We start from the raw sequence: 56,639 nt of genomic DNA, 5'->3' as shown, positions 1-56,639 counted from the left end.
GCAGCGCAGAAACAAGAATGCTCAGGGACAACGCGCCATAGACCCACTGGCTTGCCCAGCCTGTTTCTTCAATGATTGGATCGGCCATGACGGCCATCAGGAAGAATGAACCTCCCCAGACCAGGATTTGCAGCATCCCCAACAGGAAGATGCCGAACTTGCCAGGTAATGGCGTTTGAGTGCTCAAGACAATGTCCGACGGATTCGATTGCAGGTTGTTCAGAGCATGTGCCCTGCCCAGATTTCACGGCTGACCAGGTCGTCGGCAATCTCGATGAACGCATCGCCAACAAATTTTGCCGCCGGGCTGACTCGCCTGTCCGCGGCAAAGACCTGGACCAATTTGCGCATGGGAATGGGGTCGACCAAAGGCGCGGCACTGAGTACGCCCGCTTCGATTTGCGCGTAAATCGATGCCAGGGGCAAAGCAGTCAAGCCGAAGCCATTGCGAACCAGATCGATCATCGCGCCGAATGAATCGGCTTCAACGCTGGTCTTGAGCTTGATCCCGACTTCACGCGCACAATTATCCAGAATCACCCGCAGACTGTGGCGAGCGCTGGGCAACACCAAGGGCTGCTCGGCCAAAGACTCGAACGACACCGGTGTATCAAGGCGCAAGTTGGCGCTGGCGGGGCCGACCAGCAGCAGGTTCTCCATCATCACCGGCACGATGCGCAGCGTATGCAAGGGTTGCGGATCGTAGGAAATCGCCAGCTCCAATTCGCCACGCTGTACCCAATCGAGCAGGTAACCGCTGAAGGCGGAGGAGAACCTGATGGCGAGATCCGGATGCGCCTCCTTGATCTTGCGCACCAGAGGCACCGTGACAATTTCCGCTACCGTCGGCGTCGTACCGATGACCACCGTTCCCCGAAAAGAAGCTTTCCCGCCCGCAACAGAACTTCGAATGGACTCCATTTCTTCCATGATTCGGGTGGCATGCGCCAAGACTTCACGGCCGGCATCGGTGATTTCCATGCCGCGACCATGCCGATCAAAAAGGTAGGTGCCGAGTTCTTTTTCCAACAGGCGAATTTGCCTGCTCAGTGCCGGTTGCGCAATGTGAAGTCGGTCGGACGCCTTGCTGAGACTGCCAAGCTCGGCGACGTGAATCAGGGTCTTGAGTTGAACGACATCCATTAACAGGCCAGTCAGGGTCGGGCTCGGCGCGAAGTGCGTCGAATGTTCGATCAGTGTAAACGCATTAGCGGCCCTTGGAATGCCACAGGAACCGCGTCGCATGGCGCGTGGTGACCTGCGAGTGCCTGTATGCCCAAGCCCGCCGGGGCTGCAGGACAAGCTATAAAATTTCGGTATATCAGTTAGGCCTGGCCGGCGGCTTATTACCCTGGTCGGTCTGGGGTAGCGTGCAATCAACGTCGACGCCAAAAGCGCTCGACTGCCTACAAGAATAAGATTCGAGGGCTTGCGCCATGGCATCAACCAGCGATTCAACACACCACACTGAAAGACCTGATCAGGTAAAAAGTCCGAACCGCGTGAGAGCCATCATGGGTGCCTGCTCGGGCAATCTGGTGGAGTGGTACGACTTTTTCATCTACGCCTATACCGCCATCTACTTTGCGGCTTCGTTTTTTCCCAAGGGCGATACCACCAGCCAGCTGCTGGCAACCGCCGGCGTTTTCGCCGTGGGCTTTTTCATGCGTCCGTTGGGCGGCTGGATCTTTGGCTGGATTGCCGACACTCGCGGCCGCAAGGTATCGATGATCATCTCGGTGTTCATGATGTGCGCCGGCTCCCTGCTGATTGCCGTCATGCCCACCTATGAAACCATCGGAGTGGCTGCGCCGGTCATGCTCGTGGTCGCCAGACTGATCCAGGGCCTGTCCGTAGGCGCCGAGTACGGCACCGGCGCCACCTACATCAGTGAAATCGCGACGCCGGGTCGGCGCTGTTTCTATGGGTCGTTCCAGTACTTCACCATCATCGCCGGCCAGCTGCTGGCCCTGATGACCGTGGTCATTCTTCAACAAACGCTCAGTGGCGAGGAGTTGCGCGAATGGGGCTGGAGAATTCCGTTCTTCATCGGTGCCCTGAGCTCTATCGTCGTGGTGTATTTGCGCCGCGCGATGCACGAAACCGCCACCAAAAAAGACATGAACCGCAAGGATGCCGGCTCGCTGCGCGGCCTGTTCAAACACAAGCACGCGGTGGCACTGGTGGTAGCGTTTACCATTGGCGGCTCGCTTTACTTCTATACGTTCACCACCTACATGCAGAAGTTCCTCGTGATCTCTGCGGGGTTCAGTCCGGAAACGGTGAGCTTCATCATGACGGCCGCCCTGGTCGGCTTCATGTTCTGCCAGCCCCTCTTTGGCCTGCTCGCCGACCGCATCGGGATCAAGGTGCACATGCTGCTGTTTTCCGGGTTGGCCATGCTGCTGGTGATCCCGCTGCTGTATTCGCTGCAATCGGTCAGCAGTCCCTTTACTGCGTTCCTCCTGGTATTCGGCGGCCTGGCTATCGCGTCGCTGTACACCCCGATTGCCGGGATCGTCAAGGCTGAACTGTTCCCGCCCGCGGTACGCGCATTGGGCGTGGGGTTTCCTTATGCCGTCGGCAATGCGGCGTTCGGTGGCACCGCCGAATACGTGGCCCTGTCGCTTCGCTCGCAGGGTATCGAGGAGTATTTCTTCTTCTACGTCGCGGCCGTCGTCACCATCACGTTCATTGCCGCGATGCTGATGCCCAACCTGTCCCGCTTTGGGTACATCAGCGGCTCGGGGGAGATCGAAGAACGCACGGGAATGAGGGGCTACATCAAGTCGCAGCCTGCCGGGATCTGAAGTACTGACGATTACGCTGGTTTGTTAGCAGGGCCCATGATGATCCATGGGCCCTTTTTGCATCATCGGTTATTTACCATTAAATCGGCGCAGCGCCCTACTGTAGGAGCGAGCTTGCTCGCGAAGGACGTTAACGATAACGCGTGTTTTCTAGATGAACGCGGCGCTCTCAGGTTCTTCGCGAGCAAGCTCGCTCCTACAGGGGCAGCGTTGATCAGAGGGTCAGCCAGGCTATACCAAACAGGCATATCTCAAAGACAAAAACGGTAGTCGTTCTTCTCCTTCAGCACTCCCAGAATGTGTGAAAACACAAAGGCAGCACGGCTTGGGAGATGGGCATGTCAACAGAAGCTGAACAAACCGTGGGACAGGATTGGCAGGAGGACGTGTTTCGCGTGCTCAAGGCCCACGACGTCAAACACGTGGTCTTCGTACCGGATGCGGGTCACTCGGCGGCCATCCGTATGTCCTATGCCGATCCGGACATCAAGGCCGTGGTCCTCACCACCGAAGAAGAAGGCATCGGCTACCTCGCCGGCGCCTGGCTGGGCGGGGAACGCGGCGCACTGCTGATGCAGTCCAGCGGTGTCGGCAACTGCATCAACACCCTGGCCCTGCAAGTCTGCGCCGGCTTCCCGCTGCTGATGGTCGTCACCATGCGCGGCGACTGGGCCGAATTCAATGCCTGGCAGAACCCCATGGGCCAGGCCACCGAAGCCTCCCTGAACCTGATGAAAGTCATGACCTGGCGCGCGGACGTCCCTGCCGATGTCGCCCCCCTTCTGCACGGTGCCGCGACCATGGCCTTCAACGGCGACTCCGCCACTGCCCTGCTGCTCGGCCAGCGCCTGATTGGAGAAAAGAAATGGGTCAAGTAAGCGCAAACCACAGCCTGTGCCGCCGCGAAGTGGTCAAGGCCTTGCTGGCCGACCGCAAGGACGTGCTGGTCGTGACCGGCCTGGGTTCAGCGTCCTATGACGTCATGGCCGCTGGTGACAATGACCTGAATTATTACCTCTGGGCCGCCATGGGCAGCGCCATCACGGTGGGCCTGGGCCTGGCCAACGCACAGCCGGACAAGTCAGTCGTAGTGGTCACCGGTGACGGTGAGTTGCTCATGGGCTTCGGCGCCCTGGCCACCGTCGCGCTGCAAAAACCCGCCAACCTGACCATTGCGGTACTGGATAACGGCCACTTTGGCGAGACCGGCATGCAGGTCAGCCACGCCGGTTTCGGCATCTCCCTGGACCAGGTCGCGAAAACTTGCGGCTTCAGCTGGACCGATGAAATCCGCGACATGCAAGGCGTACACGACCTGCGCGAGCGCTTCGCAACCCGCGACGGCGTCAAGCTCGCGACGATCAAGATCAAGGCCGAAAACCCGCCACGGGCGCTGCCACCGCGTGATGGTCACTACGTCAAGAATCGCTTTCGTGCCGCGCTGGGTTTCAATCCGATCTGACCCTTTGCCCGTACCTGGTCACGCAGGGCAGCTGCCGTGCGTGGCGCGTTGAGGAGAATAATAATGACTGACCGCAACTCTGAAGAACTCAATGCCATCCGCGAGGGCGTACGCGCCCTGTGCGCCGAATTCGATGCCGCCTATTGGCGCAAGGTCGACGAAGAAAAAGGCTTTCCGGAAACCTTCGTCAAGGCACTGACCGACGCCGGCTGGCTGGCAGCGATGATTCCTGTCGAATACGGCGGCTCCGGCCTGGGCCTGGCCGAGGCCTCGGTGATCCTCGAAGAAGTGAACCGCTGCGGCGGTAACTCCGGCACCGTTCACGGCCAGATGTACAACATGTTCACCCTGCTGCGTCACGGCAGCGAGGCGCAGAAAAGCTATTACCTGCCTAAGCTTGCCAACGGTGAATTGCGCCTGCAATCGATGGGGGTGACCGAACCCACCACCGGCACCAACACCACCAAGATCAAGACCACCGCGATCAAGCGCGGCGACAAATACGTAATCAACGGGCAGAAGGTGTGGATCTCGCGCGTCCAGCATTCCGACCTGATGATCCTGCTGGCACGCACCACGCCGCTGGCCGAGGTGAAGAAGAAGTCCGAGGGCATGTCGATCTTCCTCGTCGACCTGCGCGAGGCCATCGGTAACGGCATGACCGTGCAGCCGATCGCCAACATGGTCAACCACGAGACCAACGAGTTGTTCTTCGACAACCTGGAGATCCCGGCTGACAGCCTGATTGGCGAGGAAGGCAAGGGCTTTCGCTACATCCTCGACGGCCTGAATGCCGAACGCACGCTGATCGCCGCCGAGTGCATTGGCGACGGGCGCTGGTTCATCGAAAAGGCCAGTGCCTATGCCCGCGACCGCGTCGTGTTCGGTCGCCCGATCGGGCAGAACCAGGGCGTGCAGTTCCCCATCGCCGAAGCCCACATCGAAATCGAAGCGGCTGACCTGATGCGCTGGCGTGCCTGCGAGGAATACGACAGCGGCATCAATGCCGGAGCCAGTGCCAACATGGCCAAGTACCTGGCGGCGAAAGCGTCCTGGGAAGCGGCTAACGCCTGCTTGCAGACCCACGGCGGATTCGGTTTTGCCTGCGAATACGACGTCGAGCGCAAATTCCGCGAAACCCGCCTGTATCAGGTCGCGCCCATCTCGACCAACCTGATCCTGTCCTATGTGGCCGAACACCTGCTCGAGCTGCCGCGCTCTTTCTGATAACAAGAGAGATAACCTCATGAGCCAGCCCAAAGGTCTACGTCCGCTCGATGGCTTGACCGTCGTCAGCCTCGAGCACGCCATTGCAGCGCCCTTCTGTACCCGCCAGCTGGCCGACCTCGGCGCGCGGGTGATCAAGGTCGAACGCCCGGGTACAGGGGATTTCGCCCGAGGCTACGACCAACGCGTCAACGGTCTGGCCTCGCACTTTGTCTGGACCAATCGATCGAAAGAAAGCCTGACCCTCGACCTGAAGCAAGCGTGCGCCACCGAGGTACTGGACAGTTTGCTGGCCACCGCCGATGTCCTGGTGCAGAACCTCGCGCCCGGTGCCGCTGCTCGAATGGGCCTGTCGTTCGAGGTATTGCATCAGCGATTTGCGCGCCTGATTGTTTGCGACATCTCAGGCTATGGCGTCGGTGGCCCCTATGAGAAGAAGAAAGCCTACGATCTGCTGATCCAGAGTGAAGGCGGGTTTCTGTCAGTCACCGGCGGACAGGGCGAGGAAGAAATGGCCAAGGCGGGTTGTTCGATTGCCGATATCGCCGCCGGCATGTACGCCTACACCGGCATCCTGTCAGCGCTGTTGTTACGTGATCGCACCGGTGAAGGCAGCCACCTCGATGTGTCGATGCTGGAAAGCCTGGTGGAGTGGATGAACTACCCGATGTACTACGCCTACGACAGAGCGCCTGCGCCCCCTCGTGCTGGCGCTGCGCACGCGACCATTTATCCCTACGGCCCCTTCCCGATCGGTGACGGCACCACCGTGATGCTGGGTTTGCAGAACGAGCGTGAATGGCAGCTGTTTTGCGAAAAGGTGCTGCTCACGCCTGAGCTAGTCAAGGACCCTCGTTTTTCGGCCAACTTCAAACGTGTCGAGAACCGCAGCGCGCTCCGGGAACTGATCATTGAAGCGTTCTCCACGCTTGACTTCGACGCGGTGATCGATCGCCTGGACCAGGCGCAGATCGCCAACGCCCGAGTGAACGACATGCAAGGCGTCTGGGACCACCCACAACTCCAGGCCCGTGACCGTTGGCGCGCAGTCGACACCTCTGCCGGCCCCATTCCAAGCCTGATCCCCCCTGGCAGCAACAGCGCTTTCGAGCCACGTATGGATGCCGTGCCGGGCCTTGGCCAACACACCGAACAGCTGCTCAGGGAGTTGGGGCTGGGGGCCGATCGCATTGGAGAAATGCGAGCCGCCGGGGCCATCTGACTGCAACGACCTGATCATCGACCGATGGGAGCAAACAACATGAGCAGCAGCCACGATTTTTCCGCCTGGATCGGACGACGCCAGGAAAGCCAGGACCGGATCAGTTTCACGCTGGTCAGGCGCATCGCCGCGACCTTGGGCGAGCCGGCACCACAACCCGGTGAACCGCTGCCACCCCTTTGGCATTGGGCATTTTTTCAGGAGCCGGTGGGCGCCAGCGAACTGGGACCCGATGGCCATCCAGCGCTCGGCGGTTTTTTGCCGCCGGCCCACAACCGCAATCGCATGTGGGCGGGCAGCCGCATCGAGTTTTACCAGCCGCTCAAGGTGGAGGCTGAAGTGACCTGTGTATCGACCATTCTCAACGTCGAGGAGAAGCACGGTCGCACGGGTTCCCTGCTGTTCGTCACGGTACGCCATGAGTTTTTCCAGGACGGCAAACGCGCCCTGCAGGATGATCAGGACATCGTTTATCGTGAACCTGTCCCGCCCAAGCTGGGCGGCACCGAACCGCTGCCTGAAAGCCAGTGGCAAGAATCGATCGAGCCCTCCCCGACCCTGCTGTTCCGCTACTCCGCCGTCACCTTCAATGGTCATCGGATTCACTATGACTGGCCGTACGTGACCGAGACCGAAGGTTATCCGGGGCTGGTGGTGCATGGTCCCTTGATCGCCACGTTGAACCTGCGTGCCTTCACCAAAGCACATCCGACTGCGCGCCTTGAGCGATTCAACTTCCGTGGCGTGCGACCGCTGATTTCGCCTCAACCTTTCGAAGTGGGCGGCCGCGTGATCGAAAACGGCAAGGCACAGGTCTGGGCTGGCAATCAGGACGGCACCGCACAGATCGGCGAGATTGAATTCAGCAATGGAGCAACGTCATGAGCCAATCAATTGTTCGCTCCGCCCTGTTCGTACCGGCCACTCGACCAGAGCGCATACCCAAGGCGCTCACCAGCGGCGCGGACCGGGTCATCGTCGACCTGGAGGATGCCGTGCAGGAAAACCTCAAGGAGCTGGCGAGGGAAAATCTTGACGCTTTCCTAAGCGAAACCCCGGATGCACGGATCCTGGTCCGTGTGAATGCCCCGGATCACCCGGCACATGGGGCCGACCTGGATCTTTGTCGGCGCCACGCCGGCGTGATCGGCATCCTGTTGCCCAAAGCCGAAACCGCGGCGCAGGTCATCACGGCGGCCGGTACTCAAAAACCGGTCTGGCCAATCGTCGAGAGCGCCAGGGGCCTGGCTGCACTCAACGAGATTGCCAATGCCCAAGGCGTTGAGCGTTTGTCCTTCGGCAGTCTTGATTTGAGCCTGGACCTGAACCTGACGACAGGCAGTCGTGGCGCTGAAGAAATACTGGGCCATGCTCGCTACGCCGTGTTGCTCGCGACGCGAATCGCCGGACTCGCGCCCGCGCTGGACGGGGTCTTTGCGTCGATTCAGGACACCGCCGGGCTGCTCGGCGCGGTGGGATATGCGCGGGACATGGGCTTTGGCGGCGCGCTGTGCATCCATCCAACCCAGGTCGCGATCATTCATCAGGCGCTAAGGCCCAGCCCGGAAGAAGTGCTCTGGGCGCAACGCATCATCGAAGCCGCCGGTTCAGGTGAGGGCGTTTTCGTGCTGGATGGGCAGATGGTCGATGCACCGGTCATGGGTCACGCGCAAGCCATTCTGGCTCGCTCGACATGATTAACGATCACCGACAGTGGATCCCTTACAGAAAACAACGACTTATGACCGATAATCGAACAGTTTATATAAATCGTTAACTATTTGATATTTAAGGAATTAATTCGTAAAAAACACAAACATGAGGTGAAATCTCATAAAATCCTACTTTCCAATGGATCCATAAATTGATTGACTGGCGCTGCACGGTGTCAGGTACAGCGCCTGCCCGCTCATAAAAATAACAAGGGTGTCGGGATGAATGACTTCTCAATCGGGTTCGAGCTTCGGCTTGCACCCAGCTTCGTGTGCCTTTCTCGCTTTACCGTTACCCAGCCTCTTCTCGAGGGGCAGCCATGAGTGTCGATCTGAAGAGCGTGGTAGATGAGCGCCCCATGGCGCGCTTCCAGTGGCTGGCCGTGGGTATCTGCATTGTCCTGAACATGATCGATGGCTTCGACGTGCTGGTGATGGCCTTCACGGCCTCCTCGGTGTCCGCCGAATGGGGCTTGAATGGCGCGCAGATCGGCTTGCTGTTGAGTGCCGGATTGTTTGGCATGGCGGCAGGTTCTCTGTTCATTGCGCCGTGGGCGGATCGTTATGGTCGCCGGCCGTTGATCCTGTTGTGCCTGCTGCTTTCAGGTGCCGGCATGCTGTTGTCGGCCCTGAGCCAGTCGCCGCTGCAACTGGCGCTGCTGCGCGGGTTGACCGGCCTGGGGATCGGCGGAATCCTGGCCAGCAGTAACGTGATTGCCAGCGAATATGCCAACAAGCGCTGGCGCGGGCTGGCGGTGAGCCTGCAATCCACCGGTTATGCCTTGGGTGCGACCCTGGGCGGGCTGTTGTCGGTGTGGCTGCTGACGCACTTTGGCTGGCGTTCGGTGTTCATCTTCGGGGGTGCCGTGACCCTGGCGGTGATTCCTTTGGTGCTGCTGTATTTGCCTGAATCGCTGGACTTCCTGATCGCTCGTCGCCCCGTGAATGCCCTGGCACGCATCAATCGCCTGGCCGCCCGCCTCGGCCAGCCTGCACTGCGCGAACTGCCCGTGGCCCTATCGGCGCCGACTTCCGGCCGTGGCCGCCTGGCGCAGTTGCTCTCGGCGGATTCGCGGCGCACCACCCTGCTGATCTGGCTGCTGTTCTTCCTGGTGATGTTCGGCTTCTACTTCGTGATGAGCTGGACGCCCAAGCTGCTGGTCTCGGCTGGGCTATCGGCACAGCAAGGCATCAGCGGCGGCGTGCTGCTGAGCGTCGGCGGTATCTTCGGCGCCGCGCTGATCGGCGGCCTGGCCTCGCGCTGGCGGCTGACCCGGGTGCTGTCGCTGTTCATGCTGATTACCGCGGGCCTGCTGGTGCTGTTCGTCGGCTCCGCTTCATCGGTCTCGATGGCACTCGGCCTGGGCCTGCTGATCGGGCTGTTCGCCAACGGCTGCGTGGCGGGCTTGTACGCACTGTCGCCGATTGTCTACGACGCTTCAGTGCGCACCACGGGGGTCGGTTGGGGCATCGGTATCGGGCGCATCGGCGCGATCCTGTCGCCCACCGTCGCCGGCCTGCTCCTGGACAGCGGCTGGCAACCACTGCACCTGTATGGGGTGTTTGCCGTGGTGTTCGTGATTGCCGCCGCGGTGCTGCTGCAACTGCGGCCCAACGCCCCTGCGCAACCTGCTGCCCAACCTAGCCGGGCCTGAACCAATGCAAAGCGGTAGCGAGGGCTGACCTCGCTACTGACTCCATCCGCCAGGAAAACAACAATAATGACTTACCTTTCTCTCCCTCCCCGGGCCTTGCTCGGCGGTGCAATAGCGCTTGCCCTGATGCCTTCGGCGCAAGCTGAAAGCAATGGTTTTTTCGAAGATTCCAAGACCAGCCTGACGTTGCGAAATTACTACTTCAATCGGGACTTCAACGATTCCGGCGCCAGCAAGAGCAAGATCGAAGAATGGGCCCAGGGCGCGATTCTCAAGTTCAGCTCCGGCTACACCCCAGGCGTTGTCGGCTTTGGCCTTGACGGTATCGCGATGCTCGGCGTCAAGCTTGACAGCGGCCCGCAACGCAGCGGTTCGGAGCTGCTGCCGGTGCACGACGATGGCCGCGCCGCCGACGACTACGGGCGCGCGGGGCTGGCGGCAAAAATGCGAATTTCCGACACCGAGCTGATGCTCGGCGAGCTCATGCCGGATATTCCGCTGCTGCGCTACGACGACGGACGCCTGCTGCCACAGACCTTCCAGGGCGCCATGCTAGTGTCCCGGGAGCTTCCCGGCCTGAGCCTGCAGGGCGGTCAATACACCTCGGTGAGCCTGCGCAATTCCTCGGACATGCAAGACCTCTCGGCCTGGGCTGCGCCCACCGTCAAGTCGGACGCCTTCAACTATACAGGCGCCGAATACCGCTTCAACGAACAACAGACCCAGATCGGCGCCTGGTACTCGCAGCTCGAAGACATCTATCAGCAAAGCTATCTGAACCTGTTGCATAAACAGAAAGTCGGTGACTGGACCCTGGGCGCAAACCTGGGCTACTTCATCGACAAGGATGACGGCAGCGCCCTGATCGGCAATGTACAGAGCCATACCGCCTACGGGCTGTTCTCGGCCAACCTGGGTGGCCACACCCTGTACCTGGGGCTGCAAAAGGTCAGCGGCGATACTGGCTGGATGTCCGTGTATGGCAGCAGCGGGCGCACCCTGGGCAACGACATGTTCAACGGCAACTTCAGCAACGCCGACGAGCGTTCCTGGCAGGCGCGATATGACTACAACTTCGTTGCCGTCGGCCTCCCTGGCCTGCTGCTGATGACCCGCTACGGTCACGGCGACAACGCCACCACCAAGGCCGGCAGCAACGGCAAGGAATGGGAACGTGACACCGAGGTCAGCTACACCCTGCAAAGCGGTCCGCTGAAGAACCTCAGCCTGAGGGTCAACAACGCCACCAACCGTCGCAGCTTCAACAGCGACTTCGATCAGACCCGCGTGATCGTCAGCTACCCGCTGTCCCTCTGATCCTCCCGCCAGGGGCGCTTTGTCGCCCCTGTATCTCTGCCCTCCTTGCGTTACTATGGCGAACCAACTTCTGGAAGTCGCCTGCATGAGCAAACCGGGTCAAATGGTGCTGGTCGCACTGCGCAAAATGATCGCTTCGGGCGAACTCGCGGCCGGCGAACGGCTGATGGAGATCCCGACGGCGGAACGCTTCGGCGTCTCGCGCATGCCGGTGCGCATGGCCTTTCTTACCCTGGAACAGGAAGGCTTGCTGGTGCGCCATGGTGGCCGGGGCTATCAGGTGCGCTCGGTGAGTGCCGACGATATCGCCGGTGCTGTTGAGGTGCGCGGGGTGCTGGAGGGGCTGGCGGCGCGGCAGAGCGCTGAACGCGGTTTGAGTGAAGAGGCACAGGCGGCGCTGCGCGAATGCCTGGTGCAGGGCGATGCGCTGTTCGACAAGGGTTACGTGACGGAAGAAGACCTCGAGGCGTTCCATGACCTCAACATGCGCTTTCACCAGGTGATCGTCGACAGCAGCGCCAACCCGGCGATTGCCGAAGCCCTGGCGCGCAACGACCATCGCCCCTTCGCTTCAGTGTCGGCGCTGGCGATCGATCGCCAGGACATGGCGCGCGAATACCGGCGCTTCAACTTCGCGCACATGCAACACCACTCGGTCTTCGACGCGCTGGTCAGTCGCCAGGGCGCACGCGCGGAAGCCATCATGCGTGAACACGCCAATGCGACACTGCGTTACGCCGAGGTCTTCGGGGCGATCAGCAACGGCGACCGGATGAAAGTGATCGCCCGCGGCGAGTGATCGGCAGGTTCAGAGATCCAGCACCAACAGCTTGGACTTCGCCCTCGAACAACAAGGCGTGAACTGATCATTGGCCGCTTGCTCTTCTTCGGTGAGGAACAGGTCACGGTGCTCCGGCACCCCTTCCAGCACACGGGTCAGGCAGGTGCCGCAGATGCCCTGCTCACAGGAAAGCGCAATCTCGACGCCGTGACTTTCCAGCACCTGGACCACCGTCTTGTCGGCCGGAATGTCGAACACCTGCCCGCTGCTGCCCAGCTTGACCTGGAACGACCCATCGGCACTGGTATCCACCGGCGCCGCGGCGAAGTATTCACGGTGCAACTGGCCATCGCTCCAACCCTGGGCCTTGGCGCTGTCGAGTACATGCTGCATGAACCCTGAAGGGCCGCAGACATACAGGTGCAAGTCAGGCCGCGGATTGGCCAGGACGCTGGCGGCGTCCAGGCGCGAACCGGCCTCTTCATCGAAATGCAGGTGCACGCGATCGGCAAACGCGGCGCCTTTTAGTCGCTCGACAAATGCCGCGCGCTCACTGGAGCGAGCGCAGTAGTGCAGCTCGAAATCGGCGCCGCTGTGGGCCAGTTGCTCGGCCATGCACAGGATCGGGGTGATGCCGATGCCGCCGGCGAACAACAGGCTGCGCCGCCCCTCGGTCACCAGCGGGAACAGGTTGCGCGGCTCACTGATGAACAGGCGGTCGCCGCTGTTGATCTGCTCGTGCAGGCCTTGGGATCCACCGCGCGAGGCGACATCCTTGAGCACGCCGATCAAGTAGCGATGGCGCTCTTGCGGGTGATTGCACAGCGAGTACTGGCGGATCAGCCCGCCGGGCAGGTGCACGTCGATATGGGCCCCGGCACTGAAGCCGGGCAATTGCCCGCCTTGGGCACAGGCCAGTTCGTAGCTGCAGATATCCAGCGCTTCGTTGTTGCGGGATGTCACGACGACTTCAATCATGGCGCACCTTCAAGACCGGCCACCGCAGTGGCCGGGAACAGGATCAATGGGAGTGGACTGGCGTAGCGCTCGAGCTAGTTGGCCGTGGCAATCAGCTCGACAGCCGGCGCGCGCTCACGGGCGATGATTCGCTCCAGCACGCGCCTGGACTGCACACCGCCGGCATCGATATTGAGCTTGAGCAGGTTGCGCTCGGGGTTGGCCAGCAGGTTCTTCTGCTGCTGTTCGAGCATGTCGAGGTCTTCGCTGAAGATCTTGCCCTGGCCCTCGCGGATGGTCGCGGTCAGTTCTTCGTCGTGGGGATTGAAATTGCGTGCCATGCCCCAGAAGTACCAGATCGACGTCTCGGTTTGCGGGGTAATGAAGTCGACCACGATGCTCGCGGCCTTGTGTTGCGGCTCGGCGTTGTAACCACCCTTGCCGGCGTGTGCCACGCCCACCTCGATCAATACGTGACTGGGTGGGCTGAAGCGGCAGATCTGCCAGCGGTCCACCGGCACGTCGTCGGCCAGGTTGTTGCCCCGCAGGGCCATGCGCCAGAACGGGGGCGCCATGATGTTTTCCATGTGCCGCGCGGTGACCACCTCGTCACCCTCGACGGTGGTGACCGGCGCCGCTTCATCGATCTCTTTCTGGCCGATGCTCGAGGCGTGCACGTAGGTTTCGTGGGTGAGGTCCATCAGGTTATCGATCATCAGTCGATAGTCGCAATTGATGTGGAACAGCCCACCACCGTAGGCCCACTCATCGCTGACCGCCCACTCCAGATGATGAATCAATGCAGGGTCAGCCTTGTCCTGCTCGCCGGGCCAGACCCAGATGAAACCGTAACGCTCTTCAACAGCGTAGGTCTTGTTGCACGGAAAACCCCGTACGCGCTGGCCGGGCATCTCGACAGTCTTGCCATCGCAACCCATGACCAGGCCGTGGTAGCCACAGACCAGGTTGCCATTTTCAACATAACCCAGCGAAAGGGGGGCGCCGCGGTGTGGGCAAAAATCCTCGACGGCGGCCACACGCCCTTCCTGCCCTCGGTAAAAAACGATTTTCTCACCGCAGATCTGCCGCCCCAGGGGCTTGGACGCGATCTCGTCGGGGGTGCAGGCGACATACCAGGTGTTTTTCGGATACATAGGGTTCTCCGGGACAGGCTTGTTTTTATGGATCCATTTGAGCGGACAACCCTGATGTAAGTCAAGCTTTTTGCGGACAAATGGACATTAATGGATCCATTAAAGCCAAAACAGTGACATTCGAGCGTTTGATGTAGGCGAAGTCGGTTCTGACTACGTGGATGACACTTTTGAAGTGAGCCGCCTAAGCGCCTGCCTCGATAATCGATAGCTTACTGACGAACTGTCGAGGTCAAGCATGACGAGCACAACTACGGAACAAGTCAGCCCGAAAACCCTGAGAAGGGTGATCGTGGCCGCCGGCATCGGCAATTTCGTCGAGTGGTTCGACTTCGCCGTCTACGGCTTTCTGGCCACCACCATCGCCCAGCAATTTTTCCCCAGCGGCGATGCCAGTGCCGCGCTGCTCAAGACCTTTGCGGTATTTGCCGTGGCGTTTGCGTTTCGGCCCCTTGGCGGGATTTTCTTCGGCATGCTCGGAGACAGGATCGGCCGCAAGCGCACCCTGGCGATGACGATTCTGCTGATGGCCGGTGCGACGACCCTGATCGGCCTGTTGCCCACTTACGCAGCGATCGGGGTCGCAGCGCCGATTCTTCTGTCGCTGATCCGTTGCGCCCAGGGTTTTTCAGCCGGCGGCGAATATGCTGGCGCCTGTGCCTACCTGATGGAACATGCACCGAACGATAAACGCGCCTGGTACGGCAGCTTCATCCCGGTGTCGACCTTTTCCGCCTTCGCCGCGGCCGCCGTGGTGGCCTACGCCCTCGAGGCGTCGTTATCGGCCGAAGCGATGGGCAGCTGGGGCTGGCGCCTGCCGTTCCTGATTGCCGCGCCGCTGGGCCTGGTGGGTCTTTATTTGCGCTGCAAGCTCGATGAGACACCGGCGTTCCAGGCGGTGACCGAGGAACACGCCGTGGCCCATTCCCCACTCAAGGAAACGTTGCGCAACCATGGTGCGGCCATCTGTTGCCTGGGCGCCTTCGTGTCGCTCACGGCGCTGTCGTTCTACATGTTCACCACCTACTTCGCGACCTACCTGCAAGTCGCGGGCGGCCTGAGTCGCGCCACAGCCTTGCTGGTGTCACTGATTGCCCTGCTGTTCGCGGCGGCCATCTGCCCGCTGGCCGGGCTGTATTCGGACCGGGTCGGGCGGCGAATGACGGTGATGACCGCGTGCGCCCTGTTGATCGTGGCCGTGTATCCAGCGTTCCTGCTCGCCAGCTCCGGCTCGTTCGCAGCGTCCGTCGCCGGCGTGATGCTGCTGGCGGTCGGCGCAGTGTTGTGTGGCGTGGTCACCGCCGCCCTGCTTTCGGAAACCTTCCCCACCCGCACCCGATACACCGCCTCGGCAATCACCTACAACATGGCCTACACGATTTTCGGCGGCACTGCGCCGCTGGTGGCTACCTGGCTGATCAGCACCACCGGCAGCAACCTGTCGCCGGCTTTCTATTTGATCGCGATTGCCCTGCTGGCATTGGCGGGTGGGCTGGCATTGCCGGAGACGTCACGGATTTCCCTGCATGACGTGCAGGCAGATGCAAAAGGCGCAGGCGTGAGGGCTGCGGCCTGAAAGCTCCCATTCACGGTCAGTTGTAAGCGTAAGTATTCATTAGGTTTTTCTGATTTCGTGCTTGACGCCTCCGGCGTAAAAACGTTTAATTGCGCCGCGGCCCAGATAGCTCAGTCGGTAGAGCAGGGGATTGAAAATCCCCGTGTCGGCGGTTCGATTCCGTCTCTGGGCACCATGACTTCCAAACCCCTGAATCCTGATGGCTTCAGGGGTTTTTTATTGTTGGCGCCGCCGCTGTTTGTAAAAATACGGTCCATCCATCTACTCCCCTTCCCTACCGTTAAAGCTCAATCAGGATCAACTGGCTCCTGAAGCCGCGATCATGGTGCTTTTATCGAACCCCTCCCGAAGCGACAGGTCTGTTCCTGTATATCCTCTCGGGAATAAATCCAATGTCCGCGCAACACACCCTTGTCGTACTCGCCCGGGGCGGATATGCCGCTCGAGGCGTTCTGTACCTGATCATAGGGATCTTCGCTCTGCTGGCGGCTCAAGACTCGACAAAACCGAAGGACAGTCACAAAAGCCTTGAGGCGTTGCTAAGCCAACCATTCGGATATGTCCTGGTTGGGCTGGTGGTGGCGGGTCTACTCGCCTTCGCCGGGTGGCGAGTATTACAAGCAGTTCGCGACGTCGACCATCACGGCAGGAATCTCAAGGGGTGGGTAATTCGCGCAGGTTTGTTCGCGGGAGGTTTGCTCAACGGCACCCTGGCGTTTTTTGCGTTGGGCCTGCTCATTAGCGGCGTCAGAAGCTCTGGCAATTCCGGCGGTGGAGAAACCAGGGATCTACTGGCGCATCTCTTGTCCTGGGATCACTCAAACGTGTTGGTCTACCTCGTAGCGCTCGTCCCACTAGGCGTCGGCATTGCCCATATCATCAAGGGATGGAAGGCGTCGTTCGAGAAGTACTTTGAGGCTGATGAGGACGTGATGCGATACGTACGCCCAGTCGCTCGTTTCGGACTCATCGCCCGAGGAGTGGTGTTCATCGAGATAGCGCTGCTGCTGGCAATCAGCGGCTCCCGTTATCAAGCCACGGATCCACCCGGCATGAAGGAGGCCCTTGATGCGCTTCAGAATCTGCCCCTTGGAAGTGTGATTCTGATGGTGATGGCGTTGGGATTGATCGCCTTTTCGGCTTACAGTTTTTCCGAAGCGGCGTGGCGCAAGATAAACATGGATGTGCCGGGAGTACCGAGATCATAGTCGCGACGTGAAGCTGTTGGAGGTTGCTGGGCGACCTCAGCCTTCAGGCCTGTACCAGCGGCTCAGGCAGGACCGGTACAGGCTCGCGCGACAACCCTTCAGTTTCCCGAAAACCGATCGCGACTATTGGTCAAGTGCAGCACCATCGCAGCCCGGGCTGCGTCGGGATCCTGCCGCTTGATCGCGTTGAAAATCGCTTCATGCTCCAGACTCGCCAGCTGCCCCAACTGCGAAAAGTCAGCGCTTCCACGCTCGTCGACCTTCACTTGGTTACGAGGAATCATGGCGTTGCCCAGGTGCTGCATGATTTCCGTGAAAAAAGTATTGCCGGTGGCTTCGGCAATGATCTGGTGAAAGCGCTTGTCCTCTTCGACGCAACTGTCGTTGTTAGCCAGCGAAGCCTGGTAATCAGTCAAGGCCTGGCGCATGCGAGCGAGCTGGTCGTCAGTTCGACGAACAGCTGCCAGCGCAGCAGCCTGCACCTCCAGGCCCAGCCTCAATTCCAGCACGCTTCTGACACTGGCGACCGTATCCACATGCAGGCGAAGCCCTGCCTGCGATTGTTGCTCCAGCACAAACGTGCCGATGCCGTGTCGTGTTTCGACCAGACCCGAAGCTTGCAGCTTGGAGATCGCCTCTCGGACAACGGTGCGGCTTACGCCGTGCTCGAGAACGATGGTGGATTCCGAGGGCAGCTTTTCGCCCGGTTTCAGTTGTCCGAGCAAAATGCGCTGGGTCAGTGTTTCGACCACGCCCTGGGCCAGGTTGGCGGATCGTCTACGGACAGGGGGTTCGCTTTCAATTTGCATAGGTTTGAGTCCACAGAATTTTGCTCTTGAGAGCTTAACACCCACCCGTGATTCCCGGCGAAATGCGGACGCACTCCCTTGAGCCAACATACCTTATACTTGTATGACAACACACCTTAACCAGCGAAAACTGCAGCGATAGCTCCATTCCCCGCTCGGCTTGAAAACTTCCCCAATCAACCTAGACCCAGGGCAAAAACCCTGGAAAATATGGATTTAAATAACTAATAAGCTGTTTTTCATCGCTCATCATGACAACAAAAACGGCGTCCATTGCATTGCGTATCAAAAAATCCACTTGTATGATGTCTATCAACACGAGGCGCATCAGAGATTTCAACAAGCCGCCGGTGTCACGCTCAAACCCGCATAAAAATAATCAGTGGGAGATTTGAATTGTGAACAATTCAAGCAATGCATCTGTGGTACCAGAAGGTGATTCGGTTCTCGCGCGCGCCGTGGGCAAAGTGAAGAGGCATGTACTCCCGCTTTTCGTGATCATGTTCATCCTCAACTACATCGACCGGGTCAATATCGGCTTCGTGCGCACGCACATGGAACACGACCTCGGTATCGGCGCCGCCGCCTACGGCCTGGGTGCAGGCCTGTTCTTCATTGGCTATGCGCTCTTCGAAGTACCTTCCAACATGCTGCTGCAAAAAGTCGGTGCCCGTATCTGGCTGACCCGCATCATGTTCACCTGGGGCATCGTGGCCACCCTGATGGCCTTCATCCAGAACGAAACCCACTTCTACATTCTGCGTTTTCTGCTGGGTGTCGCCGAAGCAGGCTTCTTCCCTGGCGTCATCTATTACTTCACCCGCTGGTTGCCTGGCGTCGAGCGCGGCAAGGCCATTGCCATCTTCCTCAGTGGTTCGGCCGTTGCGTCGCTGATTTCAGGCCCGCTGTCGGGTGCCCTGTTGCAGATCGAAGGTCTCGGTTTTCACGGCTGGCAATGGATGTTCGCCATCGAAGGACTGGCCTCGGTAGCCCTGGGCTTTTTCGTCTGGTTCTGGCTTGACTCCAAACCCCACGACGCCCAGTGGATGACGCGTGAAGAGCAAGATGCACTGGTCGGTGCCATCGATCAGGAACAACGCGAGCGTGAAGCACTGACCAGCGTGAAACCGACCCTTGGCAAGCTCCTCAAGGATCGCCAGATCCTGCTGTTCTGCGTCTTGTATTTCTGCATTCAGCTGACGATCTATGCAGCGACCTTCTGGCTGCCCAGCATCATCAAGAAGATGGGCGACCTGAGCGACGTGCAGGTCGGTTTTTTCAACTCGATTCCCTGGTTGATCTCGATCATTGCCATGTACAGCTTTGCTGCGCTGTCGAGCAAGTTCAAGTTCCAGCAAGCCTGGGTCGCCACTGCCCTGCTGATTGCAGCGGCTGGCATGTTCCTGTCCACCACCGGCGGGCCGATCTTCGCTTTCGTCGCCATCTGTTTCGCGGCCATCGGCTTCAAGTCAGCGTCTTCCCTGTTCTGGCCAATTCCCCAGGGCTACCTGGATGCTCGCATCGCCGCCGCCGTCATCGCGCTGATCAACTCGATTGGCAACCTGGGTGGTTTCGTCGCCCCTACGACCTTCGGTTTCCTGGAACAGACAACCGGGTCGATCCAGGGCGGCCTCTACGGGTTGGCCGGCACTTCGGTACTCGCCGCGATCCTGGTGTTCTTCGCCAGGACTTCGCCAAGAGCATCGTCCCTGCTGTCGCCGCCAGACGCCGCGCCAACGGGTGCGACCCTGAGCAAATCGCACTGAATCCATTGATCGCTGAACGACCTAATTACGCAGGAATTTGCCATGAACGCTGAACATGCCGCCAACACCACCAAGTCCCCTGTCGTCACCAGTTTTCAGGTCGTACCCGTAGCGGGCCACGACAGCATGTTGCTCAACCTGAGCGGTGCCCACGGGCCGTTCTTCACCCGCAACATTGTCATTCTCAAGGACAGTTCCGGTAACACGGGCGTGGGCGAAGTACCGGGTGGCGAACGCATCCGCGAAACCCTCGAAGACGCTCGCAGCCTGGTGATCGGCCAGCCCATCGGCCAGTACCAACGCATCCTCAATCAGATGCGTAGCACCTTTGCATCCCGTGATGCGGCGGGTCGTGGCCTGCAAACCTTCGACCTGCGCATCACCATTCATGCGGTGACCGCAATGGAAGCCGCGTTGCTCGATTTGCTGGGTCAGTTCCTCGAAGTTCCGGTGGCTGCATTGATGGGCGAAGGACAGCAACGCGATGCGGTGAAAATGCTTGGCTACCTGTTCTACATCGGCGACCGCACTGTCACGGACCTGGCCTACCGCAACGAGGCGGACGCTGAGGACGAATGGTTACGAGTGCGTCACGAGAAAGCCATGACCGCGGAAGCCGTCGTGCGACTGGCCGAAGCAGCGAAAGCGAAATACGGCTTCAACGACTTCAAGCTCAAGGGCGGTGTATTGAGTGGCGATGAAGAGATTGAAGCGGTTACCGCACTGGCGGAACGCTTTCCCGATGCCCGTATCACCCTTGACCCGAATGGTGCCTGGTCGCTTAAAGAAGCCATCCGTTTGTGCCGGGATCAGCATCATGTGCTCGCCTACGCGGAAGACCCGTGCGGCGCAGAAAACGGCTACTCGGGCCGCGAAGTCATGGCCGAATTCCGCCGCGCCACAGGGCTGAAAACCGCCACCAACATGATCGCCACCGACTGGCGCGAAATGGGCCACGCCATTCAATTGCAATCGGTCGACATCCCGCTTGCCGACCCGCACTTCTGGACGATGCAGGGCTCGGTCCGTGTCGCCCAGATGTGTCACGACTGGGGTCTGACCTGGGGTTCTCATTCCAACAACCACTTCGATATCTCCCTGGCCATGTTCACTCAAGTGGCAGCCGCCGCACCGGGAGAGATCACCGCGATCGACACGCACTGGATCTGGCAGGACGGCCAGCGCCTGACCCGGGAGCCGCTGAAAATCGAAGGTGGCTACGTCAAGGTGCCGACAAGGCATGGCCTGGGCGTGGACATCGACATGGACGCCGTGGCCAAGGCGCATGAACTGTACAAAGGCATGGGTCTCGGTGCGCGGGATGACAGCGTCGCGATGCAGTTCCTGATTCCTGGTTGGAGCTTCAACAATAAGCAGCCTTGCCTGGTGCGCTGATTCACAGGGGGCACCCAAAGTGCCCCTCCCCTGCACCGCATGATTAACCGCTTGCTCAGTGCCAAACAAATGCAGATGCGCTACAACTCATAGAACCCCGGAGGTACTCACAGCAAGCGAGCGCATGTGGATGAAACACACTCTCTGCGTCGTCAGGTTGATTCGGTTCGCATCCGCTTCGCTCGTCATGCTGGCCACCGGCGCAGTGGCCGAGGATCTCGAGCCCAGGTCCTATGCCAATACGCCGGTCGGGATCAATTTCCTGCTCATCGGCTACAGCGATCTACATGGCAACGTGACGGCCAATCCCTCGATCCCGCTCGAGGATGCCAAGCTCGAAATCGAGACTGTCGTGTTTGCCTTTGCCAGATCCCTGGACGTCTGGGGCCGCTCGGGGAAATTCGATGTCGTCGTGCCGGAGGCAAAATTGACCGGCTCTGCCTTGCTGGCCGGTGAACCCAGGAAACGTGATGTCACCGGGTTGATCGATCCCAGGTTTCGCTTCTCGGTCAACTTGTATGGCGCCCCGGCGATGACCCTCGCCGAGTTCCCCAGCTACCAACAGGATGTGATTATCGGCGCCAGCCTGGCGGTCACGGCGCCACTGGGCCAATACGACGACAGCCGGCTGATCAACCTGGGCAACAATCGCTGGTCGTTCAAGCCCGAACTCGGGGTTTCCAAGCGTGTGGGGCAAGTGACACTGGAACTGTCCGGCGCGGGCACCTTTTTCACCGACAATGACCAGCTGCTCGGCGACCGCGTACTGTCCCAGGACCCGATTTACCAGGTACAGGGGCACCTTATCCATGCGTTTGACAACGGGGTCTGGGTTTCGCTGGATGCGACCTGGTTCGAAGGTGGCAAAAGCTCGGTCGATGGGGTCAGTAACCACGATTATCAGGAAAACTCCCGCTACGGGTGCACCCTCACGCTACCGTTGAACCGCAACCATTCGATAAAGCTCAATGCGAGCAATGGCGGCTATACCCGCACGGGCAGTGATTTCGATGCTGTTGGCATGGTCTGGCAGTATCGTTTCGGCGGTGGACTCTGATTCTGTTCATGGGTTTGCAGCCTGTGACAGAGGCCTGGCCACCTGCTCCAGCGCTTGACGCTCCGCCGCCACGCCCCAAACCCCTTGCACCAGCGCCGCCACACACATCAGCGCCGCGCCGATCAGATAACCGATCAACAGACTGCTGCGCTGCTGGGTCTGGATCAGTTGGCCAAACAGCAACGGTCCGATGATGCCGCCCAGGCCAGTGCCAAACGCGTAGAACACGGCGATGGCCAAGGCGCGGATTTCCAGGGGGAAGGTTTCTGCCACGGTCAGGTAGGCCGAACTGGCCGCCGCCGACGCGAAAAAGAAGATCACCATCCATGCCGCGGCTTGCTGGGTGACATCCAGCCAGCCCTGCTGGAAGGCAAAGCCACTGAGCGCCAACAAGATCCCGGACGTCGCGTAGGTGAAGCTGATCATCACCCGTCGGCCAATCACGTCGAACAGGCGCCCCAACAGCAGCGGCCCGCAGAAATTGCCCAGTGCCAGGGGCAATACGTACCAACCGACCTGCTCGGCGGGCACCTGGTAAAAATCGGTCAGCACCAGCGCATAGGTGAAGAATATCGCGTTGTAAAAGAACGCCTGCGCGGCCATCAGAGTCATCCCCACCAGCGCCCGGCGCCGGAAGCTGACGAACAGGGTATGGAAGATCTCTGCCAGTGGTGTGTGGTCCCGCGCATGCAGGCGCAGGGGTTGGCGGGTCACCGCCGGTAGTTCATGGCCTTGTTCGCGCAGGCGCGCTTCGATGCCTTCGACGATGAGTCGCGCTTCATCGTGCCGCCCATGGATCAGCAGCCAGCGCGGGCTTTCCGGCAGCCACAGGCGCATCACCAGGATCACCAGGCCCAGCGTGGCACCGATGCCGAAGCACAGGCGCCAGCCGAGGTCACCGCCGACCACCTGCGGGTCCAGCAGGACGATGGCCCCGCCGGCACCCAGCGCGGCACCCAGCCAGAAGGTGCCGTTGATGGTCAGGTCGACCCAGCCGCGATAGCGTGCCGGGGTGAATTCCTGGATGGTCGAATTAATCGCCGTGTATTCGCCGCCGATGCCCATGCCCGTGAGAAAACGCAACAGCAGGAAGCTTTCCAGGTTGAAGGAGAACGCCGTGGCCGCCGTAGCGCCGACATACAGCCATAACGTCATGAAGAACAGCTTGCGCCGTCCGAGGCGATCGGTCAGCCAGCCGAACAGCAAGGCACCGACCACGGCGCCGGCGATGTAGAGACCGCCGGCCAAGCCGATATTGAAGTTGCTCATGCGCAGGTCGGGGCTGCTTTTCAGCGCGCCGGACACCGAGCCGGCCAGGGTCACTTCCAGGCCGTCGAGCAACCAGGTGATGCCCAGCGCGACCACCAGCAGGGTGTGAAAACGGCCCCACGGCAAGCGGTCCAGGCGGGCTGGAAGATCGGTTTCGAATATCGCGCCGGCTGGTTGGTGGGTCATCGCCACAACTGGATCATGTGCAGTGCGTTGTGAGTTAGGAGTCAACCCCAGGATCGGGAGTTCAAAATTGCGCTGCCGCATAAGGCAGGGGCAGGATTGATTCTGTAGGCGCTGGCTTGCCAGCGATGAGGCCGGCACAGCCAACATCTCCATCGCCTGACCCACCGCCATCGCCGGCAAGCCGGCTCCTACAGGGGATCACCGCCAGACGCCATTCCCGACAACACCCAACAAACTGTAGGAGCTGGCTTGCCAGCGATGAGGCCAGCGCAGCCAACATCTCCATCGCCTGACCCACCGCCATCGCCGGCAAGCCGGCTCCTACAGGGGATCACCGCCAGACGCCAATCCCGGCAACGCCCAATAAACCTGTAGGAGCTGGCTTGCCAGCGATGAGGCCGGCACAGCCAACATTTCCATCGCCTGACCCACCGCCATCGCCGGCAAGCCGGCTCCTACAGGGATCACCGCCAGACGCCAATCCCGGCAACGCCCAACAAACCTGTAGGAGCTGGCTTGCCAGCGATGAGGCCGGCGCAGCCAACATCTCCATCGCCTGACCCACCGCCATCGCCGGCAAGCCGGCTCCTACAGATGCGTGTTGCTCAGCTTCTGACGAACGTCAGCAAGTCGGCGTTGATGGTATCGGCGTTGGTGGTCGGCATGCCGTGGGGGTAGCCCGAATAGGTTTTCAGCGTGCCGTTTTGCAACAGCTTGGCTGACAACGGCCCGGAGTCTTCATAAGGCACTATCTGGTCATCATCGCCATGCATCACCAGCACCGCAATCGTGATGCTCTTCAGGTCTTCGGTGAAGTCGGTCTGGGAGAAGGCCACGATCCCGTCGTAATGGGCAATTGCACAGCCCATCATGCCTTGTCGCCACCAGTTCTGGATGTTGCCCTCGGACGGTGTTGCACCCGGGCGGTTGTACCCGTAGAAAGGCCCCGCCGGGATGTCACGGTAGAACTGTGCGCGGTTGGCCTTGAGCTGCGCCTGCAAGTCATCGAACACCGACTTGGGCAAGCCGCCCGGATTGCCCGGGGTCTGGACCATCAAGGGTGGCACGGCGCTGATAATGACAGCCTTGGACACGCGATCTTCGCCGTGGCGGGCAATGTAGTGGATGACTTCACCACCACCGGTGGAGTGCCCGACATGGACCGCACCCTGCACGCCAAGATGGTCGACCACGGCCCTGACATCATCGGCGTAGTGATCCATGTCGTGCCCGTCCCAGACCTGGCTGGAGCGCCCGTGGCCGCGCCGGTCGTGGGCAATCACCCGGTAACCGTTCGCCAGGAAAAACAGCATCTGGGCATCCCAGTCGTCGGCACTCAGTGGCCAGCCGTGATGAAACCAGATCACCGGGGCCTCGCGCGGCCCCCAGTCCTTGTAAAAGATCTCGACACCGTCCTGCGTAGTGACATACCCCATGTTCGCGTCTCCTCAATGAAAGGTTGCACCGCCTGGCCGCCAAAACACCTTGGGATTAAAGGTAACTTCAAGGTCAATGTGTTTTGGCAGGAGTGTGAGAATAGGCGAACTGGAGAAATTCAGCGGATGTTCAAACAATTGAGGATGACTGACGGGCGGTCACTCGAAGTGCCTGGCATCGAAAACAATAAATGATGCGTTGCTGCCGACATCTCCTTCCGAGCACTGCCCACAACGCGTTACTCGCGATGAACCCCCAAAAGGCGATCATCCGCCGACGTGGTCGTTGAGAACCGACAAACCAGGCCGAGATCACCGTGACCATCATGGCTGGCCATTGCAAGTAATCAACGTAATCCAAAGTCCGTCTCCCCTGCCGCACTTCTATTTGCTGCCTGCGAAAAAACCTAAGACTCTCTCTTTCTACCCTCGTTCAGCAGCCAGTGCGCGGCGGTGGAAATCCGGTAAATGCTTCAACGCGCGTACACGACTCTGGTGTGGTGAACACAAGATCGTGCCGGCGAAGGTAAACAACAGTCATGGCTGCAATGGACATCACATTTTTTCCGATGAGGTCTTCGCAGTCGACCCCTGCAAGGCGCGTTCATTCCAAGTTCTGCTCAGCGGTCATTTCCCTATTCCAAGCCAATGTACTGAATGCTCAACTACCAGGTCGAATTGCTAACAGTAATAAAATCAACGAGCTACCTCGTACTGAAATTGCTTTGAATTTTTCCTGACACCGCTACTCCTTTATCTATGAGCAACTGGAGGGGGAGCTCATGGACACGGTCTTTACGGCATTGAATACAAGCTTCATGGGGGCGTTGAGCTGGACAGATTTGATGAACTGCTTATTTGTGAACAAACCAGTGTCAGGAGGTTTTATGAGCGCGCAGTCAATTGGGTACCGTTTCGAGGTCTACGAGGAGTCTTTCACTAATGCCCCTGTCTGGAGCGTTGAAGCAATAACGCCCTTCCCGGCTGTGTCGATAGGTGATCGTTTCAATCATCTAGGCCTGGACGTTGCCTGGGGCAGAACGGCCACCGACGAAGAGGAATATCGAGTGGTAGACATTGACCATTATTTTTCGCAAAGCGAGGGCAAGCTTGCGTACAAAACCATGGTGAAACTGATGCTGAAACACCGCAACCAGGTCTATTGAATAGACGGGTTCGTGACACGCAACGTGAGGCAGTAGAGAACGACAAACCGAGTGAACGACGCACTCGGTTTGCCGGCCAACAGCCGTCCCACGGAATATTCCAGCCTCGATCCAAACTTTTTCCTTCGCTGAGCGTCCCTTGTTTAAGACGGCCACAAGGCCTGTCTAACCTGGACAGCTGACCCTCAGCCAAGGACTTGTGATGACCTTTTTCATTTTTCTTCTCGCCTGCGCGGCGGCCGCCAGCACTGGCATCCTGTTCAAACCGGGCCAGTGGTACGAATCCCTGGTCAAGCCCGGCTTCACGCCGCCCAATTGGGTGTTTCCCCTCGCCTGGACGACTATCTACCTGCTGCTCGCCTGGGGCGGGTACCGGATGACCCTGATTCCTGGAAGTCAGGTGGTGCTGGCGTTATGGGCGGCACAGATTGCGCTCAATACGCTGTGGACACCGGTGTTCTTCGGCGCGCACCACCTTCTCGCCGCCCTGCTGATCCTGGCGCTGCTCTGGCTGGTAGCCGTGGCGATGGTAGTGATGGCAGTGCGGGTCGATGTCATCACTGGCCTGATCTTCTTTCCTTACGTTGCCTGGCTGTGTGTAGCGGCCGCGCTGAATTTTTCCATCTGGCGCAATAACCGCTGATGCCACCTAGCCCAACGAGGTCGCCCTCGCAGGCTGTGCAGGGTGACGCGATGTCATCAGGCCGATAAAGGAAATCGCCAGCGCCAGGCCGATGGTGGTGCTCACTTCGGTGCGGTGCTCCGGGGTGATCATCATCACCGCCAGCGCCGCACAGATGAACACGATCACCAGCCAGGTCAGCCAGGGAAACAGCCACATGCGCAAGGTCAGCTCGACCTTCTGCCGCCGCAACATCCGCCGCATGCGCAACTGCGACACGGCAATGGCCAGGTACACCAGCAAGGCGATGGCGCCCGAGCTGGCAAGCAGGAACTCGAACAGGCCGGCGGGCATGAAGTAGCTCCACACGGTGATCGCCGCGCCCAGCACTGTGCTGGCGATGACGGCTGCCCGCGGCACGCCTTCGCTGGAGGTCGCCTTCAGCGCTTTCGGCGCATCGCCACGACGACCCAGCGAGTACAGCATGCGCGAGGCAATGTAGATCGAGGAGTTCATGCAACTGGCCACGGCGATCAGCACCACCACGTCCACCATGAACTTGGCGTGGGGAATGTTCATGATTTCCAGTGCGCGCTGGTAGGAACCCACGGAAGCCAGCAGCGGATCGTTCCAGGGCACCACGGAAATCACCACGAAAATCGACAACAGGTAGAACACGCCAATGCGCCAGATCACCGAACGGGTGGCCTTGGCAATGTTCTGCGAGGGATTGTCGGATTCAGCGGCGGCGATGGTCACAGCCTCCGTCCCGATGAAGCTGAACATGATGGTGATGAAGGCGCCCACCACCGCCGACAGACCGTTGGGGGCGAACCCGCCGTGTTCGGCCATCAGGCCGCTCAGGCCGCTGACCTGCCGATCGGGCACCCAGCCCATCAACACGGCAAAACCCACGCCGATGAAACCGATGATCGCCACCACCTTGGCCATGGCGAACCAGAATTCGAATTCGCCGTACTTGGAGACACTGAACAGATTGGTGATCACCAACGCAATGATCGACGCCAGGGCGAACAGCCAGGCATCGACCTGGGGAAACCATTGGTTCAACACATGCCCGGCAGCCAGCGCCTCGATGGGGATCACCAGGACCCAGAACCACCAGTAGAGCCACCCGATGGTGAAGCCGGCCCAACGCCCGATGGCCTGATCGGCATAGGTGGAAAAAGACCCGGTGTCGGGATTGGCCACCGCCATTTCCCCGAGCATGCGCATGACCAGCACGACCAGCAGGCCGGAGAACAGATAGGCCAGCAATACGGCCGGGCCGGCCGCCGCAATGGCGTGCCCGGACCCGACGAACAATCCGGCGCCGATGATGCCGGCGATGGAAAGCATGGTGACGTGACGAGGCTTGAAGCCCTGCGCCAATTGGCCGTTCGAATCCTTGGAACTCGGGCTTGTCATTGTGTGCACCGCGGCAAAAGATGCGCCACCTTACCCGGCTTTTCCGCCAAATCAGTTACCTGATCACGCCGCCTCCGTGCCTGATCTCGACACAGGCGAACGATTCGTTCACGCCAAGACTCGTCGGTCAACTGGCCGGAATCAGCCATCAATAGCGCTCGGATGGCAGCAGGCGTGGCTTGAACAGGTCGCTGGTGATCATCGGCGCGGGCTCTTCATCGCCGTGCTGCTGGCAGAGGAATTCGCGTATCGCTTCGGCAGTGCGCCTGGCGCTGGTCACCACGAAAAAATGCCCCTCGCCCTGCAGGACGTACAATTGGGCACGGCGGATGGCGCGGTGCAGGATGTGCGCGTTGTACAGCCGCACCAGGGTGTCGCGTTCGCCGGTGAGAATCAGCGTGCGCTGGCGCAGACGGAACAGCCGCAGCAGGCTGGTCCAGCCGACCAGGGCGGTGAGCTGGTGGAAATAGGTTCGCGGGTTGGCGGTAAGCATGCCGTTCACCACACCGAAGCGCAAAAGTGTCTGTAGCGAATTGCTCGAGCCTTCCTGTTTGCCCGGTCTGGCGCTTTTGCTCGTGCCAAAAAAATCCAGGACGTCCGCGGGCTTCACCAGCATCGCCGGGCCGGCCGAGGTCGCCGCGAGGATCAGCCGACGCACCATGCTCGGGTAACGCAGGGTGAACTCTTGCGCCAATGCACCGCCCCAACTCACCCCGAACACATCGACCTGTTCGACTCCCAATTGCTTGAGCATCTCGGCGATCAGGTCGGCGAGGCGCGGCAGCCGCATCGGCCAGCGGGGCATTTGCGATTTGCCGACACCAGGCACATCCAACGTAATGGTCCGGTAGTCCAGCAGTTCATTACGCAGGGGATCGAAGGTACGGATCAAACCACCCAGGCCGTTGAGCAAGAGCAGCGGTGAGCCTTGGCCGCGGATTGAAACGTTCAACTTCAAATCTTGAATGGTTAATGTGTGCGTTGTCATGGTTTCACCCTTGGCCTACCCGCTGCTTCTGGCTTCAGCTGGAATCACCGTCCATACGTAACCGAACCACTCTCGACGTTCATACCGAGGTCCAATCAAGGCACCAGTAGCGCCTCATGGATCTCAATGGTAGGAACAACACCCTCCAGGCGCCGGCTATTGAGCATATCCCTCGTCTTGCCGACATCGAAAATCTGCCCCTGATCCATCAAAGCCAGAATGAGCTCATCTGAAACACGGTAGCGACCACAGTCCGGACAGTCTCTTTCTTCCCAGGGGCCGTTGCATTGAATGCGCTGTGCGGCACCCACACAAATAAGACAATTCATCGCGATCACCATTTTCTAATATTTGTACTGGATCCATCGCGAGCCACTTGCCAAGGCTTGCGCACCTCTGCTGTTACGCATGAGGCTACTAGCTAATCGACTTGGGAGTTCGAAAGAAAGTTCGCAATGTGAGCTTGTCTCCGGCATTTTTCGAACTACTGGCTCTGCTTGGCCAAGTGCGTGTTCACAGGATTACTCGCGCCGCCTCCCGCATGAAAATTTCGACGGTTTTGGGGCCGATACCTTCAAAGGCAATGAGCCGATTCTCAAAATCCCGGCGATCCGCACTGGCGCTTACGACATTACTCACTTTCCCTGCGTACTCAGTGTTGAGTTTTTGAGCCAAGGCCAACAGACGCGCTGAGGTGGTTTCGTCATAGCGCACATAATGCGCCTCCCCCAACATGGCGACGAGTTCGCGGTGGGTTCTGTGGGCGAGTTTGCGCGGTGTGTCACAGTGGTACTTATCGACAATCACTCGATACGCTTGCGCGGCAATCCGGGCCTGAATCCTTTTGCCCATTAAAAAACTGGCGACCAGCCATTTGAACAGGCCCTCTTCATTTGCGCTGTCCAGGTCGATCTTCAAATCGTGAGCACTGATGATCTTGTGCATTGAAATCGTCCCCTCTCAGGCGCCTGGGTTGGAAACTTGAATGAAGATCGACCAGGCCCCAGGCAGAATCCAGAACGCCGTATAGATCCAGGGCGTACGCACCGAAAACAACAAGGCTTTGCGGTAGCCTTTATGCGTGGACTCGCGTTCGGAAAACAATGGTCTCGTACTGAATCTCCCTTCGGTAGAAATCCAGGCGCTCTTTGGGTGAGCCAAACATCTTTGCGTTGTGTTCGCTCAGCTCGGATGGATCGATATGGGAGGTCAGGATTTTCGGCACGACGGATTCACTCTGATCGGTTGGTACGGGTATCGCATTCAGCCCAATGCGGTATCGAGAAACATCATGACCCCGAAGCCCAGCATCAGCCCCAACGTCGCGGGCGTTTCGTGGCCGTTGCGATGGGTCTCGGGAATGACTTCATGGGAGACAACAAAGATCATCGCCCCTGCAGCAAGTCCCAAAGCGACGGGGTAGCCCAAGGCGAAACTGGTGGAAATGCCGAGGCCGACAACAGCGCCCAAAGGCTCCATCAGGCCTGATGCAACGGCAATCAACGCAGCGCGCAACGCGCCGATGCCGGTTACTCGCAAGGCCAATGCGACAGCGAGTCCCTCCGGAATGTCCTGGATGGCAATCGCCGTTGTCAGCGGCAAACCCACCTTCATGTCGCCATTGGCAAAGCTGACGCCAATGGCCATGCCTTCGGGCAAGTTATGCAGCGTGATGGCCAGGACGAAAAGCCACACCCGATTGAAGCGCTGAGCCTGCGGCCCTTTGCGTCCACTCTGCGCATGCTCGTGGGGGACGAAACGCTCCAGACCAATCATCAGCGCCGCGCCCAATCCCAGACCCAACACCACGACGCACGCAGCCAAGAGCTTGTTATCGCAAATGGACTGGGCTGCTTCGATACCCGGGAGAATGAGAGAGAAGGAACTGGCGGCGAGCATCATGCCGGCGGCGAAACCCAGCATGATGTCCTGGGTACGTGCGCTGATGTCGCGCAAGACGACCGCTACGACTGCCCCCAGCGCCGTCGCGCCAAAGCCTGCGAGACCGCCTAGAAATGCATAGTGCAGGTTGACCCGGTTTGCCCCGGTGAAAGCGTTGTACCCGCTGATCAGCAGTAACAGGGCAACCCCAACGAGGGTTGCCCAAAACAGGATGCCCATCCACTTGCCACTTTTCCCTGGATCGAGTCCCGAGTACCAGGCTGTTCTGCCAGGCGTGGACGGTTCGGACATGGGACCTCCTGTTTCGCGTCATTAAATGAGGAACACCGCACGCCATGACGATGGCGTGCGGTGACATCCATCAGGCGTCTTCACGTCCTTGCACACCTGCTCCCAGATCTGCACCCGTAATCGGATTGCTTTGGGGGTCAGACATCGTGCGGGCCTTCAAGTCCATCAGCAGTGAGTCATCGTCGGCGCTCAGCTCCACAGTGGCCGAGCCGTCACCGCCATCGACTGCAGGCTTTGGATCTTCCACATAATCCCAATCGTCGCCCTGGTTCCACGGCCCACGCGTACTGCCTTCGCCCTGAGACAGGTTGAAGTACACCTGGGTGAACTCAGGCATGCCAGGCAGCTTGCCTTGCGGGAAGTTCGGCTGGATCGAGTGCAAGGCTTTTTCGAACGACAGTTGATGCGCGATTTCGCGAGTCATCAAAAAACCGAGCGCCTCTTTCACGCCGGGGTCATCGGTGACATTCATCAGACGCTCGTAAACGATCTTGGCGCGGGCCTCGGCAGCAATATTGGAGCGCATGTCCGCCGTGGGTTCACCGATGGTATCGACGTAGGCTGCCGACCATGGCACGCCTGCGGAGTTGGTCAGTGGTGCACCGGCGCCATACAGCAAACAGGTGATGTGCGAGTCATTACCGGCGCCATTGATTGCGCGATACAACTCGCCCTCCTCCTCCACGCCTTCGGCCAGGCGGCCTTTGGCACCCTTGTTGAGCATCACGATGATTGAACCGACGATCTCCAGGTGACTGAGTTCTTCGGTGGCAATGTCCATCAGCAGATCCTTCCTGCCAGGATCATCTTCGGCCAACGCTTGGGTGAAGTATCTGGACGCGGCGGCCAATTCCCCCTGTGCTCCGCCAAATTGCTCAAGTAACAGGTTCGCCAAACCGGGGTTGGGTTGGGCAACGCGTACGGTGTATTGAAGTCGTTTGTTATGTAGGAACATGACGAATCTCCTCAGGCCAAAAAGGCGCCGATACTCATTCGGTGATTCACTGAATGCGGCGCCCACAGTCATCTGAAGCTGATGGGCTTGAGAAAATTTTTAAAAGATTTTTCAAATTCGACAAGCGGCATGCACTGCTACCACTCAGGCGTTTATTTCACCAATCGTCGGTCGATTCTTTGCGGCGCCAAACTTACATGACGCCAACGCTCTCTACATCGCGTAGAAAAAAACTGGCGCCTTCAGGAGAGTCCTGTCGCGATTGCTGGAGCGTTTCGTAACCTCAATCGACAGGGTTTCTACCGCACGTTTCTGTCTAGTCGATTTGCTAACAGCAATAAAATCAAAGAGCTACCTTGTCCTGAAATTGCTTTGAATTTTTTCTGACACCACCACTCCTTTGTCTATGAGCAACTGGAGGGGGATCTCATGAATACGGGTCTTTACGTCATTGAATACAAGCTTCATGGGCAGCCCAAGTCCTTCATCATCAGGACGACGATAAAGAGCAACGCTGATGCATGGCACTGGGCAAGTTGTGATGCCGGAGTGGCACCCATACCCAAACCCGGAAGGCCGCCGCTTAAACTCGTCTCCAAACCTCAAGCTGAGAAGTACGGGATCAGTGACGTGACATGGCGTGAGACAGCAACCTTGAGCTGGACTGAGGGCGCAACTTGATGAGCGATTGGACGGGTTCACGCAGGCTCAAGCGTCAACCGGATCGTAGTCGTTCACGTTGGCGACCTGGGCATGCAGGCGGCCCAACAGCTCGATCAGCGTGTCCACTTCCGCGGCCGACAGCCCGCTGAGCAATCGCCGTTCGCGTTCCAGTGCAACCTTGAGCACCCGGGCATGCAGCGCTTTTCCGCTGTCAGTCAGGCTGACGGTGTAGCGCCGTGCATCCTTCGAATCGACCTGGCTGCAAATGTGCCCGGCCACTTCCAGTGACTGCAGCGAGCGGCTGACCGCACTCTTGTCGAGGCCGATCGTCTGGCAGATTCGATTAGCGGTGATGTCATTTTCCACGGCGAGCATCGAGAGCATTCGCCACTCGACCACGCCGATGCCGAAATGCTTGCGATAGCACTGCGATGCCCCGGAAGAGAGCTTGTTGGACAGGAAATTCAACAGTGCAGGGACATAACGCGTCAGGTTCAGTTGGGATTCTGCGGACATTGAACGAACACCTTGGATCGGCGGGGCCTGAATATTAGTTGACACCGCAACTAAATAATCGGAGGATTTCCCTACCGAACGTCACGGGCTGATCCGCATGATATGCCGGCGCCCTGACTCATAAAAATAATTATCAGGTCCTGGTCATGAACCCCTTCAATCTCATCGCCTTGCTCAAGCTGACAATCGTCTTCCACGCGCCAGCACCCGGCTGACCCGTCCCCTCGCCTATGCGCTAACCCAGGTTTTTTTTCAGCAGCCACTTCAGTGTGGAGGGACAAGTCATGCTTGAAGTCAACGTCACCCGCAAAGCAGACGAAGCCGAAGGCATCTGCAGTTTCGAATTATGTGCCGTGGACGGCAGCACGCTGCCGGCGTTTGAAGCCGGTGCCCACATCGACATTCACATTGCCGACGGCCTCACCCGGCAGTACTCCTTGTGCAACGATCCCAGGGAACGCCATCGCTATCTGATCAGCGTGCTCAAGGACCCGAGTTCCCGAGGCGGCTCCAAAGCCATGCACGAGCAGGTAAAGTCAGGGCAAACGCTGACCATCAGTACTCCGCGCAACCTTTTCCCGCTGGAGCGCTCAGCTGGCCGACACCTGCTGTTTGGCGGCGGTATCGGCATCACGCCCATGCTGGCCATGGCCTATGAGCTGTCGCACCAGGACGCCGACTTCGAGTTGCATTACTGCTTTCGATCCAGCGAACGGGCGGCGTTCGTGGCGCTGCTGGCGCAAACGCCTTTCGCCGATCGCATCAAGCTGCATGACGACAGCGGCTCGCCCCTGCAGAAGCTGGATGCGCCCGCCCTGCTCGCCACGCCCGACGCCGGCACCCATCTTTATGTGTGCGGGCCGGGCGGTTTCATGAACTACATCCTCGACGCTGCGCAGAACGCGGGCTGGCCCCAGGACCGCGTCCATAAAGAGTTCTTCGCCGCAGAACCTGTCGATCAAAGCGCCAATGCACCCTTCGAAGTCGAACTGGCCCGCAGCGGCCAGGTTTTCCAGATTCCTGCCGAACGTACGGTGTTCGAAGTGCTGGACGAGGCCGGTATCGAGATCGAGTCATCTTGCGAACAAGGGGTCTGCGGTACCTGTGTAACCCGTGTGCTGAAGGGCATCCCCGAGCACCGGGACCAGTTTCTGACAGCGGCCGAACAGGCCGCCAACGACCGGTTTACCCCCTGCTGCTCTCGCGCCAGATCATCGCGCCTGGTGCTAGATCTCTGAATCGAACAACAACATCAACCTGGAGAACACCCATGAACATCCAGACGCTTGCCGAAGAAGTTCCAGCGCCGACCTTGCCTGACTTTCCCCTGAACCAGTGGTACGTCGCTGCGCTGGGTTGGGAACTGAAGGACAAACCCGTCGGCCGCACGCTGCTCAACAAGCCTGTGGTGCTGTTTCGCAAACCCGGCGGCGAGGTCGCGGCATTGGAAGACCGCTGCTGTCATAGGGCCCTGCCATTATCGAGCGGCACGCTCGAAGAATCCGGCATCCGTTGCGGCTACCATGGCCTGCTGTACGATGAACTCGGCAAATGCATCGAGATCCCTGGCCAGGACAAGATTCCGAGCAAGGCCAAAGTGTCCGCCTACCACGTGCGCGAGCAGGATCAGATCGTCTGGATCTGGTTTGGCAGCGAGTCACAATCGGAGCCGACCTGCGAGCCGCCGACCTACCCAGTCCACAGCAGTGGCAAGTATTTGTTCGACGGCAACGTCTACCACTACGACGCGCCTTATCAGCTGATTCACGACAACCTCATGGACTTGAGCCATCTGGGTTATGTCCACCTGCGCACCATCGGTGGCAACGCCAGCATCCACATGAATGCCCGGATGAGTGTGGAAAGTGAAGGCGATGTCGTGCGGGTCGTGCGTCACATGCCGGACTCTGTTCCACCTCCCACCTACTCGGCCGCCTACCCCTTCAAAGGCACCGTGGACCGTTGGCAGGAAATCGAATTTCACGTCAGCCATCTGCGTATCTGGACCGGCGCAGTAGATGCCGGTACCGAAGACCTGGATAACGCCGATCGCGGCGGCTTCCATATGCGCGGATTCCACGGGGTCACACCCGAGACTGCAACCACCAGTCACTACTTCTGGACCATTGCCACCAACCCCGAAAGCGATCCCGAAGCCATCAAGGCCAAGGTGGTCGAGCAAACGGTATTGACCTTCGACGAAGACAAGGTGGTGATCGAAGCCCAGTACCAGAACATGTGCCGGTTTGGCGTACGCCCGATGATCGACATCCACGTCGACGCCGGGGCCAATCGCGCCCGCCGCATCATCGAGCAACTGCGCCAATCCACTTCCTGAAGTAGCCGGCGCACGCGTACCGATTGAGTATTCCATCGCCTGACCCACCGCCATCGCCGGCAAGCCGGCTCCTACAGATGCATCTTCGGTGAAGTCGGTCTGGGAGTAGGCAACGATCCCGTCGTACGCGTCTGCCCTCATGCATCCGTGCTGGTGCATGAGGGCAACCCGGTCAATGCGGTGGAAACACCACACCGACCCGCTCGGCATACTTCAACCAGGCTGCCTTGAGCCGTTGCACCGTCTCGGGTTGGGCGGCGGCCAGGTCGGTGGTTTCGCCGCGGTCCCGAGCCAGATCGAACAATTGCCATTGCGGCGGCTGCGCGTTATCGCCAAAGCCTGCCTGCGGGCGCATGCCCAGCAGTTTCAGGTTTCCCTCTCGATAATAAGCGTTGCCGAACAGCTCGCCGGCCAGGCTGTCGTTGCTGTGCGGGCTGCCTTTACCGGCGAGCATCGGCAGCATGGATTTGCCGGTAATCGGGTGTTTTCCCGCGTCCGTGGGCGCTTCGATACCCGCCAGTTCCAGGAAGGTCGGTGCCAGGTCATCCACCCGCGCAACGCCGCGCTCCACACCCTGGCGACGCAGTGACTGGGGCAGTTGAACGATCGCCGGCACGCTGATGCCGCCTTCCGCGGTGGTGCCTTTGAACAGGTGGAACGGTGCCGCGCTGACTTCAGCCCAGCGCAAACCATAGTCGATCTGGGACCCCTTCTGCCCGAGGTTGGCGTAGCTATTGTCGGTGTGCGCGCCCGGTGGATAGAACTGGGCGTGGTTCTCCCCCGCCGCGCCGTTATCCGACATGAACACGATCAGCGTGTTGTCGTACTGTCCACTTTGCCGCAGGTAATCGACCAGGCGGCCAATGTTATGGTCGAGGTTGTCGACCATGGCGGCGTAGATCTCCATCTTCCGCGCCTCGACCTGTTGCTGCTCAGGGCTCAATTGCTCCCAGCCCGGCAGCTTGGGATTCACCGGTAGCGGCTTCGCCGGTTGGGCACCGCCCGCCATCAGGCCGAGGTTTTTCATCCGTTCGATCCGCGCCAGGCGTACGCTGTCATAACCCTGATCGAAGCGCCCTTTGTACTTGTCCAGGTACTCCTTCGGTGCTTGCAGCGGCCAGTGCGGCGAGGTGAACGCCGCGTAGGCGAAAAACGGCTTGCCGTCTTTCTGGCTGTTTTGCAGGTAGCTGATCAATTTGTCGGTGTAGAAGTCCGAGGAATAGAAGCTCTCCGGCAACTCCACGGCCTTGCCGTTTTCGCGGTAGTGCACTTGCTCGATCTTTGCCGGGTCGACACTGGAGGGTTTGAAGTGCGATGCACCACCCTCCAGCAAGGTGAAAGACTGCTCGAAGCCGCGTTGATCCGGTCCCTGGTCCGCTTCCAGGCCCAGGTGCCATTTGCCGACCATGAGGGTGCTGTAGCCGCCCTGTTTCAGCAGTTCGGCAATCGAGTAGGAGCGCTGGTTCAGATAGCCCTCGTAACCCGGTTTGCCACGTTGAAAGGGTTGCAGGGCTTCAGCCATGGTGCCGAGCCCGGCGAGGTGGTTGTCGGTGCCGGACATCAGCATCGAGCGGGTGATCGAACAGGTCGGCGCGGCGTACATGTTGGTGAATTGCAAACCGTCCCTGGCCAGTTGATCCAGGGTGGGTGTATTGATGTCGCCGCCATAGCTGCCCAGGTCGGAATACCCCAGGTCATCGGCCACGATCAGCAGGATATTGGGCTTTGCTGAGTCAGCGCTGGCCGCCATGGCCAGGCTGCTGCCCAGCGCCAGCACAGCCGCCAGTAATGTTTGAGGCAGACGCAAAAGAGGCATGTGTTCTCTCTTATTGTGTTGATCGAGGAGGGTTTCCAGCGTTGCTTACTCTTCGAAGATCGCCACCGCACGAACAAACCCCGCCGAAGCATGCTTGATCTTGTAGGGGAAACACGACACCAAAAATCCACTGGCCGGCAGCGCTTCCAGGTTGGCGAGTTTTTCCATTTGCCCATAGCCGATATCGCGTCCGGCCTTGTGCCCTTCCCAAATAATCGAGGCATCGCCGTCGGCGGCAAAACGCTCACGGGTGTACTTGAAGGGGGCGTCCCAGCTCCAGGCATCGGTGCCGACCACCCGCACCCCGCGCTCCAGCAGGTACATCGTGGCTTCACGACCGATGCCGACGCCGGCATCCAGATAACCCGGTTGACCGAACAATGCACCGGCCCGGGTGTTGATCAGCACGATGTCCAGCGGCCGCAACACGTGGCCAATACGCTTAAGCTCCGCTTCGATTTCATCGGCGGTCACCACATGACCGTCCGCCATGTGCCGGAAGTCCAGCTTCACCCCCGGTTGCAGGCACCAGTCCAGCGGCAGTTCGTCGATGCCAAACGCCGGCTGACCGCCGTCGGTGGTCGAGGCGTAGTGCCAGGGCGCGTCCATGTGCGTGCCACTGTGGGTGGTGATATGCAGTCGTTCGGCGGCCCAGGACTCGTTGCCCGGCATCTGTTCGAGTTGCAAGCCCGGGAACATCGCCGCCATTTCCGGCCAGCCTTGCTGGTGATCCATGTAGTCGATCTTCGGCAGCAACGGCGGCGGATCGGTGTAGGGGTTGTTGTCGAGGGTGACCGAGAGGTCCACGAGACGACGTTTAGGCTTGGTTGGCTGTGACATTAAAGGTCTCTCCGGTCAGCGGCAGGTGTCGGGGGGCCGAGGGGTTAAGGGCATTGCGCACCAGCGCGGCGGCATTGCGGTCATGGCTGAAACCGACTGCGCGGGCTTGTGGAGTTTTCAGCGGCGGCATGCGCCCGAACAACGCTTGCAGCCCGGCGTCGGGCGCATGACTGATCAGACTGCGGCGCTCCTGCCCATAGCGCTCGGCCAGCGCATCGATCACCTGGGCGATGGACAACTGCAGCACCGGCAGCTGCCATACCCGCTGGCCCCCGAGCACGGCACCATCCAGTTCGGCAGCGTGGATCAGGTTGTTCACACAGCAGCGCGCCGACATCCACCAGGCCGTCGCCTCGGGCGAGACCGGGCATTGATAGGCTTCGCCCTCGGCAAACGCGCGCATCAGGTCGCTCATGAATGCCGACCGCAAGCCGTTGGGTTCGCGGGGCCGGGCGACGATGCCCGGCAGGCGCAACGCCCGACCGTCGACATCGCCGCGCCGGGCCAGGTCGCTCACGGCGCTTTCGACCATGGCCTTGTGCGTGCCATAGGACAATTCGGGGCGCAGCTCGGCGGCCTCGCTCATGCGTTCCGGCAGATGACCGCCGTACACCGCGACACTGCTGGCGTACACCAGAACTGGCGGCTGATCTTTGTTGCGCAGCTGGTTGAGCAGTTCCAGGCTGGCCAGCAGGTTGACCTGGTAGCCGAGTTCGTACTGCTCTTCCGCCGCGCCACCGGGAATGCTGACCAGGTGGAACACCACATCGATGCCGTCGGCCAACACCCGGCGCATCAACGCCTGATCGGTCACGCTGCCGACATGCCGACGCAGTCGAGCGTCATCCGGCAAGCCCTGCAAGTCCCTGTCCAGCACCAACAACGAACCAATGTTCTGCCCGCGCAAGCTGCCCCGCGCCAGCAGGCAACGCACCAGCTCTCGTCCGACAAAACCATTGGCTCCGGTAATCAACACTCGCATAGAGCGCCCCTCAGCCCTGGGCCTGAACGACACGTTGATCGATCGCGCCGAACACCGACTGGCCATCGCTATCCAGGACGTCCATGTGCACGCGGTCGCCAAATCGCATGAAGCCGGTTTGCGCGGCGCCCTGCTCGATCATCTCGATGGCGCGACGCTCGGCGATGCAGGCCGAACCCGCACTGCGTTCGACATTCGACACGGTGCCGGAGCCGATCAGCGTGCCCGCACCCAATCGGCGAGTCAGCGCGGCATGGGCGATCAACTGGCCAAAGTTGAAATTCATCTGCCCGCCGTGGGGCTGACCGAACCATTGTCCATTCCAGTGCACCTGCAAAGGCAGATGCACTCGACCGTCGCGCCAGGCGTCACCCAGCTCGTCCGGGGTAATGGCCAACGGGGCGAAACTGGACGAGGGCTTGGCCTGCAGGAAGCCGAAGCCGGTGCGCATTTCCCGGGGGGCCAGGGCGCGCAAACTGACGTCGTTGATCTGCAGGATCAATTTGATGTGCTGCAGCGCCTGTGGCGCGTCGCAGCCCATCGGCACCTCATCCACCAGCACGCCGAATTCGCCTTCGAAGTCGATGCCCTGGCTCTCGCTCGGCAATGCAATGTCGTCGCGCGGGCCGATGAAATCGTCACCGGCGCCCTGGTACATCAGTGGCGTGTGTTCGACGCCGTCGATGGGCTCGAGGTTGAAGGCTTTCTGCATCAAGGCGCCGTGGCTGAGGAAGGCCGAGCCGTCGCACCACTGATAGGCGCGGGGCAACGGCGCCATGGCCTTGGCGGGGTCGAACGGGAAAGCGCCTGGCGCTGTGCCTGCATTCAACTCAGTGGACAGCGCCTGCAAGCGCGGCTCGACACTGCTCCAGTTTTCGATGGCGTGCTGCAAGGTGGGCGCCACGGAAGCGGCATCCAGCGCCCACGCCAGATCTCGGGAGACGACGACGAGGCGACCATCACGACTGGCGTTTTTCAGGGTGGCGAGTTTCATGCCGATGCTCCTTGGCCGTTGCTTAACTCGGCGGCAAAGCGCCCGTCGAGCAGAATGAACACCATGCGCGCCATCGCTTCGGTGCGGTTGCTCCAGGCGTGGTTGGTGCCGCGCTGCACCACGACGTCGCCGCGCTTGAGGTGCACTTCTTCCTCGTCCAGCACCAGCCACACTTCACCCTCGGTGACGATGCCGTAGTCGAGGGTTTCGGTGCGGTGCATCAATTTGTGCCGGGAGTCGGCTTTGCCGGTGCCGGCGTGGGATTGGCCAATTTCGGCGAACGCTGCCGCGGCAGTTTCAGCGCTGACCTGGTTCTGCACACTGTCCGGTGGAATATCCACCACCCGAATCACGCTGCCCTGGGGGCCGGGACTCAGTTGCAAGGGTTTACTGCTGGGGTCACTGGCGTTGTCGAGCAACGCCGGGCTGGTGTTGCTGTTCCACAGTTCATGAAACACCGTGCCCGGCACCGACGACAACGGGAACACGTTCGGCGTCGGCCCGCTGCTGGCGACGATGGCCTGGCCATGTTCGTCGTGACCGGTGACCACTCGTTTGAATTCAGGAAGCGCTTGCATGGAAAATCCTCGTTCAGTTTCCGTCGCCGATGGTGGGGCCACCGACAACTACATTCGTGTGGTGCGCCAGACCGCCTAGCCGGGGAACGGCCAGACAAAAAACCGCCACCAGTAGTTGCAACCCACCCACCATGGCCAACGCATGGGGCAGTGCCATGGCGTCCCCCTGGGTCACGGCGAGCACCACCAGGGGGCTGATGAATTCGCCGGCGAAGATGGCCGCGGTAAAACACCCCGCCGCCCGCCCGCGCTGATGGAAATTGACTTGCGCCATGATCCAGGTGATCAGCGTTGGCAACATCAGGCCAATGCCCAGGCCGTTGATGGTCACGGCGACCACGACCTGCACATGGGTCAAGGCGTCCGCCATCAGCAACCCGCCGCTGCCCGCCAGCACATAGGCGATCAGCAGCATGTGCTGCCCACGCATCCCGCTGAACAAGCGGAAACTCATCGCGCCGACGAGCACGCCCAATTGATTGGCGCCCATGGTCATGCCGATCTGTTGCGGGGCATCCACGTGCAGCAGGTTGAGCAGGTAGCCGGCCTGCACCGGCACGATAAACAGACTCAAACCCGCCAACAGCGACAGCCCATAGAGGGGCGTGAGCGCGCGCCAGGGAAACTTGCCGGCGGGCAGCGGCTGGGTTGGTTGCCCGGGTTGCGCAGCGGCTTGTGGCTCCCACAGCTTCCAGGCCATCAGTGGCAGGAAAACCAGGCCCACGGCATACAGCGCAAAGGGCGTGCGCCAGTCGTTTTGCCCGAGGAAGCCCCCCAGGGCGATGAACACCGCCGCCGACAACGAGGTCGCGACCATCTGCAAGGCAAACAGGCGCTCACGCCGGGCGCCGCTGTAGTAGTCGCCCATCAGCGTGGTGCAGCAGGTCATGATCCCCGCCTCGGCCAAGCCGATGCCCGCTCGGCTCAGCACGATCGCCGGCAGCGAATCGAGCCACAGCGGCAGCACGCCGCAGAGCACGTACAGCGTCATGCTCGCCAACAGCAACGGCTTGCGCCCCAGGCGATCGGCGATCAGCCCGGCGAACGGCGCCAGCAAGGCAATCACCAAGGCCGGCAAGGTCAACACCACCGGCACCAGCACGCTGCTGCCAGGCACCTCGGCAAAGTGCGCCTGCATCCGCGGCAGTACCGGGGCCAGCAACACCGCACCCAGCACTGGCAGACAGCTGCCCAGCAGCAACAACAGCGATTGCGCCCATCCGGCCTTTCGGGTGGAGTTTTCTACAAAGGCGTTAGCGACCATGGCACTGCTCCTTGATGCGCAGGTGAGGAACGTTGGTTACCACCGCCTTCTCGGAAACTGCGACGTTGCGCACCGCCACTGGCCCTTGCGCCTCGCGGCGTGCGGGCAACAGGAAGTACGCCAGCGCCGGCAGCAACACCAGGGCGCCGACCATGTTCCAGACGAACATGAAGGCCAGCAGCACGCCCATGTCGGCCTGGAACTTGATCGGTGAGAACGTCCAGGTCGCGACACCAATGGCCAGGGTGATACCGGTCAGCATCACCACCTTGCCGGTGGACACCAGCGCACGGTAATAGGCTTCGGACAGGCTCGCCCCTTGGCGCAGGTGCCCCAGGAGGATGCTCATCACGTACAGCGCATAGTCGACACCGATGCCGACGCCCAGGGCGATGACCGGCAGCGTGGCGACTTTCACGCCGATGTTCAGCCAGACCATCAAGGCTTCGCAGAGGATGGAGGTGAGCATCAGCGGAATCACCGCGCACAGCGTCGCGCGCCAGGAGCGGAAGGTGATCAGGCACAGCAGGATCACCGCGCCGTAGACCCACACGAGCATCTCGCGGTTGGCTTGCTTGACCACGATATTGGTCGCCGCCTCGATGCCGGCGTTACCGGCGGCCAGGAGGAATTGCACCTCCTCTGTGTTGTTCGCCGCAGCAAATTTTTCCACGTGCTCGACCAGGCGGGTCAGCGTCTCGGCCTTGTGGTCGGAGAGGTAGGCATACAGGGTCAACAGGCTGCAGTCTTCGTTGTACAACCCGCGTGGCGCACTGGCGGTGATCATGTTGAGCATCGCCTGGTTGTTCTGCAGCTCGTACCACTTGGGGTTGCCTTCACTGAGGCCGACCAGCATGCGCCGGTTGAGCAACGCCAGCGAATTGGTCGAATCCACACCCGGCAAGGCGCGCAATTGCCAGTCCAAGGCGTCGACCTTGGCCAGGATGTCGTAGCGCGCACAGCTGCTGGCCGGGGTTTTCACCATCACCGCGAACAGGTCGCTGCTGGCGCCGTAATGACGGGTGAGGAAGGCATCGTCCTGGTTGTAGCGCGAGTCCGCTCGCAACTCCGGCGCACCGGCGTCGAGGTCGCCGATTTTCAATTGCAGGCTGACCACAAAGCCAAGCGCCGCCAGCGCCAGGCTGATGGCGATGCACAGGCTGGCCCAGCGCCGCCGGGTGAACAGGTCGAGGAAACGCCAGAAGGCATGGCGCGCCTGGCCGCTTTGCTCGGCCTGTTCACTCTTCAGGCTAAGCTGTGCCGCACGCGGCGTTACGCCGACGTAGGAGAGCAACACCGGCAGCAGGATCAGGTTGGTGAAGATCAACACTGCCACGCCGATGCTGGCGATCACCGCGAGGTCTTGGATGACCTGGATCTTGATCAGCATCAGCACCGCAAAACCGACGGCATCACAAAGCAATGCCGTGAGCCCGGCCAGGAACAGCCGGCGGAAGGTGAAGCGCGCCGCCACCACCCGGTGCATGCCCCGGCCGATGTCCTGCATGATGCCGTTCATTTTCTGCGCGCCGTGACTCATGCCGATGGCAAACACCAGGAACGGCACCAGCACCGAATACGGGTCCAGCTGGTAGTCCAGCAAGGGCAGCAAACCGAGCTGCCAGACCACCGCCACCAACGAGCACAGTACCACCAGCACGGTGCTGCGCAGGCAGCGGGTGTACCAGAACAGCACGGCGGTGGTGATCAGGATCGCGACAGCAAAGAACAGCAGGATCTGCTTCAGGCCGGCAATCAGGTCGCCGACCTTTTTCGCGAAACCGGTGATGTGAATGTCGATGTTAGCGTTTTGATAAGTGCTGCGCAGCGTCTCCAGTTGCCCGGACAACACCGCGTAATCCAGCGGCTTGCCGTCGGTCGTGGTGGCCAGCAACGGCACGTAGATGATGCTCGAGCTCTGGTCGAAAGCCACCAGTTGCCCCAGTTCATTGGAGCGCTGCACGTTGCGCCGCAGTGCGTCGAGGTTGGCGGCGCTGCCGCTGTAGTCGTCCGGGATCACCGGGCCGCCGTCGAGGCCGTCTTCGGTCACGGCAACCCAGCGCGTGGCCGGCGTCCACAGCGACTTCATGTACGCGCGGTCGACGCCCGGCAGCAGGTAGAGTCGGTCGCTCAGGGCCTGCAGGGTTTTCAGGTACTCGGCGTCATAGATATCGCCGTGCCGGTTGGCCACCACGATGCGCAAGGCATTGCCCAGGCCGGTGAGCTGTTTCTGGTGCTCAAGGTAATTGGCAATGTACGGTTGCTGCGTGGGAATCATCTTTTCGAAGCTGGCGTTGAGCTCGATACGGGTGGCTTGATAGCCGAGCACCAGGGTGGTCAGCACACACACCAGCAGCACCCACAGGCGGTGGTTGAACAGCGTGCGTTCCACCACCGAACCGGAGCGCGGATCGAAATTCGCCAGGCTGGCCGTGGCGTTGTCGAGAGACTTCATAACCTCACTCCGAAGCGGTAGCGATTGACGGCGAAATGCGCGTCAACCCGGTGAACCCCGCCAGCGTCAGGCTGCCGTCGGCGGCCTGGACAACGCTGGCAACGGGCTTGTCGAGCGGTTTGCCGTAGGGCATGAGCAATGCGCCGGGCTGGCTGTTGGTGCGAAACAGGGCGCCACTCTGATTGACCAGCAGCAACTGGCCGTCATTGGTGCGGATCGCATCGCTGAACGACACCGGCATCGACACCGGTGCGGGCTGGAAGCTTTCGCCCAGGTCGCTGGAGGCAAACGCATTGCCCTTCAGGCCGGCCACCAGCAGCACACCGTCATCGCGCATTTGCAGGGTGAAAAAGCTGCCCGCGTAAGGGCTTTCCAGCTGGGTGAATGACTGGCCGCCATCAATCGAGCGAGCGAGGTAACCCTGCTCGCCGGCCAGGAACCAGTGCTCGCCTTGTTGCGCAATGGCAGAGAGGTGTGCGCCCATCGGGTTATCGATTTGCCCCATGACGGATTGCCAGGTGGTGCCGCCGTCGTCGGTGCGAAAGGCCAGGCCGTACGCTCCCACGATCAGGCCGTGTCGGGCATCGACGAACTGCAGGGCCAGAAAGGGTTTGTCAGCCCCCTCGCCGGCCAGCCGTTCAGCCGTTTGCACGCGCGCAGCGGCGGCATCCTGGTCGCTCGCTGAAGGCAGTTGCTCTCTGGCAGCGGCCAGCTCGAGTTGCGCTGCGCGCAGGCCGTCCAGCTGCACGGTCCAGTGTTCACCCCCGTCGCGGGAGGCCAGCACGACACCGCCATGCCCCACGGCCCAACCGGTGTTGGCGTCGACAAATTGCACCGCGGTCAGACTGACCGAAACCGGCACCTCGGGCTGCCGCCAACTCACACCGTTGTCATCGGACAGCAGCACGATGCCCCGCTCCCCCACCGCCACCAGCCGCGCACCCGCACGGGCCAGGTCCAGCAGCACCGCGGATTTCGCTTGCGGCGCCTGCATCGCTGGCGTGCTGAGCGCATCACCCACCGCAGCGGCCTGCGCCAGGCTCAACGGCAATGCCAGAGGCAGCGCCACAAGCCACATCAGCCGACCAACCACCTGACAGAATCTGTTCATACCAACCTCGCAAAACCGTTTGAAACCGGATCACGCAGGGCAAGCCGCGATCCGGCCTGACTCAGCGAACCCCGGCACCCGCCATCGCCGCCGGCGAGAACTCGGAGGCCCTGTAGCGATCCACCATGCCGTACTGCTCAGGCAGGCCGGTGTAGACGTTCTGGATAAACCAGGCGCCTGAGGTCAGGTCATAGAAGCCCGAGGACAATTGCGCTTGCGCAGGCAGGTCCGGCATCACCGCCGGCAACGACCACAGGGTCTTGGCCAGTTGGCCGTTGGCGTCCCAGCGGTCGCCCAACATGGCTTGCCAGGTGTCTTCATCGAGGTAGTAACGGCCCTTCGGCAACTGGTGACGCTTGCCCGGTGCCAGGTCGGCCTCGACCACCCAGACCCGGTGCAATTCCCAACGCACGTAATCGGGGTTCATGTGGTGGGCGAGGAACAGGTCTTCAGGTTTGGCAGCGGTCTGCACCTTGTTGGTGTTGTAGGGGATGTACATCTCCTGCTTGCCCACCAGCTTCCAGTTGAAGCGGTCCATGCGGCCCTGGAACACGCTCAATTCGTCGAACGACATCACCCCGGCAGTCGCCGGTGTCGGCGTATCGCAGCAGGCATTCGGCAGTTTGCGCACGCGACGTTGCCCGGTCAGGTACACATGGGCCTGGGACAGGTCGCCATTGAGGTTGGTGCGGCCCATGATCTGCTCGCCGGCACGCAACGGTGGCCCGACGTTGAGCAGGCGGAACAGCCAGTAGTCACCGGCGAACGACTCCGGCGTGCCTTCCTGGTAGTAGTACGGCATCTCCTGGATGGCCTGGCCGTCGGTAGTCATGACCTGCTTGCCATCGGCGGTCATCAGGTAGTGCCGAAAATGCATCGACACCGAGGTTCCGCGCCAGTTGAGCAAGTGGTTCCACATGGCTTCGGCGCCGTTCTGCGGGATCGGGAACGGGATACCGCCAAAGGCGCCTTCGGGCACGGGGCCGGCGCTGCTGTCGACCAGTTTGGCGCGGGTGACGTTTTTCAGAGTGTTGTCATACACCCACTGCGGCGCGGCGGCGGTGCGGCGGGTCGGGTAGACATCGATGCGATAGGAGTCCGGGAAACGCTTGAACATTTCCTTGGTGCCGTCGCTGAGTTTGCCGGCGTATTGCGCGAGGTTTTTCGAGGTGATGCTGAACAGCGGTTTGTCCGCGGCAAACGGATCGGAACGCTTGCCGCCTTCTTTGTACGAAGGGTCGACCTTGGTGTAGCCACCGTCCCAGGCCGGAATGGAGCCGTCGGCATTGCCGGCGCGCTCGGCCCCGAACGGCGTGAGGTTTTTCGACAGCTTGGCGGCGTCTTCCGCTGTCGCCGCCAGCGTCATCTGGCTGCAGATCGCCAGGCTGCCGAGCAGTACAAAGCCCAGGGCCTTGAGGGTGAAGGCTGCGGATTTCTTGTTGTGGGTCATGCGCAAGTCCTCTTAAAACGTGGTCTTGACGGAGAAAGCCAGGTAGTCCCGGTCTTTCAGCGATTGCTTGTAATTGAACTGGCTGGCGGCGTTGAGATTGGTGTCCTCGGCGCCGTAGTAATGCGTGTAGGTCAGGCCGGCGGTGACGCGATCCAGGTAGGTCGCGGTGATGCCGATGTTCATGTCGCCGCCGTTGTCCGGGCCGAAGGAGCTGACCACCGCTGATTTGCCCAGGGGGAAGTAGCTGAGGCCGACCGGGATACTGATGTCGATGCCGGAGAAGAACTGGCGGTAGGTCGGGGTGTAGACGACCTTGAAGCCGAGGCCGTCGTCGGTGGCATTGGGGTCGAGGGCGGCGCGGTTCTTGGTGACGCTCAGCAGTCGGTTCCAGGCGATCTCGCCGACCAGTCCCGATTCCCTGGCCAGGAAGTTCGGCCCGAACGAGGCCAGGACGTTGAGGTTGACGTGGGCGGTACGGCCGACCGCGTAGAGGGCGTCGTCATCGTTGTCGGCAACCACGCCGGGCAGGACGGTCTGACCGTTGGAAACCAGCGGCATGTTCCAGCGCATCGAGGCTTCACCGGCGAAGCTGTATTCGTCGACGGTGGTGGAAAAGCTGGCACCGAATGCGCGAATGTCTTCCGGGTACACCCAGTAGTACTCGCCGATCTGACCGGTACTGAAGTTCGGTGCGCCGGTGGAGGGCTTGAGGTAGAGCTTGGGGGTCTTGTCGTGGTACTGGATCGCGTACAGTCCGTACTCGACCGTTTCCGCACTGTACTTCAACTGCAGGCCGCCCTGCCCCGAACTTTTCGCTTCCTTGTCATTGCCATGGAAGAACGCCGCCGGGCTGGCGGGATTGCCACCGAGGAACGCAGGGAATGGCGCCCCGACGATCAGGCGTTCGTTGCCTTCACCAATGGTGTCGCTGGTGGAGAAGTAACTGCCGGCACCCGGCAGGCGCGTTTCCTCCCATTCCAGCTGGTAGAAAGCGCCAAGCGACACGTCGTCGGTCAGTTGGAAGGTGCCCGACAGCTGATTGACCGGCCGGGTGATTTCCTTGAACTGGGTGTTGGGTACCGACTGTGCCTTCACCACGTCGACCGGTGCCATGCCACCGGCAATGCCGTTGGCCCCGAAGAACAGGCTCTCGCCCCAGATCAAGCCGTGGCGACCGGCACGCACGGACGTGGCGTGGTCGGCCAGCTCGCCGTTCCAGTACACGAACGCGTCGAGCAATTCGCCTTTACCGCCATGCAGGTGGCGAGTGTCGTCGGTGAATTCGTCGTAGGCCACGGAACGGGCGTTGGCCCGTGCCGGGTCGTCGTTATCGTTGTCCTGCTGGTATTCGGTGTCGTACCAGGCGGCACCACTGAGGCGCGCGCCGACGTCCTTGAACGACATGTCCAGCTCTGAAAGGATGTCCGTGCGGTTGGAGATCAGGCCTTTCTTGAATGCCCGGTCGCCGTCATCCTGGTTGAGTGCCACCTGGCCCTCGCTCAGTTTGCTGCTGGGATTTTGCGTACGCCAGGCGGCGCTGTACTTCACGGTGTTATCCCAGCGCAGGTTGAAATCCGGATTGCCGGTATCCACCGAAAAGGCATGGGCAGCCTGGCTGCACAGGACCAACGCCGCGGCCAGACTGAAAGCAAAGGGTGCAGAGATGCTGACCTGGCGGCGCGCAAGCGTCGCAGTCGTGGAACTAACCATCGCGTTAACCTCTTGTTTTTATAGTGGTAACTGCTGTGGGTGAATCAGATGGGCTCGGCCGTCAGCGCGAGCATCTGCTTGACCAGGCCAATGCGGTCGAACTCACGGTCGTGCTGCATTTCCTTGTCGCCGGCCAGCACCGAGCTTTCGCTGATGAATTTGCAGCGCTGGAAACGGCGCGCCATGAAGCGCTGCAGCTGTTGCTCGACGCTGCCGTCGCGGGTCAGTTCTTCACTGAGCACGATGGCATCTTCAATCGCCATGCCGGCGCCCTGGCCAAGGTGCGGCGTGGTCGCGTGGGCGGCGTCGCCGATCAGCAGGACGCGACCGCGGTACCAGGGCTCGTCGACGAAGACCACTTCCATCGGCTTGTAGACCACCTGGCTGCTGTCTGTGATCTGCTCGCGCAGTTCGCCGATGAGGCCGGTGAAACCCTGCAGGCGCTGGCGCATCTGCTCGGCCAGCGTGGCCGGGTCCATCCACGGGTTGGACGGTTCGTGGGACGTGAGGAACAGGTACATCAGGTCACCGGCCAGCGGCACCAGGCCGGCGTTGCCTTCGGCGCTCTGGTAGTTGGCGAGGTGATCGATCTGCGGGGCACGCGGGAAGTTGTAGCGCCACACCGACTGGCCGGTGAAACGCGGGGTGTAGGTGTCGCCGAACAGCAGATCGCGAACCCTGGAGAACAGACCGTCGGCGCCGACCACCAGGTCGTAGGCAGCGCTGCTGCCATCGGTGAACAGCACATCAACGCTGTCGCCTGTGTCCTTCAAGGACTCCACGCTAAGACCCAGGCGTACTTGCGCGCCAAGCTCCAGCGCCGTTTCGCTGAGGACCTTGTGCAGCGCCAGGCGAGAAATGCCGACGTTGGCCGGGTACGCAGGCCCTGCCAGTCGTTGACCCGGAATGCGCGCCAGTTGCTGGCCGGCCGGGCCATAGATGGCGACGTCTTCAAAGGCGTACGCCGCATCGAGATAACCATCCAGCACACCCAGCTTGGCCATCTCGCGGACCACGTTGCTTTGCTGGATGATCCCGACGCCGTACACCGTCCACTCTGACTTGAGTTCGACCAGATCGACCTCAATGCCCTTGCGCCGCAGTGCGATGGCCGCACACAAGCCACCAATGCCACCGCCCACGATCAGAACTTTGTTCACTGCACTCATGGTTTTCTCACTTGTTATTCTTGTGATTCGATGCAGCGTCGGGCACTGCGTCGTTGGGTCCAGCTTCCGGTCAAAGCAGGGATTTGACTAATCGCGAGTAGGGATGCGATGTATCTGCAAACGCGATACCTCAAAACGGGGCGACGCGCTTTCAATGCCGGGCACTTGCAGCACCAGCCAGCCCTCCTCCACCCGCCACGCCAGCGCCTCCAGCTTCTGGCCCAGACAAGGGCCGTAGACGCATTCGCCGGTACTCGGCAGAAACTGCGCACCGTGGGCATAACAGACGATCAACTGGCCGTCGGCAGATAAAAAACGGTCTTTGCGGTACTCCAGGCGTACGTCCAGATGCGGGCAACTGTTGCGATAAATCCGCACCTGGCCCTCGTGCAGCAAGGCAAAAACACTGTCTTTGCCGCGCTGCAATGGATCGAATCCGCGCGCCTGCCCTTCCACCAGATCGTCCATCCGGCACAGGTAAAAATCGCGTTGGCTCATGGCAGACACCCGTGTTCAACCCTGTTTGGGTGGCGGGCCGCCGGGTGCCCATTTCTCCTTCGAATTGAACAGGAACAGCTGCGAGTTATCCGCCGACAACGGCGCGCGACGGGCCTCCCAGGCGTCATCGTGCTTGTCCATGTCGGCGTCGTATTCAATGTGGCAACCCAATGGACTGTTGAAGTACCAGAACCAGTTGGAGCCAAAGAGATGACGGCCAGGGCCCCAGAAACTGGTCCAGCCTTTTTGCTCGAAACGCGTGCCGGCCAACAGCACTTCGGTGCCGCTGCCCATGTGAAAGGTGAAATGTTCGCAGCCCTTCATGTGCGGTGGGGTCTGGATCATGAACAGGCAGTGGTGGTCATCGGAACCCGCCGGGCGCATGAACGGCCCGGCGCCGACAAAGGTGTCCGTGGTTCGAAAGCCCAGACGTTCGGCATAGAACGCTTCGGCCTTGGCCGCGTCGGGGACGAAATACACCACGTGGGACAAAGTGCGTGGCACCGCGCTCATGTCGAGGGTAATGCCCGGCTGGTTCAGCGGGCGCTGCGGCGCATGGCCGGCGGCGTTGGTCAGGTCGTCCGGGGCGTTGTACGCCTTGCGCACGGTGACCTGGAAAGCGATCGCGAAGCCCATGTCGTCGACGCTGTGCAGCACGCCGTTTTCCCGGGACACCTGGCGGTCGCGCGCCAACTCGTCCTCGATGGCGTCGAGGTCCGCCGCGCTGGCAACGCCGTAGACGGTTTCGCGAATCGACGGCGCCGGGCCGATGGCCACCGGCAGGGTCGGATCGTCCGCGCGGCGAATGATCACGGCAGTGCCGTCCAGTGCTTCAAAACGCCCGCCATCGCTGTCGACGTCAACCGGCGCAAGGCCGTAGTCACGCAGGCAATCGGTACAGGCTTGGATGTCATCGACGCCAAAGATCAGGGCATCAAGGCCAATGATGTTCATGGCTTACCACTCCATTGAAATTATGATCCGGAGACTGCTCGACCAGGCCGTTCAGCTGCGCATGGAATCCGGTGGTGGTGTCGGCCAGAGGTCCGACTGCGGCGAAGAGTGACGCGCTGTTTGGCAGCTGACTAATCGCGAGTGGGGATGCGACCTATCGGCAAACGCGATACCTGAAGGCGCGGGATGACAGTGCAAGGACGGGGTTGACGGGACGATGAATTCACCGGAATGTATCGTGAAAATAAATACAACAACGGACATGCCTGATGCGTTTCAACCACTTGGATCTCAATCTGCTGGTGGCACTCGATGTATTGCTCGAAGAGCAGAACATCACCCGTGCCGCCGAACGCCTGCACATGACGCAGTCCGCAACCAGTGGCGTGCTCGGGCGTCTGCGCAGTTATTTCGAAGACGAACTGCTGGTGCAGGTGGGGCGCAAGATGCAGCCCACGCCCTATGCCCAGGAGCTGGCCAAACCGATCCGCGAAGTGCTGCTGACGATTCAATCCTCGATCACCGCCAAGCCGGTGTTCGACCCCACCACCAGCAAGCGCCACTTCCGCCTGGTGACCTCGGATTACCTGATCAGCGTGCTGTTTGCCCAGGTGATCCAGAAGATCCATCAGGAAGCGCCGAACATCACTTTCGAGATGCTCGGCCCTGGCGACAATTCCGGTGAGTTGCTGATTCGCGGCGAGGTCGACCTGATGATCGTGCCTGAGCGCTACATCATCGACGGCCATCCCCACAAGCTGCTGTTCGAGGAAGAACACGTCTGCGTGGTGTGGGCTGGCAATACCCAGGTCGGCGACAGCCTGACCCTTGAGCAGTACATGGACATGGGCCATGTCTCCGTCGGCTTTGGTCGCACCCGGCACTTGAGCATCGAAGAGTGGTTCATGAACCAGTACGGCTTCAACCGCCGTATCGAAGTGATCACCAACGACTTCAACACCCTGCCGCAGCTGGTGGTCGGCACCCAACGCATCGCCACCATGCACCAGCGCCTGGCACGGTTGTATGCCCAGCACCTGCCGCTGCGCATCCTCAATCCACCGGTGAAGATTCCGGTCATGCGCGAGGTCATGCTCTGGCACCGCAGCGTGGACGGCGACCCGATGCACCGCTGGCTGCGCGAGCGCATCAGCGAGTTCATCCAGCATCTGGAACAGGATCCTATCGCCGCTCGCGATACCTCGCATCCCGAGTCACGATTGGTCAATTAGCCGGTGCGTCCTTAACGTGCCTTGTGAACGCTCAAGGCAACCACAAGGACAACAACAATCATGTTCCGTTATTTCCCGACCAATTACGTGTGGAATCTCTCAGTCAACCTGGCCATCGAGATGGGCGCCCGCATCGGCGAAATCGAAGAGATGTGCGCGCCGCTGCAGGAAGCCGCCAAGCAGCCCGACGCCGCAGGCACCAAGGCGTTTCGCGAAACCTGGGCGAAGATGGCCGACAAACTCTGCGGCCTGGCCGAGGAAGACGAAGGTAACGGCCGGCTGCTGTCCGCCGGTGAAAAGTACAATCGCGCCGCCACCTATTACCTGACCTGCGAGCGCCTGCAGGCCCATGGCGCGCCGGGCCGTACCGAGCTGTACCAGCGTTTTTTGCAGACCTTCAAGCGCGGTCTCGAACTGTCGCGGGAGAACTGCGAGCGCGTTGAAATCCCCTACGAGGGCAAACATATTTCCGGCTTGCTGGTGCGTGCCGAAGGCGTGAGCGGGCCGGCGCCGATCCTGGTGCAGGTCAACGGACTGGATTCGACCAAGGAAATGAAATACCGCGTCGGCCTGCCGGCCTGGCTGGCAAAACGCGGCATCTCGTCGTTGATCATCGACCAGCCCGGCACGGGTGAAGCCCTGCGCCTGCACAACCTGATTGCCCGTTACGACAGCGAGCACTGGGCCAGCCGCGTAGTCGACTGGCTGGAAACCCGCAGCGATGTGGATGCCAAGCGTATCGGCCTGGAAGGCGTCTCCCTTGGCGGCTATTACTGCCCGCGCGCCGTGGCCTTCGAGCCACGGTTTGCCTGCGGTGTGGTGTGGGGCGCGAACCATGACTGGCGCGATGTGCAGAAACGTCGCCTGGAAAAGGAAGGCAGCTTCCCCGTACCGCACTATTGGGCGCACGTGCAGTGGGTGTGGGGTGCAAAAGATATGGATGAGTTCATGGCCATCGCCGAGAACGTCCATCTGGACGGCGTGCTGGACCGGATCAAGGTGCCGTTCCTGGTGACCCACGGCGAAAAGGATTCGCAGATCCCGCTGAAGTGGGCACAGCGTACGTACGAGCAACTGGTCAACAGCCCCAAGCGTGAACTGAAGATCTTCACCGAACGCGAAGGTGGTGTGCAGCATTCGAGCTTTGACAACAGCATCAACGCGGGTCAGTACATCGCCGACTGGGTTGCCGAAAACCTGGGTGGCCACACGGCTTGACCTGGCCCCTGTAGAAGCTGGCTTGTCGGGTCGCCGCATCGCAGCGATGGCGGCATAACGGCCACCACCGCATCGCCAGCAAGCCGGCTCCTACGGATGTGTGTCACACCACAAACCCAACATTCACCGCAAAACCTGTAGGAGCTGGCTTGCCAGCGATGACGGCATAACGGCCACCACCGCATCGCCAGCAAGCCGGCTCCTACAGATGTGTGTCACACCACAAACCCAATATTCACCGCAAATCCTGTAGGAGCTGGCTTGCCAGCGATGGCGGCATAACGGCCACCACCGCATCGCCAGCAAGCCGGCTCCTACAGATGTGTGTCACACCACAAACCCTACATACACCGCAAAACCTGTAGGAGCTGGCTTGCCAGCAATGGCTGGCATAACGGCCACCACCGCATCGCCAGCAAGCCGGCTCCTACAGATGTGTGTCACACCACAAACCCAACATTCACCGCAAAACCTGTAGGAGCTGGCTTGCCAGCGATGGCGGCATAACGGCCACCACCGCATCGCCAGCAAGCCGGCTCCTACAGATGTGTGTCACACAAAAAACCCAACATTCACCGCAAAACCTGTAGGAGCTGGCTTGCCAGCGATGACGGCATAACGGCCACCACCGCATCGCCAGCAAGCCGGCTCCTACGGATTTGTGTCACACCACAAACCCAACATTCACCGCACAACCTGTAGGAGCTGGCTTGCCAGCGATGGCGGCATAACGGCCACCACCGCATCGCCAGCAAGCCGGCGCCTACAGCTGTGTGTCACACCATAAACCCAACATTCACCGCAAAACCTGTAGGAGCTGGCTTGCCAGCGATGACGGCATAACGGCCACCACCGCATCGCCAGCAAGCCGGCGCCTACGGATTTATGTCGCACCAAAACTCTGCAACCACCCCTACAGCCATTTGGCGTCCCACAACGGGTAATCATGCACACGCCTGACAAGGCCGGCGCGTATGGGGTTGGCGATGACGTAACGCGCAGCTGCCAGCAAATTCTCATCATGGCGAATGGCACGGTCGTGGAAGCCTTTTTGCCAAAGACATCCTGTTCGCCCCAGGTGAGCATTGATTGCTCGGGCGCTGCGTGATTTGGTGGCCAGCATCAATTCCGGCAAGGTGCTGTTCTTCAGCTCAACCAGCCAGTGAAAATGATCAGGCATGACCACAAAGGCCAGGGAGTCTGCCAGATCGTCAGCGTGTGCCTTCTGAAATTGCCGTACCAGGAGCCGCCCTGTCGGCCAATTGGTGAATAATGGCTCGCGATTGCGGGTCACCGCGGTGAGCAGATAAATTTGCCCGGATTGGGAATAGCGCCCGGCGCGCAGGCGATTGGCGTGGGGATGATCAGGCATTCCATTGCCTTCCTGTGTTCAATACCGAAACACAAGGCTAGTGCGCCAGAATGAGGAGCGTTGTCACAGTTTGGTTCTGGATGTGACTGTACGGACGTCATCGTCGGAACGCCGCCCGCAGCAAGCCGGCTTCTACAGATTCGTGGGCTGCCAAACAATCCGCATGCCCCCGCAAAACCTGTAGGAGCTGGCTTGCCAGCGATGACGGCATAACGGCCACCAGCGCATCGCCAGCAAGCCGGCTCCTACAGATTTGTGTGGCGCCCAACAATCCTCAGGCACCCGAAAACCTGTAGGAGCTGGCTTGCTAGCGATAGCGTGCTAACGAGTTCAGTTAGGTGCACGTGTGCCATGAAACGAGCTGATCTGCCAGCCCTCGGCACCGAACGTCCAGACTTGCGTGGCGAACCCGTCACCGCGAATCGACTGGTCGCCGCCGCGTTTGCGCAAGGTGTTGCATTGCGTTCCGGTCATCACCGCCAGGTGTTCGCCGTAGAAGCGGATCTGCAACTCGCCCCGCTCGATATCCAGATACTGTACTGCGCTTTGTGCGTACTCCAGATAGTCCGCCTTGCCTTGCACCAATCCCGTGGTGTGCACATACACCAGGTCATCGGCGAACAGCTCGGCGACGCGTGGGTAATCTTCTTCAACCAAGGCCCGGCGGCGTTCCTGTTCAAGTGCCAGGAGTTGGTTTTTTACAGCTGCGGTGGTCATAGGAATGGTTCTCTGTGGGTGATGAGCGCGCACCATAGACTTTCGACCCAGCCGATAAAAAATCGTCGATCACGATGCCAGCCATCGCCACTTGCAATACCCGCTTCCTGATCTCGCTCAGCGCCGCAATGCCCCCGCTGCGGCTAGCGTGCAGCAGCTATCGAAGCCATCAATACCCGGCCATTGATCCAAGTTGCTGGTGGCCTCCATGGCCACGCCCTAGCCTCGCTTTGCATAACAATCAGCAAAGTGAAAACGCCATGAATGCCCTGCACCTCAAATGCCAGACCCTGTTCGACGGTACTGGCCTGCATACCCGCCAACAGCAAACCCTGGTCGTGGAAAACGGCCTGCTGACCTACGTCGGCCCGACAGCCCAGGCGCCGCTGCCACAAGCGGGTGACAGCGTTG

The 56,639-nt window shown here is 60.5% G+C and carries 52 protein-coding genes, 1 tRNA gene and 1 pseudogene (2 of these 54 cut by a window edge); 24 read left to right on the top strand and 30 right to left on the bottom strand.

Annotation, left to right across the window (positions count from 1 at the left end; all coding sequences use genetic code 11):
- Positions 1-136, bottom strand: the 5' portion of a protein-coding gene (locus ACYP2Q_RS06995) for an MFS transporter (RefSeq protein ID WP_459729832.1). The gene continues 983 nt to the left of window position 1, outside the view; 136 of the gene's 1,119 nt are visible here — the first part of the coding sequence; the start codon lies at positions 134-136; its stop codon lies off the left edge, out of view.
- An 83-nt stretch (positions 137-219) separates the two neighbouring features.
- Complete coding sequence (locus ACYP2Q_RS06990) at positions 220-1,143, bottom strand: LysR family transcriptional regulator (RefSeq protein ID WP_459729831.1); 924 nt, start codon at positions 1,141-1,143, stop codon at positions 220-222.
- Between the two features lie 293 nt (positions 1,144-1,436).
- On the opposite strand from ACYP2Q_RS06990, the gene ACYP2Q_RS06985 reads away from it, so the two are divergent.
- The 10 genes from ACYP2Q_RS06985 (at position 1,437) to ACYP2Q_RS06940 (ending at position 12,204) form a co-directional block, all read left to right on the top strand.
- On the top strand, positions 1,437-2,810 hold the full coding sequence (locus ACYP2Q_RS06985; RefSeq protein ID WP_459729829.1) for an MFS family transporter: 1,374 nt from the start codon (positions 1,437-1,439) through the stop codon (positions 2,808-2,810).
- Positions 2,811-3,148: 338 nt separating this feature from the next.
- A complete protein-coding gene (locus ACYP2Q_RS06980; RefSeq protein ID WP_003174430.1) occupies positions 3,149-3,688 on the top strand; it encodes a thiamine pyrophosphate-binding protein in 540 nt (179 codons plus the stop codon).
- Positions 3,676-4,272 carry a thiamine pyrophosphate-dependent enzyme gene (locus ACYP2Q_RS06975; protein WP_459729828.1) on the top strand — a complete coding sequence of 199 codons (597 nt, stop codon included), beginning with the start codon at positions 3,676-3,678 and terminating at the stop codon, positions 4,270-4,272. The genes ACYP2Q_RS06980 and ACYP2Q_RS06975 overlap by 13 nt, the downstream gene beginning before the upstream one ends.
- Positions 4,273-4,335: 63 nt before the next feature.
- A complete protein-coding gene (locus ACYP2Q_RS06970; protein WP_459729827.1) occupies positions 4,336-5,499 on the top strand; it encodes an acyl-CoA dehydrogenase family protein in 1,164 nt (387 codons plus the stop codon).
- A 19-nt stretch (positions 5,500-5,518) separates the two neighbouring features.
- Positions 5,519-6,721 (top strand): CaiB/BaiF CoA transferase family protein, encoded by a 1,203-nt coding sequence (locus tag ACYP2Q_RS06965; RefSeq protein WP_459729826.1) that lies wholly within the window; start codon positions 5,519-5,521, stop codon positions 6,719-6,721.
- 39 nt (positions 6,722-6,760) lie between these two features.
- Complete coding sequence (locus tag ACYP2Q_RS06960; protein ID WP_459729825.1) at positions 6,761-7,606, top strand: HTD2 family dehydratase; 846 nt, start codon at positions 6,761-6,763, stop codon at positions 7,604-7,606.
- Positions 7,603-8,418 (top strand): HpcH/HpaI aldolase/citrate lyase family protein, encoded by an 816-nt coding sequence (locus tag ACYP2Q_RS06955; RefSeq protein ID WP_459729824.1) that lies wholly within the window; start codon positions 7,603-7,605, stop codon positions 8,416-8,418. Before ACYP2Q_RS06960 ends, ACYP2Q_RS06955 begins: the two co-directional genes overlap by 4 nt.
- Positions 8,419-8,753: 335 nt before the next feature.
- Positions 8,754-10,088 (top strand): MFS transporter, encoded by a 1,335-nt coding sequence (locus tag ACYP2Q_RS06950; protein WP_459729823.1) that lies wholly within the window; start codon positions 8,754-8,756, stop codon positions 10,086-10,088.
- A 126-nt stretch (positions 10,089-10,214) separates the two neighbouring features.
- Positions 10,215-11,405, top strand: coding sequence for an OprD family porin (locus ACYP2Q_RS06945; protein ID WP_459730089.1), 1,191 nt, complete (start codon positions 10,215-10,217; stop codon positions 11,403-11,405).
- Positions 11,406-11,490: 85 nt separating this feature from the next.
- A complete protein-coding gene (locus tag ACYP2Q_RS06940; protein WP_459729822.1) occupies positions 11,491-12,204 on the top strand; it encodes a GntR family transcriptional regulator in 714 nt (237 codons plus the stop codon).
- Between the two features lie 9 nt (positions 12,205-12,213).
- Here the strand turns inward: ACYP2Q_RS06940 and ACYP2Q_RS06935 are convergent, their stop codons facing one another.
- Positions 12,214-13,164 (bottom strand): PDR/VanB family oxidoreductase, encoded by a 951-nt coding sequence (locus ACYP2Q_RS06935; protein ID WP_459729821.1) that lies wholly within the window; start codon positions 13,162-13,164, stop codon positions 12,214-12,216.
- A gap of 74 nt (positions 13,165-13,238) precedes the next feature.
- Entirely contained in the window at positions 13,239-14,297 is a 1,059-nt protein-coding gene (locus ACYP2Q_RS06930; protein ID WP_459729820.1) for a Rieske 2Fe-2S domain-containing protein, read from the bottom strand.
- A 238-nt stretch (positions 14,298-14,535) separates the two neighbouring features.
- Between ACYP2Q_RS06930 and ACYP2Q_RS06925 the strand changes: the two genes are divergently transcribed.
- The 3 genes from ACYP2Q_RS06925 (at position 14,536) to ACYP2Q_RS06915 (ending at position 17,081) form a co-directional block, all read left to right on the top strand.
- Complete coding sequence (locus tag ACYP2Q_RS06925) at positions 14,536-15,873, top strand: MFS transporter (protein ID WP_459729819.1); 1,338 nt, start codon at positions 14,536-14,538, stop codon at positions 15,871-15,873.
- Between the two features lie 99 nt (positions 15,874-15,972).
- Positions 15,973-16,048 (top strand) — tRNA-Phe (locus ACYP2Q_RS06920).
- 217 nt (positions 16,049-16,265) lie between these two features.
- The gene (locus ACYP2Q_RS06915; RefSeq protein WP_459729818.1) at positions 16,266-17,081 is read left to right on the top strand and encodes a DUF1206 domain-containing protein; all 816 of its coding nucleotides are present in this window, start codon (positions 16,266-16,268) and stop codon (positions 17,079-17,081) included.
- A gap of 98 nt (positions 17,082-17,179) precedes the next feature.
- Here the strand turns inward: ACYP2Q_RS06915 and ACYP2Q_RS06910 are convergent, their stop codons facing one another.
- Positions 17,180-17,890: a FadR/GntR family transcriptional regulator gene (locus tag ACYP2Q_RS06910; protein WP_459729817.1), complete on the bottom strand. Its 711-nt coding sequence runs from the start codon at positions 17,888-17,890 to the stop codon at positions 17,180-17,182.
- A gap of 398 nt (positions 17,891-18,288) precedes the next feature.
- On the opposite strand from ACYP2Q_RS06910, the gene ACYP2Q_RS06905 reads away from it, so the two are divergent.
- The 3 genes from ACYP2Q_RS06905 to ACYP2Q_RS06895 all read left to right on the top strand — a co-directional run bounded on the left by ACYP2Q_RS06905 (position 18,289) and on the right by ACYP2Q_RS06895 (position 22,108).
- Positions 18,289-19,656, top strand: coding sequence for an MFS transporter (locus ACYP2Q_RS06905; protein ID WP_459729816.1), 1,368 nt, complete (start codon positions 18,289-18,291; stop codon positions 19,654-19,656).
- Positions 19,657-19,698: 42 nt separating this feature from the next.
- Positions 19,699-21,051 carry a glucarate dehydratase gene (gene gudD / locus ACYP2Q_RS06900; protein ID WP_459729815.1) on the top strand — a complete coding sequence of 451 codons (1,353 nt, stop codon included), beginning with the start codon at positions 19,699-19,701 and terminating at the stop codon, positions 21,049-21,051.
- Between the two features lie 130 nt (positions 21,052-21,181).
- A complete protein-coding gene (locus tag ACYP2Q_RS06895) occupies positions 21,182-22,108 on the top strand; it encodes a transporter (protein ID WP_459729814.1) in 927 nt (308 codons plus the stop codon).
- A gap of 6 nt (positions 22,109-22,114) precedes the next feature.
- Here the strand turns inward: ACYP2Q_RS06895 and ACYP2Q_RS06890 are convergent, their stop codons facing one another.
- Both ACYP2Q_RS06890 and ACYP2Q_RS06885 read right to left on the bottom strand, forming a co-directional pair.
- The gene (locus ACYP2Q_RS06890) at positions 22,115-23,563 is read right to left on the bottom strand and encodes an MFS transporter (protein ID WP_459729813.1); all 1,449 of its coding nucleotides are present in this window, start codon (positions 23,561-23,563) and stop codon (positions 22,115-22,117) included.
- A gap of 605 nt (positions 23,564-24,168) precedes the next feature.
- Positions 24,169-24,999, bottom strand: a complete 831-nt coding sequence (locus tag ACYP2Q_RS06885; RefSeq protein WP_459729812.1) for an alpha/beta fold hydrolase — start codon at positions 24,997-24,999, stop codon at positions 24,169-24,171.
- Between the two features lie 782 nt (positions 25,000-25,781).
- Here ACYP2Q_RS06885 and ACYP2Q_RS06880 point away from each other — a divergent pair.
- The gene (locus ACYP2Q_RS06880) at positions 25,782-26,165 is read left to right on the top strand and encodes a hypothetical protein (protein WP_459729811.1); all 384 of its coding nucleotides are present in this window, start codon (positions 25,782-25,784) and stop codon (positions 26,163-26,165) included.
- Between the two features lie 202 nt (positions 26,166-26,367).
- A complete protein-coding gene (tspO, locus tag ACYP2Q_RS06875) occupies positions 26,368-26,808 on the top strand; it encodes a tryptophan-rich sensory protein TspO (protein ID WP_459729810.1) in 441 nt (146 codons plus the stop codon).
- 6 nt (positions 26,809-26,814) lie between these two features.
- On the opposite strand, the gene gabP is transcribed toward tspO, so the two are convergent.
- The 7 genes and pseudogenes from gabP to ACYP2Q_RS06840 all read right to left on the bottom strand — a co-directional run bounded on the left by gabP (position 26,815) and on the right by ACYP2Q_RS06840 (position 32,351).
- Positions 26,815-28,215, bottom strand: a complete 1,401-nt coding sequence (gene gabP / locus ACYP2Q_RS06870; RefSeq protein WP_459729809.1) for a GABA permease — start codon at positions 28,213-28,215, stop codon at positions 26,815-26,817.
- Positions 28,216-28,363: 148 nt separating this feature from the next.
- Positions 28,364-29,167, bottom strand: coding sequence for an alpha/beta fold hydrolase (locus tag ACYP2Q_RS06865; protein WP_459729808.1), 804 nt, complete (start codon positions 29,165-29,167; stop codon positions 28,364-28,366).
- A gap of 131 nt (positions 29,168-29,298) precedes the next feature.
- Positions 29,299-29,532, bottom strand: a complete 234-nt coding sequence (locus tag ACYP2Q_RS06860) for a hypothetical protein (protein ID WP_459729807.1) — start codon at positions 29,530-29,532, stop codon at positions 29,299-29,301.
- Between the two features lie 184 nt (positions 29,533-29,716).
- The gene (locus ACYP2Q_RS06855) at positions 29,717-30,148 is read right to left on the bottom strand and encodes an HhH-GDP family DNA glycosylase (protein ID WP_459729806.1); all 432 of its coding nucleotides are present in this window, start codon (positions 30,146-30,148) and stop codon (positions 29,717-29,719) included.
- A 15-nt stretch (positions 30,149-30,163) separates the two neighbouring features.
- Positions 30,164-30,428: pseudogene (locus ACYP2Q_RS06850) on the bottom strand (hypothetical protein).
- Between the two features lie 38 nt (positions 30,429-30,466).
- On the bottom strand, positions 30,467-31,324 hold the full coding sequence (locus ACYP2Q_RS06845; protein ID WP_459729805.1) for a ZIP family metal transporter: 858 nt from the start codon (positions 31,322-31,324) through the stop codon (positions 30,467-30,469).
- A gap of 142 nt (positions 31,325-31,466) precedes the next feature.
- Entirely contained in the window at positions 31,467-32,351 is an 885-nt protein-coding gene (locus ACYP2Q_RS06840) for a manganese catalase family protein (RefSeq protein ID WP_459729804.1), read from the bottom strand.
- Positions 32,352-32,780: 429 nt separating this feature from the next.
- Between ACYP2Q_RS06840 and ACYP2Q_RS06835 the strand changes: the two genes are divergently transcribed.
- Positions 32,781-33,032 (top strand): DUF6555 family protein, encoded by a 252-nt coding sequence (locus tag ACYP2Q_RS06835; RefSeq protein WP_459729803.1) that lies wholly within the window; start codon positions 32,781-32,783, stop codon positions 33,030-33,032.
- A 27-nt stretch (positions 33,033-33,059) separates the two neighbouring features.
- On the opposite strand, the gene ACYP2Q_RS06830 is transcribed toward ACYP2Q_RS06835, so the two are convergent.
- The gene (locus tag ACYP2Q_RS06830) at positions 33,060-33,530 is read right to left on the bottom strand and encodes a MarR family winged helix-turn-helix transcriptional regulator (RefSeq protein WP_459729802.1); all 471 of its coding nucleotides are present in this window, start codon (positions 33,528-33,530) and stop codon (positions 33,060-33,062) included.
- Positions 33,531-33,814: 284 nt separating this feature from the next.
- On the opposite strand from ACYP2Q_RS06830, the gene ACYP2Q_RS06825 reads away from it, so the two are divergent.
- Positions 33,815-34,768, top strand: coding sequence for a PDR/VanB family oxidoreductase (locus ACYP2Q_RS06825; protein WP_459729801.1), 954 nt, complete (start codon positions 33,815-33,817; stop codon positions 34,766-34,768).
- 32 nt (positions 34,769-34,800) lie between these two features.
- Positions 34,801-35,868 (top strand): Rieske 2Fe-2S domain-containing protein, encoded by a 1,068-nt coding sequence (locus tag ACYP2Q_RS06820; protein ID WP_459729800.1) that lies wholly within the window; start codon positions 34,801-34,803, stop codon positions 35,866-35,868.
- 172 nt (positions 35,869-36,040) lie between these two features.
- On the opposite strand, the gene ACYP2Q_RS06815 is transcribed toward ACYP2Q_RS06820, so the two are convergent.
- The 13 genes from ACYP2Q_RS06815 to ACYP2Q_RS06755 form a co-directional block, all read right to left on the bottom strand.
- Positions 36,041-37,684: an arylsulfatase gene (locus tag ACYP2Q_RS06815; protein ID WP_459729799.1), complete on the bottom strand. Its 1,644-nt coding sequence runs from the start codon at positions 37,682-37,684 to the stop codon at positions 36,041-36,043.
- 45 nt (positions 37,685-37,729) lie between these two features.
- Positions 37,730-38,524, bottom strand: a complete 795-nt coding sequence (locus ACYP2Q_RS06810) for a cyclase family protein (protein WP_459729798.1) — start codon at positions 38,522-38,524, stop codon at positions 37,730-37,732.
- Positions 38,502-39,506, bottom strand: coding sequence for an NAD-dependent epimerase/dehydratase family protein (locus ACYP2Q_RS06805; protein WP_459729797.1), 1,005 nt, complete (start codon positions 39,504-39,506; stop codon positions 38,502-38,504). The genes ACYP2Q_RS06810 and ACYP2Q_RS06805 overlap by 23 nt, the downstream gene beginning before the upstream one ends.
- Positions 39,507-39,516: 10 nt before the next feature.
- A complete protein-coding gene (locus tag ACYP2Q_RS06800) occupies positions 39,517-40,500 on the bottom strand; it encodes a fumarylacetoacetate hydrolase family protein (RefSeq protein ID WP_459729796.1) in 984 nt (327 codons plus the stop codon).
- Positions 40,497-41,078, bottom strand: coding sequence for a cupin domain-containing protein (locus ACYP2Q_RS06795; RefSeq protein WP_459729795.1), 582 nt, complete (start codon positions 41,076-41,078; stop codon positions 40,497-40,499). Before ACYP2Q_RS06795 ends, ACYP2Q_RS06800 begins: the two co-directional genes overlap by 4 nt.
- Positions 41,079-41,091: 13 nt before the next feature.
- On the bottom strand, positions 41,092-42,342 hold the full coding sequence (locus tag ACYP2Q_RS06790; RefSeq protein ID WP_459729794.1) for an MFS transporter: 1,251 nt from the start codon (positions 42,340-42,342) through the stop codon (positions 41,092-41,094).
- Positions 42,332-44,797 carry an efflux RND transporter permease subunit gene (locus tag ACYP2Q_RS06785; RefSeq protein ID WP_459729793.1) on the bottom strand — a complete coding sequence of 822 codons (2,466 nt, stop codon included), beginning with the start codon at positions 44,795-44,797 and terminating at the stop codon, positions 42,332-42,334. The genes ACYP2Q_RS06790 and ACYP2Q_RS06785 overlap by 11 nt, the downstream gene beginning before the upstream one ends.
- A gap of 4 nt (positions 44,798-44,801) precedes the next feature.
- Entirely contained in the window at positions 44,802-45,908 is a 1,107-nt protein-coding gene (locus tag ACYP2Q_RS06780; RefSeq protein WP_459729792.1) for a WD40/YVTN/BNR-like repeat-containing protein, read from the bottom strand.
- Positions 45,909-45,969: 61 nt separating this feature from the next.
- On the bottom strand, positions 45,970-47,358 hold the full coding sequence (locus tag ACYP2Q_RS06775; protein WP_459729791.1) for a DUF1329 domain-containing protein: 1,389 nt from the start codon (positions 47,356-47,358) through the stop codon (positions 45,970-45,972).
- 12 nt (positions 47,359-47,370) lie between these two features.
- Positions 47,371-49,068, bottom strand: coding sequence for a DUF1302 domain-containing protein (locus ACYP2Q_RS06770; RefSeq protein ID WP_459729790.1), 1,698 nt, complete (start codon positions 49,066-49,068; stop codon positions 47,371-47,373).
- A gap of 44 nt (positions 49,069-49,112) precedes the next feature.
- Complete coding sequence (locus ACYP2Q_RS06765) at positions 49,113-50,237, bottom strand: FAD-dependent oxidoreductase (protein WP_459729789.1); 1,125 nt, start codon at positions 50,235-50,237, stop codon at positions 49,113-49,115.
- A gap of 87 nt (positions 50,238-50,324) precedes the next feature.
- Entirely contained in the window at positions 50,325-50,735 is a 411-nt protein-coding gene (locus tag ACYP2Q_RS06760) for a Rieske (2Fe-2S) protein (RefSeq protein ID WP_459729788.1), read from the bottom strand.
- A 15-nt stretch (positions 50,736-50,750) separates the two neighbouring features.
- Positions 50,751-51,689, bottom strand: a complete 939-nt coding sequence (locus ACYP2Q_RS06755; protein WP_459729787.1) for a VOC family protein — start codon at positions 51,687-51,689, stop codon at positions 50,751-50,753.
- Between the two features lie 269 nt (positions 51,690-51,958).
- On the opposite strand from ACYP2Q_RS06755, the gene ACYP2Q_RS06750 reads away from it, so the two are divergent.
- Both ACYP2Q_RS06750 and ACYP2Q_RS06745 read left to right on the top strand, forming a co-directional pair.
- Positions 51,959-52,921 carry a LysR family transcriptional regulator gene (locus ACYP2Q_RS06750; protein ID WP_274077844.1) on the top strand — a complete coding sequence of 321 codons (963 nt, stop codon included), beginning with the start codon at positions 51,959-51,961 and terminating at the stop codon, positions 52,919-52,921.
- 60 nt (positions 52,922-52,981) lie between these two features.
- On the top strand, positions 52,982-54,139 hold the full coding sequence (locus ACYP2Q_RS06745) for an alpha/beta hydrolase family protein (RefSeq protein ID WP_459729786.1): 1,158 nt from the start codon (positions 52,982-52,984) through the stop codon (positions 54,137-54,139).
- 913 nt (positions 54,140-55,052) lie between these two features.
- Here ACYP2Q_RS06745 and ACYP2Q_RS06740 read toward each other — a convergent pair.
- Both ACYP2Q_RS06740 and ACYP2Q_RS06735 read right to left on the bottom strand, forming a co-directional pair.
- The gene (locus ACYP2Q_RS06740) at positions 55,053-55,511 is read right to left on the bottom strand and encodes an REP-associated tyrosine transposase (protein ID WP_459729785.1); all 459 of its coding nucleotides are present in this window, start codon (positions 55,509-55,511) and stop codon (positions 55,053-55,055) included.
- A 330-nt stretch (positions 55,512-55,841) separates the two neighbouring features.
- Positions 55,842-56,228 carry a nuclear transport factor 2 family protein gene (locus ACYP2Q_RS06735; protein WP_459729784.1) on the bottom strand — a complete coding sequence of 129 codons (387 nt, stop codon included), beginning with the start codon at positions 56,226-56,228 and terminating at the stop codon, positions 55,842-55,844.
- 260 nt (positions 56,229-56,488) lie between these two features.
- On the opposite strand from ACYP2Q_RS06735, the gene ACYP2Q_RS06730 reads away from it, so the two are divergent.
- Positions 56,489-56,639, top strand: partial view of a metal-dependent hydrolase family protein gene (locus ACYP2Q_RS06730; RefSeq protein WP_459729783.1) — the start only. Its footprint extends 1,199 nt past the window's final position; 151 of the gene's 1,350 nt are visible here — the first part of the coding sequence; it begins with the start codon at positions 56,489-56,491; its stop codon lies beyond the right edge, outside the window.

The organism is Pseudomonas sp. MHK4, assembly GCF_054600775.1.
Note: the sequence above shows the minus strand (reverse complement) of the source record. Positions and strands in the feature narration are given on the sequence as shown.

Excerpts from the sequence above, each read along its gene's own strand:
- ACYP2Q_RS06770 (WP_459729790.1), bottom strand. The coding sequence starts at position 49,068 with ATGGTTAGTTCCACGACTGCGACGCTTGCGCGCCGCCAGGTCAGCATC.
- ACYP2Q_RS06950 (WP_459729823.1), top strand. The coding sequence starts at position 8,754 with ATGAGTGTCGATCTGAAGAGCGTGGTAGATGAGCGCCCCATGGCGCGC.
- ACYP2Q_RS06765 (WP_459729789.1), bottom strand. The coding sequence starts at position 50,237 with ATGAGTGCAGTGAACAAAGTTCTGATCGTGGGCGGTGGCATTGGTGGC.
- ACYP2Q_RS06980 (WP_003174430.1), top strand. The coding sequence starts at position 3,149 with ATGTCAACAGAAGCTGAACAAACCGTGGGACAGGATTGGCAGGAGGAC.
- ACYP2Q_RS06895 (WP_459729814.1), top strand. The coding sequence starts at position 21,182 with ATGAAACACACTCTCTGCGTCGTCAGGTTGATTCGGTTCGCATCCGCT.
- gabP (WP_459729809.1), bottom strand. The coding sequence starts at position 28,215 with ATGACAAGCCCGAGTTCCAAGGATTCGAACGGCCAATTGGCGCAGGGC.
- ACYP2Q_RS06740 (WP_459729785.1), bottom strand. The coding sequence starts at position 55,511 with ATGCCTGATCATCCCCACGCCAATCGCCTGCGCGCCGGGCGCTATTCC.
- ACYP2Q_RS06800 (WP_459729796.1), bottom strand. The coding sequence starts at position 40,500 with ATGAAACTCGCCACCCTGAAAAACGCCAGTCGTGATGGTCGCCTCGTC.
- ACYP2Q_RS06790 (WP_459729794.1), bottom strand. The coding sequence starts at position 42,342 with ATGGTCGCTAACGCCTTTGTAGAAAACTCCACCCGAAAGGCCGGATGG.
- ACYP2Q_RS06885 (WP_459729812.1), bottom strand. The coding sequence starts at position 24,999 with ATGGGGTATGTCACTACGCAGGACGGTGTCGAGATCTTTTACAAGGAC.
- ACYP2Q_RS06805 (WP_459729797.1), bottom strand. The coding sequence starts at position 39,506 with ATGCGAGTGTTGATTACCGGAGCCAATGGTTTTGTCGGACGAGAGCTG.
- ACYP2Q_RS06830 (WP_459729802.1), bottom strand. The coding sequence starts at position 33,530 with ATGTCCGCAGAATCCCAACTGAACCTGACGCGTTATGTCCCTGCACTG.
- ACYP2Q_RS06890 (WP_459729813.1), bottom strand. The coding sequence starts at position 23,563 with ATGACCCACCAACCAGCCGGCGCGATATTCGAAACCGATCTTCCAGCC.
- ACYP2Q_RS06785 (WP_459729793.1), bottom strand. The coding sequence starts at position 44,797 with ATGAAGTCTCTCGACAACGCCACGGCCAGCCTGGCGAATTTCGATCCG.
- ACYP2Q_RS06775 (WP_459729791.1), bottom strand. The coding sequence starts at position 47,358 with ATGACCCACAACAAGAAATCCGCAGCCTTCACCCTCAAGGCCCTGGGC.
- ACYP2Q_RS06835 (WP_459729803.1), top strand. The coding sequence starts at position 32,781 with ATGAATACGGGTCTTTACGTCATTGAATACAAGCTTCATGGGCAGCCC.
- gudD (WP_459729815.1), top strand. The coding sequence starts at position 19,699 with ATGAACGCTGAACATGCCGCCAACACCACCAAGTCCCCTGTCGTCACC.
- ACYP2Q_RS06825 (WP_459729801.1), top strand. The coding sequence starts at position 33,815 with ATGCTTGAAGTCAACGTCACCCGCAAAGCAGACGAAGCCGAAGGCATC.
- ACYP2Q_RS06930 (WP_459729820.1), bottom strand. The coding sequence starts at position 14,297 with ATGTATCCGAAAAACACCTGGTATGTCGCCTGCACCCCCGACGAGATC.
- ACYP2Q_RS06915 (WP_459729818.1), top strand. The coding sequence starts at position 16,266 with ATGTCCGCGCAACACACCCTTGTCGTACTCGCCCGGGGCGGATATGCC.
- ACYP2Q_RS06810 (WP_459729798.1), bottom strand. The coding sequence starts at position 38,524 with ATGTCACAGCCAACCAAGCCTAAACGTCGTCTCGTGGACCTCTCGGTC.
- ACYP2Q_RS06880 (WP_459729811.1), top strand. The coding sequence starts at position 25,782 with ATGGACACGGTCTTTACGGCATTGAATACAAGCTTCATGGGGGCGTTG.
- ACYP2Q_RS06860 (WP_459729807.1), bottom strand. The coding sequence starts at position 29,532 with ATGAATTGTCTTATTTGTGTGGGTGCCGCACAGCGCATTCAATGCAAC.
- ACYP2Q_RS06745 (WP_459729786.1), top strand. The coding sequence starts at position 52,982 with ATGTTCCGTTATTTCCCGACCAATTACGTGTGGAATCTCTCAGTCAAC.
- ACYP2Q_RS06975 (WP_459729828.1), top strand. The coding sequence starts at position 3,676 with ATGGGTCAAGTAAGCGCAAACCACAGCCTGTGCCGCCGCGAAGTGGTC.
- ACYP2Q_RS06935 (WP_459729821.1), bottom strand. The coding sequence starts at position 13,164 with ATGATTGAAGTCGTCGTGACATCCCGCAACAACGAAGCGCTGGATATC.
- ACYP2Q_RS06965 (WP_459729826.1), top strand. The coding sequence starts at position 5,519 with ATGAGCCAGCCCAAAGGTCTACGTCCGCTCGATGGCTTGACCGTCGTC.
- ACYP2Q_RS06855 (WP_459729806.1), bottom strand. The coding sequence starts at position 30,148 with ATGCACAAGATCATCAGTGCTCACGATTTGAAGATCGACCTGGACAGC.
- ACYP2Q_RS06780 (WP_459729792.1), bottom strand. The coding sequence starts at position 45,908 with ATGAACAGATTCTGTCAGGTGGTTGGTCGGCTGATGTGGCTTGTGGCG.
- ACYP2Q_RS06960 (WP_459729825.1), top strand. The coding sequence starts at position 6,761 with ATGAGCAGCAGCCACGATTTTTCCGCCTGGATCGGACGACGCCAGGAA.
- ACYP2Q_RS06840 (WP_459729804.1), bottom strand. The coding sequence starts at position 32,351 with ATGTTCCTACATAACAAACGACTTCAATACACCGTACGCGTTGCCCAA.
- ACYP2Q_RS06985 (WP_459729829.1), top strand. The coding sequence starts at position 1,437 with ATGGCATCAACCAGCGATTCAACACACCACACTGAAAGACCTGATCAG.
- tspO (WP_459729810.1), top strand. The coding sequence starts at position 26,368 with ATGACCTTTTTCATTTTTCTTCTCGCCTGCGCGGCGGCCGCCAGCACT.
- ACYP2Q_RS06925 (WP_459729819.1), top strand. The coding sequence starts at position 14,536 with ATGACGAGCACAACTACGGAACAAGTCAGCCCGAAAACCCTGAGAAGG.
- ACYP2Q_RS06940 (WP_459729822.1), top strand. The coding sequence starts at position 11,491 with ATGAGCAAACCGGGTCAAATGGTGCTGGTCGCACTGCGCAAAATGATC.
- ACYP2Q_RS06735 (WP_459729784.1), bottom strand. The coding sequence starts at position 56,228 with ATGACCACCGCAGCTGTAAAAAACCAACTCCTGGCACTTGAACAGGAA.
- ACYP2Q_RS06795 (WP_459729795.1), bottom strand. The coding sequence starts at position 41,078 with ATGCAAGCGCTTCCTGAATTCAAACGAGTGGTCACCGGTCACGACGAA.
- ACYP2Q_RS06845 (WP_459729805.1), bottom strand. The coding sequence starts at position 31,324 with ATGGGCATCCTGTTTTGGGCAACCCTCGTTGGGGTTGCCCTGTTACTG.
- ACYP2Q_RS06990 (WP_459729831.1), bottom strand. The coding sequence starts at position 1,143 with ATGGATGTCGTTCAACTCAAGACCCTGATTCACGTCGCCGAGCTTGGC.
- ACYP2Q_RS06755 (WP_459729787.1), bottom strand. The coding sequence starts at position 51,689 with ATGAACATCATTGGCCTTGATGCCCTGATCTTTGGCGTCGATGACATC.
- ACYP2Q_RS06970 (WP_459729827.1), top strand. The coding sequence starts at position 4,336 with ATGACTGACCGCAACTCTGAAGAACTCAATGCCATCCGCGAGGGCGTA.
- ACYP2Q_RS06910 (WP_459729817.1), bottom strand. The coding sequence starts at position 17,890 with ATGCAAATTGAAAGCGAACCCCCTGTCCGTAGACGATCCGCCAACCTG.
- ACYP2Q_RS06955 (WP_459729824.1), top strand. The coding sequence starts at position 7,603 with ATGAGCCAATCAATTGTTCGCTCCGCCCTGTTCGTACCGGCCACTCGA.
- ACYP2Q_RS06815 (WP_459729799.1), bottom strand. The coding sequence starts at position 37,684 with ATGCCTCTTTTGCGTCTGCCTCAAACATTACTGGCGGCTGTGCTGGCG.
- ACYP2Q_RS06820 (WP_459729800.1), top strand. The coding sequence starts at position 34,801 with ATGAACATCCAGACGCTTGCCGAAGAAGTTCCAGCGCCGACCTTGCCT.
- ACYP2Q_RS06760 (WP_459729788.1), bottom strand. The coding sequence starts at position 50,735 with ATGAGCCAACGCGATTTTTACCTGTGCCGGATGGACGATCTGGTGGAA.
- ACYP2Q_RS06945 (WP_459730089.1), top strand. The coding sequence starts at position 10,215 with ATGCCTTCGGCGCAAGCTGAAAGCAATGGTTTTTTCGAAGATTCCAAG.
- ACYP2Q_RS06750 (WP_274077844.1), top strand. The coding sequence starts at position 51,959 with ATGCGTTTCAACCACTTGGATCTCAATCTGCTGGTGGCACTCGATGTA.